This window comes from Alteromonas sp. BMJM2 (assembly GCF_027257845.1).
Lineage (GTDB): Bacteria > Pseudomonadota > Gammaproteobacteria > Enterobacterales > Alteromonadaceae > Alteromonas.
In genome coordinates this window covers 173,015-230,685 of the sequence record NZ_JAPVOT010000002.1, presented here as the reverse complement: position 1 = coordinate 230,685, position 57,671 = coordinate 173,015, and the positions used below count along the sequence as shown (strand labels likewise).

Genomic DNA, 57,671 nt, shown 5'->3' with positions numbered 1-57,671 from the left:
ACTTGCGACTCAAGATTCTCTGAGAGGCTGTTTGAGCTAGCGTTTGACGCGTTACCAAATAGAAGGTTTTGCGCTTCCTTTGTACTGTTTTGCACGCCAGCTAAACTACCCAATATGTCCTCACCACTGGACACACCTGTGGCTAACTTTGCAGCACTACTCAAAAGATTAGTACCTATTTCTCGGTAGTTGTCGAGCATCTCACTGGGATCATTGTCGTAGCCTTTCAAATTCCAGTTACCAATATTGTCTTTTACAAAAACCATACTTGTTTTACCGTCTCCGCGCGCGAACGCCGTGTTAACCTTAGACCAGTTATTATCGTTAATAAGGCGCTCAATCATGCGTGTCCGGCTTTGCGTAGACCATTTTTTGTCTTTTCGTGGCGTGGCGTCGAGCCATTCGAAGAGGTTCAGATAGTCAGTACCTTCTGAGTCACGAAGATAAAAGCTGGTAGGCATAAGTTCATAGGCTTCTTCGCCTTCTTGTTGACGAATAATAGCATCGGCGCGAGCTGTCATTTCACTACCAAGTTCAGCAGCGATTATCGCCGCTCTCGCTATCTCGATACGGGCACGTCTTGAGTTAGGCAGTACGGCAATTTGCGTGGTCGCCCAATGTTCTGCCCCCTGTGATAGCAATTGCCCTAGGTTTGCCATTTTTGTGAGGCATTCTTGGGCTTTAGGGTCATGTTCATCGCTCGCATTTAATAAATGGCGGCGGCACTTAAGCATGGAACTACTAGAATCAAACTCCAAGGACTTATGCATGTAACCTAATACATTGGTGAGGTTGTGTTTTACGTCATACAACTGGGGGCATACTTGGTGCACTGCGTCCTCGTTTTTGCTGGGTATGACAAAACTATCGTGATAGTCAAATAAGTCTAGATCAAAAAGATCATCTAGATCTTGTTCGTGTGGTTGCTCATCATCGAGCTTGAGCAGTGAAAACCGCCTACTCTTTTCACGTGGTAATATTGTTTGAAGCATCATAGCAAAGTCCTGTGCATATTTTGCATTCATTGCTTTCTCAGATTGGTCATGAGTGTTATTTTTCAATTCCGAGAGTCTGTCAAAAGTCGGCGGGATGGTTAAATTACTATCTCTATCAAAAGTTGACGGCGAGCATGCTTTGAGGAGGTTTCCATCTATACCGTTTACTCTAGTGCCAAAACACCCTAGTCGACACTCACTGACGTGAATGGCTCGTATCATGTTTTCTATTACATGTGAGCTAAGGTTCAATGTGCCTATCAATTCCGACTTCTGTATGTCTAGTGTTTTGCTCAACGGGCCGTCGTATACTTCAACTTCAATGCGCATTGAACTTTCAGCATTGACTTTAACTACAAAGATTATTGAGTAACTAAGCATAAATGTTAGTAAAAGCGCCGTTTTGTTTTTGATGTTTAATCTACTCATTGCTGACCTTCCTCACATTCGATCGGCGTGACAGTATCACCTATTGCGCTGGAACTCAGTTGAGCCACCACTGATTTGCTAAGCTCACAGAGCGTTTTACCTTTTTCCTGTTCAGACGAGCTAAACAGCTTTACTTTATTCACATTTATAGTGTTCATCGCCTTATTTAAGCGCAACTCAGCTTGCACAATAGGTAAAAGGTTACCTTCGCTTTCATTGCTTGTTTGCGCATTAAGAACTTGCTGAGAGAGGGCTTTCAGCGTCTGGGTGATGGGTTTATTGTCGGCTGACATTGCCATGATTAATCGTTCATCCTGATTGAATGTGCGCCAGCCTTCCGGTCCTAAAATTTGAAAACCACGCCTTTCATTTATGTCGCAACTGATGGCCCTATTACTTGAAAGCAATTTAGTTAACTGCATATCACTCTTTCCATCGCTTAGTACAGGTGAACCTGAAGCAAGTGCGAGCTTTTTAGCCATCGCCGATTTTAAGGTTGAGAGTATTCCATAAAGCTGGCTGTTTGGCTGATAGTAAGCATCTGTTACTGCATTATTTATTGCGGTTTTAGTCACTTCTGCCAGTGCAGTTCGTATGGCGGTTTCATTTGCGATTGCAAGCATCCCGCTAAGGCTACTATCACCACTCTCAAAATCCACTGTTGATGGTTCAGGTAATTCTTTCGTGAAAGCCAAAAATTGTGGCTGTGTTGTAAATAAGTCATTTACATATTTCGTAAGCCGTTCCTGTATTTCCATTTTAAGATTTGCGTCCAGCATTTTATAGCTGACCTGATCAGGCTGTTGTGAATCAGCGATTACTTTTGTTTTAGTTTTGAATTCCGAAAAGATATTTCTTGCTCCATCTGATATATCTCTTACTTCAAAGTCCTCTACCTTTTCGATAAACAATTCGGATAGTTTGTTAGTAACTTTCACCGGTGTTCCGCTCAGTACTATTGTTGCAGAAGCAATATTACTGGCATTTGCTGTTTGACTGTAAACAGTGGCGAGTGCTTTGATATACTGACTTCGGATACTATTGTTTGAGAAATCAATATGCGGCCCTTTGAGTTGACCGATAAGGCTATTCCAATTAGCTACGCTATTATCCTTATCACTAAATAAGTTGTCTGGAATATTTGGAACGAGCTCCTGTTCAATCTTCTCAGCTAACTTGGCTTTAGTTACGCCAAGTAGCCAATCTAAACCTGCTGAGTAAAAAGCGTGATTAAGTTTTTCTTTGTTTTCTTTTTGCAAGCTTTCAAGCGCAATGTTAACCGACGTTTTAAATTTTGTTTTGACCTCATCATTAATCCCCCCTATGCTTTTTTTGTGAGTTTCAAATTCATTGTCAATTTTTAACAATAAAGCGTCATTTTCGGCAACTGAGCCTTCACTGAGAATAGTGCTATGTAGTTTCGAGCTGAGCGCATTTTTCGTGTCTATAGCGCCTTTATTTTCTCCAGCGAGTGTTAAAAACTCAGTTTTAAGCTTTGTGTAATCAACCCATGCTTGCTCTTTCGCAGCTTCATCTTGTGTCTCGTTTTCTGAAACAAATCGGTGCCGCCCGATGTTTTCATCGAAAATTACATTCGCCCCAAGCGGATCAATTTCCCAACTTTTAACAATACCCGATTCAAATTTTATCTTGTTTGCCCAAGTACTGGCCTTTCCAGTCATTTTAAATCGATACAGCCCACCAGATGACGGGTATTTACCAGCGTTATTGTTTACTTTATTTTGCGCACAGTAATCAAATACACGAAAATAGTAAGTAGTCTGAAAGGCAACGTTTTTATCTTGGTATCGCGGATCAGCACCTGTGCGAACGTGGTGTTCTGGTGAAATACTACAACCTATCAATGTTGTTGCTGTAAGAGCAGCCAACATAGATGAAAGCTTACGTACATGCGTTAGCATCGAATTCACTCCCTTGAAATTTATGATTAATACAAGCCCAATGCTTTTCTCAGCGCAGCTAAGTTTTCGTTTTTTTGTTGTGTGTTTTCAAGTGACCCTGTCCAATAGGAAGTATGAGTAAATCCATTCTTGACATTTTTGTAGTCGAGTTCGATTTCTTCGATTGGCGTACGGGAGATATCTGTAGGTGCCGTCATTACACCTAAGTCGTTGTCAAAGTGAATATAGCTAAAGTTTCGACCAACTGGACCTGAAATAAAATCTCCCTTGTAAAAACACTCGTGAGGCATGTAGATATTCGTCCATTTCACGGGAGCAAAAACAGCCCCATGATGCAAATATTCACCCTGGTCATCGCTGTAGTACCAGTTTCCCTTCTCGGTCACCGGTGGCGAGGTAGGACTTTCTCGGTCGAGTTTGCGTTTGACAAAATCTTGATTTGTACGAAACATCAACACATCCGCATAGGTGAGTGGACTGCCTACAGTAATAAAATCTGAGATTAACCAGTTGTTATTCGGGTCATTTGCCTTCAACTCATTAAACAAGTCACGCTGTAATTGCCAGTACTCCCTTTGAGACTGCTCATGAAACTCTTGGTTTTTTGCTTTTTGAGTTAGTTGATCGAGTAGCGATTTTGCATGTTTGCTCAAAGTTGTTGGTAAACGGCCTTCTGCATCACCTGTTTTGAATTTATTTGCGCGCGCCCAAAGGTGCGTTAGTAAGTCGTAAGCTACTATTGAGCCTAAGCTATGACCTACTAAAACTATGCGTTCGTAATCGCCAGTTTGGTGAATTCGTTCAATTAGCTCAACACCACCTTTTCGAATCTCTTGGCGAATTTTTATATTTATCGGTTTCGCCTCAACATAACGAGCGACGTCACCAAAGTAGTCAGTAAAAAACTTTTTCGCTACGCCCAAGAGAAACACCCATATCGCACTAAGTGCGGTTGAAAATAAGGTGAATAACCCGTATTCAAAACTCAATTCGTTCCACCAAGCAACAACTACTATTGCTCCCAGCACAACAAGTGACCAGAGTAGATAATAAAGCCTCATCAGGGACTTTGGATGATCTTTATAGCTTGAGGGCTTTCGAAACATTAGCGCAGCTAACCAACCCGTAAAATGCTCCCATTTTGTTCCGACCGTCTGATGCGCCCAATAATATTCGTAAAAGTCCACTCGTTGAGTAGGTGTGTTGCTTTTTTTATTCAGTGGTGTATTGGTTGTGATTCTTCGCTGCTCAAAAGAGGTGCTAACTGAACTAGGCTTGTTCCAAAAGTGAGGGTCTTTGAGATCAGGATCGCGTTTCCAGATATTACTTACAAATGATCGAATACTTTCCATTGGCCGTTGTTCACCCATTCCGTGAACTAAGACGACTGCCTGTTTTTTTTGTTTGCTAGGTGTGGTTGAGCGTTCCATTGGCATTCCTTTGCGTCACGTTCGAGCGCGCAGTACTTTCGTTTACCTCAGTGCCATGGGCTCTTAAACTTTCAAAATCTGAGTAAAGTCTAGATTTGCTATTTACAGGCGGCAAGCACTGCTTACTTTTTGAACTGTACAATATTTAAACACATGTGACAATAAAAACTCAAACTCTTGTCTTTGGCTTCTACTCCTTTTTCAATTGAAACCTAAATTTGCTCATTAATGTATAGGCGTCAAAGTTTCCTATTTCATAAAAGTTCTCAGCAAGCGTAAAGCCACTTGGTACTATCCGCAAAGTATGCACCGCTTCGACGACTGTATTGGCATAACCTAGAAAACCAGACAATGTGGTTCCAACGATATGGCTTAACAAGTTATTGCCCTCTAATACGACATAACTCTGCAAAGCGGGTTAATAGAAGCTCGGCTGCTATGTGCTGTTGGAGGGATATTCGACCACGGTAAGCAACATTGAAAGCAGTAAGTAACGTTTAAACTTTAAGTAGAAATTTGCAGTAGTAAACCAGCAGTTGTCGAAGATAAGGTGCTAGATAGGCGATTGCGGTTGCTATACCGAAAAGATACTGGGTAAGCAGAACTGCCTATTTTTATGATGTGCTACGATGCTTCTTTGTTCCTGTTTTTCTCACCACTCTTTTCTGCCACCATTTTCATTTGAAGTAACAAACCACCTCGAGTTATTACACTCGCCCCATTCAGCACAATGAGAGGCCATGCCACTGCAATTGGCATAGTTAGCGCGAACGCTAATGTGGTCACATCTTTAATTAAAATACTGCGAAATAGCGCGGGCGATAGCGCACCTATTACTTTGCTTCGCCTTACCACTATTATTTGATGAAGCGTGCCTTGTATAAGCAGCGCGGTCACAATCAGCATTAAGCTATTGGCCCCAAGCTTTGCCACACTGGGATAAGGTCGAAAGCCCATTGAGCATAAACCTATTACCATTGCAGTGGCGCAAAGGCCTAATATGAGCCCAGTGGGTATTGAGCGTCTGTCTTGCCAAAGTTGAAACAAAATAACTAGGATTAAAAGAAGCGCACCAAAGCGAGTCCACACCAGGTAATGGCTAAAAGGCTCTATGGCGATACCAAAAATAAAGTTGGCATAAAACGCAAAAAAGCTTGAAGCGAACTGGTTCGTCGACAAGCTTTGGGTAGAAGACTGATTGCTTTCGCGCAGCTTCTCGATATTAATAATTTGTTTCGCCAACCCGTACCAGGTCAGCAAAAAAGCGACTGCGCTTACAGTACCTAAGATATGGTACAACACATGGTTTTCCTCAGTCGCCTATCATTACCGTTATTCCACCGTAACCGATTTTGCCAAATTACGAGGCTGGTCCACATCGGTGCCCTTTATTAGCGCAACATAGTAAGAAAGCAGCTGTAAAGGCAGTGTGTAAATGATTGGGGCTATGGGGCTGTCGCAGTGAGGTACATTGATTACGCGCATCGACTCATCGCCCTCAAATGCCGCATCTTTATCGGCAAATACATACATAATACCGCCGCGGGCGCGCACTTCTTCTACGTTCGATTTAAGCTTTTCTAACAGCTCATTGTTTGGTGCAACAACAATTACCGGCATTTCGTCATCGATAAGCGCAAGCGGGCCGTGTTTTAACTCACCCGACGCATAGGCCTCGGCGTGAATATACGAAATTTCTTTAAGCTTTAACGCCCCTTCCATTGCAATAGGGTACTGGTCGCCGCGGCCTAAGAATAGGCTATGGTTTTTATCTGCAAATTCTTCTGCTAAGTCTTCAATGCCGTTGGTAATAGCCAGCGTTTCTTCTAATTTGGCAGGCAAGCTGTGAAGCGCAGCAACAATGCCGCTCTCATCACTTTCTAGCATGCCGTTTTCTTTACCTAAGGCGAGGGTTAACATTAAAAATGCCGTTAGCTGGGTGGTGAAAGCTTTAGTGGATGCCACGCCTATTTCTGCGCCTGCGCGGGTCATAAAGGCTAAGTCAGACTCACGGACTAGCGACGACCCAGGAACATTACAAATAGTCAGGCTCGACATATACCCCGACTCTTTCGCTAAACGCAGCGCTGCTAGGGTATCGGCAGTTTCGCCCGATTGAGAAATAGTAATAAGTAAACTATTTGGGTGTACTACAGACTTGCGATAGCGAAACTCTGACGCAATTTCTACATTACACGACACGTTAGCGTATTGTTCTAGCCAGTAGCGTGCAGTCATGCCAGCGTGATAACTCGTACCACAGGCAATAATTTGCACGTGCTTTACTTGCTTGAAAATAGCATCAGCGCCTTCGCCAAATACGTCAGGTGCTAACCCCGTTTCGGTAATGCGCTGCTGAAGGGCGTTTCGCACTACGGTGGGCTGCTCGTGAATTTCTTTAAGCATGTAGTGACGGTAACCGCCCTTATCACCCGCATCGTGCTCTATATTAGACTCTACAACTTCGCGCTCTACTGGCGCGCCATGCTTATCAAAAATATCTACCGTGCGGCGAGTAATTTCAGCAACATCACCTTCTTCTAGGAAAATAAAGCGGCGAGTAACCGGTAACAGGGCCATTTGATCAGAAGCGATGAAGTTTTCACCTAGGCCTAGCCCAATAACAAGAGGGCTTCCCGAGCGGGCGACTACTACGCGGCTAGGATCTTCTTTGTCCATGATAACCGTGCCGTATGCACCGTGAAATGTGTTTACCGCGCTTTGTACTGCATTTAATAAATTCTTACCCGACTTAAGTTCTTCATGAACTGTGTGTGCGATGGTTTCTGTGTCGGTATCACTGGTAAAGCGATAGCCCTTTTCGGTTAACTGATTGCGAAGGCTTACGTAGTTTTCGATAATGCCGTTATGTACAACGGCAACGCGCTCACTAGAAAAGTGAGGGTGAGCGTTCGCTTCTGTTACACCACCATGAGTAGCCCAGCGTGTGTGCGCTATACCTGTACTGCCTAGTGCTTCACTGTTAGCTACCGCATCGGCTAATTCTTGAACTTTACCAGTGCGGCGAATGCGCGTTAGGTTTCCATCGCTTTGCAATAATGCAACGCCTGCCGAATCATACCCGCGATACTCAAGGCGTTTTAGGCCTTCTAACAGAATTTCAACTACATTACGTTCGGCAACAGCGCCAACAATTCCACACATGCTTATTCTCCATTAAGCGTGGCGACGATTACCGTCACGCCCTTATTTTCAATATTCGTTTTATCAGAATCACTAATGGTGTCATCGGTGATTAACACAGAAATCTTGTTCCAGCCCAGCTCGAGGTTAGGCATTTTATGCAATAGTTTTTTTGCACTGGCCATTACCACCACTTTTGAAGCGGCATTGGCCATCGCGCGGGTGACTCCCGTTAATTCGTTAAAGGTGGTGGTGCCTCTTTCAACGTCAATACCAGCGGCGCCAATAAACGCAATATCAAAACTATAGGCACTAACGAGCTGTTCAGCCATAGCGCCTTGAAATGATTGAGACAACGCATCCCATGTACCACCAGCCATTAGCACCGTTGGCTCGGTATCGCACTGGGTTAAATAGTTGGCTGTGGACAGCGTATTTGTCATTACCACTAGGTCATCTAAAGTGGATAGATACGGTAAAATTGCGGAAGTAGTAGAGCCGCAGTCAATCACCAGCTTGCTACCTGGCGTGACTAAATTGGCGGCGCATTGTCCAATGGCGTTCGCAAGGTTGTTACTTGCCGATGGCATGATGTTCTGAGGAGCGGGGTTTAAAGGAGTGGTTTCAGTAAACGCAGGTGTTGAGGATGCCACAGAAGAAACCGCAGGCACAGCGCCGCCAAACTGCCTAATTAGCGCACCTTGTGCTGCTAATGCAGTTAAGTCTTTTCTGATAGTAACTTCAGACGCGTTAAATTGGCTAGCGAGCGTTTCTACACGTGTATGGCCATTGTCATTAACCCATTCCACTATGCGTTTGCGACGCTCATCAACCGAATGACTGCTCTTCAACTTGAACTACTTCTTTAACTACGGCGTTTCAGCTTTCACATTCGTATGCAGCTTTATTGGGGCATAGTTGGGGCATAGTTTATTTGCCATACCTTTAAAACAAACGGAATGTAAACATGAAAAACGCTTATAACTTTCAAAACGAAAGTTATAAATTACAATTTGAAAGAATCGTAAGGTATTATGAAAGCGCATTCAAGCACTTTGCTTAATTTAACAGCAACTTTCTTTCTTCTCGACTCGCTTTCAGTGCTGTTTCAATTATATTAATCACTTCAACAACGCTAGCTGCATCGGCAGGTGAGGCAGTGTCGCCTTTAATAGCAAGTGCTAGTTGTTCAAAAAAAGCCAGATACTCTCCGCGACGGGTTTCAATTACCTCTGCCATATCTTCATTTGAAAGTAGACCGTGCTCGCTTTCAGGCGTCACTGCCCAGCTTTCACTTGCAAGGCTCATATTCGCCCTTAACTGATTTTCTTGTGGGTCTAGGTGAAACTTTCGAAAGCTTGCTTTCGTTCCCTGTAAATCAAAGCGAAGTGTTGCCCCGCCTTGAAATGCTGAACTGCCAAGGTTCACAATCTTGTCGGCATAATGAAGAGTAAGGTCAAAGGTATCGTCTGACTGCCCGCCATCTCGCAGCGTTAACACGCTGGCCGATACCGCTGTAGGCTTGCCGAAAAGCTGAAGTGCTTGGTCGATTAGGTGTGGCCCTAAGTCCCAAAATATCCCGCTGCCAGGGCCTTTGTTTTCACGCCACCGATTACGTGGAGTAGGCCTAAAGCGGTCGAAGCGACTTTCAAAGCGCTTAATATCGCCAAGCTTACCTTGCTCAATAAGCTGCTTTAAGGTGAGAAAATCGCCGTCAAAACGCCGGTTGTGAAACACGCACAATTGTTTCTTTTTCGCATGCGCCACATCAACTAGGTGCTTCGCATCGGCTGCGCTTAGGGTAAAAGGTTTCTCTACTAATACATGGCTGTTGTGTTCAAGTGCGAGTAAAGACTGTGACGCATGCAGATGATTAGGCGTTGTTATTACCACTAAATCAAATTGCGTGCTGTTTAGTGCTTCTTCCAACGATGAATAAACCACAGCGCTAGGAAGCGCTGTTTTCACCTTATCCGGCTTTGAGGACACAACGCCCTGAACGACAAAATCAGAAAGGTGCTGAAGAAAGGGCAAGTGGAAAGTGGTGGCCGAAAAGCCAAACCCGACTAGTAGCGTGGTGATCATAGCAACTCCTAAAGCAATAAAGGGGGTCAGAACCGAATAAAATAGGCCAAAAACATGACTAACATTTTATAAGTAGGATTAATGCGGTTCTGACCCCCTTTTATTTTATTTTTTGGTGGGGCGTGGCCAGTTTGCTATGTTGCGTTGTTTGCCACGGGCCACTGCGAGGGCGCTGTCGTCAACGGCAGAGGTGATTACCGAGCCAGCGCCTACGGTTGCGTTATCTCCTACGTTTACTGGCGCTACAAGTGATGAGTTAGAGCCAATAAATGCGTTCTCACCAATAATGGTTTTCGATTTATTCACGCCATCGTAGTTACAAGTAATGGTGCCCGCACCAATATTGGCATTAGCGCCAACCTCGGCATCGCCAAGATAGGTAAGGTGGTTTGCTTTTGCACCTTCGCCTAGTACTGTCTTTTTCATTTCCACAAAGTTACCAACTTTGGCGTTTTTATGCATAACCGCACCAGGGCGAAGGCGCGCATAAGGCCCTACAACACAGGCTTCGCCCACAGTTGCCTGTTCAATGATAGAGTTGGCTTCGATAACAGCGTTATCTGCAATGTTGCAGTCGCGTAATATGCAGTTTGCGCCAATTGTCACGTTGTTACCTAGGGTTACATTGCCTTCAACAATCACATTTACGTCGATAACAACATCGTTTCCAGCTTCTAACGTGCCGCGCATATCAAAACGTGCTGGGTCTAACAGCGTAACACCGTCAGTCATCAGCTGCTGCGCCTGGCGAGCCTGCAAGGCGCGTTCAAGGTTAGACAGTTGAATGCGGTTGTTTACCCCTTCAACTTCTACCGCCGACGCTGGCTGAGCAGACTGGATACGCTTTCCTTCAGAGGCTGCCATAGCAATAACATCGGTAAGGTAATACTCGCCTTGGGCATTGTCGTTACTTAAATTGTGTAACCAACGCTTAAGATCAGCCCCAGACATCATCATCATGCCGGTATTAATCTCTTTGATAGCGCGCTGCGCATCAGTTGCATCTTTATGCTCAACAATTTGAGTAATGTTATCGTTTTCTCTAACAATTCGGCCCATACCTGTGGGGTCGTCTAATTCAACGGTAAGTAAGGCTAAATCACAGCCGGCTTTTACCGCTTTTAGCGCATCGAGTGTTTCTTCTCTAATCAGCGGGGCGTCGCCTACCAGTACCAAAACATCTTCATTATCTTTTATATGAGGGGCGGCTTGTTGAACTGCATGTCCGGTACCTAGCTGTTCAGACTGAAGGCACCAGTTTAAGTTGTCTTCAACAATGGTCTGTTGCAGCAAGTCACCGCCATGACCATAAACAAGGTGGATATTGTCAGCACCTAACGACTTCACCGTGTTGATAATACGCTGAACCATTGGAACGCCACCTACTTTATGCAGCACCTTTGGAAGCGAAGATTTCATGCGAGTACCTTTACCCGCTGCCAAAACAACCACTGAAAAAGCCATACAATCCCTTTATTGTGTAAACATAATTATCATCTGCACATAGTGTAACTAAGCATTGATGAGATGTCAGCGGATGAATGCGGCCTGTCACATTTTAAATACACCATCTACTTACCAATGTATTTGCGAGTTAGCCATTTAGTCTAATCTTGAGGTGAACATGCTAGTAGTTCATATTTGCAACAGGTATACTTTAAAGGCAAAATTTTAGTTCAGCCAGGCAAGGGAGCATGCGCAGTCTGTGAACACGTTTAGAACCTTACATAGAAGTATATTGATGCTTTTTGCAGTCGTTGTAATAGCGATTGTAACTTTAGTGCACTTTAGCATTTCGAAAATTGTCGCAGAGCAAAGCCGTGCCCAGCAGCAATCTCTCTCACCCGCTATATCGCTTATTGTGGAGCAACTTCTCAAACCTCTGCATATTTCTGACGCCCTTGGTCACTCAACTGAACTTGTAGACTTACTTAACCAAGATACAGTAGACAGCGATGCTGCATTCACTACCTTACAAAGGTTGGAAAAAGAGTTTGGTTTGTCATTTTTCATCGCCAGTGAGAAAGACAGAAAACAGTATAATGCTGACGGCACCATCATTAATTTAATTGAAGGTGAAGTAAGCTGGTATTTTAAGTATCGTGACTATCCCGCCGATGCGGTAGCTGACATTGGAAAGTGGGAAGACACTCACCTGTACATCGATATTAAAATTCACAATAAAGAAGATGAGTTTCTGGGCTTTTTTGGCGTTGGCAAAAGCTTGCGCAGCTTTATAGAAGTATTCGACTCTTACAAACAGGAATACGGCTACGACTTTTTATTCGTCGATAACGATGGCGACATTATGCTGTCTTCTGATCCGGCATTAGTTGCCACTTATTCCGATTTTACAAACCTGTCTGAATTACCTTGGTACGCCAACCTCCCCCTTTCAATTCAAAATGAGCAAGCGCTGAACAACAAATTAGTCACAATTAATGAAAAAGACTTCTTAATTGCAGAGGTAAAGCTGAATCAATTTGGCTGGACGGTGTTCTTGCTAAGCCCGCTTGAAGACAGGCAGGCTGAAATCTCACAAGCCTTTATCTTTAGCGTAGTCACACTGCTGGTGGTTGTATTTTCTCTTTTCTTACTGATATATAACTTACTGTATTATTTTAGAAAAGATATGCAGCCAGATCTGATAGTTCGCCAAACAAACCGGCTTCCTGAGAAGGATAGCATGCAGCTTATTTATAAGAGCCTATTGCAAGAACACAACTCACTTAGCGTGGTGGTGGTAAACATTGACGAAATGACCACCATTGTCGATGCACACGGTCGCAACACAGGTGACGATATTTTAGATAAAGTAGCGGCTTACTTATCAGAGAAGCTGCGAGGTCAGGACGTTTTAGGGCGCTGGAATAGTGACGAGTTTATTATCTTGTTACCGCAAACAGGCCCTCATGTTGCCTTAGAACTGGTGCAAAACCTTCGTCATGGCGTGGCAACTCTGCCCCCACTTGCCGAATTCCCAGATATACAGATTACCGCGTCGTTTGGTATTTCTTACACCGCCTCATCAAGACCGTTGCAAGAAGTTACCGCCAATGCGGAAGACGCGCTGTATCAGGCTAAACGAGATGGTGGCAACTTGGTGCGTATGCAGCTAATCGACTAGGGCATTTAATACCAAATTAGGCCGATTCAAGCTTCGACTTTATTCTTCGCTTGGTTAACACCCCCGTAGTGAGCGCCACGCCAAGCAATATCATGATGCCGCCAACGATGGTTTGCGCAGAAAGGTGTTCTTGCAGTAATAATACGCCCCAAATAATACCAAACAAAGGCACTAGGTATGCAACAGTAATCGCTTTTGCCGGCCCCACATCAGCAATGAGTTTAAAGTACAGAATGTAGGCAATACCCGTTCCGCCAATAGCCAGTGCTACCGCATTAATCCATGCATTATTACTTGGCATGGTAGCCGGCAGCGTAGCAAGAGCGAAAGGCGCTAACATTATGCTAGCAAAGGCCTGACTGCCGGTGGCGACAGCGAGAGGTTTTACACCCTGCAACCACTTTTTCATCATACTGGCAGCTATTCCGTAGCAAGTAGTAGCCAGCAGTGCGGTAAGAATAGGAAAGAAGCTCACTTCACCCTCGCCGAGTTTTTGCTGACTGATAACAGCCACACCAACAAACCCAACCAGTAAACCTACAATGGCGCTTTTGGTGAGCTTATCTCCAAGCCATAACCAAGCCACTATGGCACCAAACATGGGTGCGGTTGCATTTAAGATAGCGTTAACGCCGGCTTCTAAATGCAGGCTGCTGTAATTAAAAAGAACAAAAGGAATAGCGGTATTCACCAAACCCACTAAAGCAATGGCAAACCAGTGATGCCTAATTTGCGATAGCCCGCCCTTTAGCATCAGCAGCGGCAGTAACACGGCCGTAGCAAGTAGCGTTCGAACCGCCACCAGCCCGTAAATACCAAATTCAGGTGCCGCCACACGCATGAAGATAAACGAGCCGCCCCAAATACCGGCTAACACCACCAATGCAACAATATCTCTTAGTCCCATAGTCCGCCTTGGGCTCCCTCTAAATTAAGTAAAAATTGCTTTCGCGCTAAACCGCCCGCATAGCCCGTTAGCGTTTTATTGCTGCCAATAACCCGATGACACGGTACAACAATGGCAATGGGGTTTTTACCATTGGCAAGCCCTACCGCTCTTACCGCTTTAGGGTTGCCAATGCGTTTTGCAATATCTAAGTAACTTGCCGTTTGTCCGTAGGGAATGCTCTGTAAGGCCTTCCATACCGACGTTTGGAACTCTGTGCCTTTGACATCTATAGGCAAATCGAATTCGTGACGCGTTTTCGCAAAATAGGCCGATAGCTGTAAACAAGCTTCTTCGGTAATGCCATTAGGCACGCTATCTTTACCGCTATCTTCAACGCTGCCTTTAACACTATCTTTCAAGCAACCTTCAAACTCACTAAACGCAATGCGGGTAACGCCAGTATTGCTTGCTGTCACCGTTACCACGCCTTGCTCTGTGGGTATCGATTGAGAAAAAACCTTTGATGCGGTGTCTGTATTCACTGGCTTGGACCCTTTTTGACTAAGTTCGCACTTGGTTTTCTGTCTGGTTTCGGTGCACACTTTTTATCCGGCTCAGGCGCGCCGCCTGCTTGAGGAAGCTGGGATAGCTGCCAGAGCTGCAGCGTAAGATAGCTTCGCCACGGCGCAGCATCACCTGCACAAACGGGGTAGCACTTTGCCATTTTTTTCACAATAAGATCGCCTTCAAGGTAAACGTCCGGGTCTCGTTCGCCGCGCATCTTAATATAATCTACTGTCCACGGCCCCACACCTTTTACCGCCAGCATATCTTCATGGCTCGGGGAGCGACTTTGAGGACGGCTTTGGGAGCGGTTTTGAAAGTGATTTGGGTAACGACTTGGAAAATGGCTGCCAGAAGAGCCCTCTGAACAGCTCGGAGAAGCACCAGAAGACTGACTAGTAGAAAACAACTGTGCAAAGCTTTTAATCGCATTTTTTCTGGCCTGGGGCATTCGCAAAAACGATAAATCGCTACTTGCTACCGCAGATGCTGAAGGAAAACTATAGCGAAGCTCATCGTCGCCGGTTTCGCATTTACCCAAGTGATGCACCAGTAGAGTCAGCTGCCCAATAGCCGCTTTTACGCTAACCTGCTGACCCACAATAGCTCGGCAACCGGCCTCAAACACACTCCATGCACTTGGCAGTCTTAACCCTTCTAAAAGCTGCGCCTTTATTAATCCTGCATTGAGTAAGCCGCGCTCAATAAGCATAGGATCCGCCTTTAAGTCTAACATGGCTTTTATGTTTTCAATTACCCGATAAAGCGGCGTTAAATCGTTCAATGTTATTGCTACTTCAAACCCGCCTTTGCGAGCATTGTGTGTGGCGCAAAACTGCCCTTTCACACCGTCAAATTCAAACCAGCGCTGATAGCTGCTCTCGGTTACCACTTCCATTTCTGCAACCGCACGCCCGGCTAAAAACTCTCTCACATAAGGCCAGTTATAAGGAGGTCGATAGGAAAGAAATAGCCCGACTTTTTGACCTAACGCGTGACCTGCCCCTCGACTAGGCCCTTGGCTACCCTTCTTATTAGCGCGCCTAAGCCCTGATGGCGATGTTTTACAGTACTGCTGAATCACTCTTTGCAGCTGGCGCTGGGATGAAAAGCCACAACTTATCGCTACGTCAAGCAGAGGCAGAGTGGTTTGCTGTATCAGTTGCTTAGCAAATAGTGCCTGCTGCATGGTTTGAAACTGTTTGGGCGATAAACCGATAGACGAGGTGAGTAACTTATTGGCATAGCGCTCGCTAATACCAAGGCGCGATGCAATATGACTAATTGGCTGGGCTGGTATTTCAGATAATAGCGACAGTGCCCGCTGCACCGTAGTATCTACCCCTTCCCATGCGGGAGATTGGGGCGCACTGTCAGGCCGGCACCGCAAACAGGGCCTAAACCCATCAGACATGGCCTGAACTGCAAGATGGTAATACGCCACGTTTTCTTCTTTCGGTAGCTTTGCTGGGCAAATCGGCCGGCAGAAGATCCCGGTTGTTTTCACTGCAACAAAAAAGCGACCGTCAAAGCGCGCATCTCTACTGCATCTGGCTGATGCGTAGGCTTGTTGTTGTGCATTCACTATTGCCGACATTAAAACCTCTTACCCATATCAATGGCGATAAGCTTGAGTTAGTTATCTTTGATTTAGCCCTACTCTTTTCATTCTGGGCATGTACTTCTCGGCATGTACTTCTAGGAGTTCACCTCTGAGCGTATACATCTGCGTTTTTCTAAAAGCGCCTAGTTTCAGATACCTTGTTTACGCTTAAGATAGTTTACGCCTAAAAACCGAAATTAAGGCGACAAAATCAGAACTCACTATTTTGCCATACATTTTCTGCTGTGCGAGCTGCGCTACCTTTTTTTTCCCTTTCTCAGCACTTCTCAACGTTTATTGGCACTTATCAACAAAGTGCCATTTTTACGCACATTTGATAAATGACTAACCTATCCGCATAATATCGCCATCTTGATAATGACTGCCTATCTCTCTTATTGCAGAGAAGCCGGCTTGATGAGCTAACTGTATGCCAACTATTTTGCGCATTTCGATGTCGCGCTTTTTATTAATGTGTGTATTTCCGCTGCTGGTGCTTTACTCGCACACATTGTCTGCTGACTGGCTTGATAACTATGCCAGCTATGTAAAAAAAGAGGCAGATAAATACAATGTACCTGGCTATGCATTTGTTTTTTATGAGCAAGGAAAGGCGCCACGAGTTTATGTGTATGGTAAAACTCAAAAACGGGGCGGCGAAAAGGTAACAAAAGACACCGTATTTCGCTTAGCTTCTGTATCGAAAACCTTCACTGCGCTGCTTAGCGCTAAATTGGTAGAACGCAATCAGCTATCGTGGAACACGCCAATTAAAACCCTGCTTCCAGATATTCCGTTTAGCGGAAAAGGGATGGAAGCACTTGAACTTCAGCATATCATTGGCCAATCAAGTGGCTTCATGCCAAACGCCTACGATAATTTAATTGAAGCCGACTATTCATTAGAACGTGTACTAACCTCCCTAGGTGAGCTTGAGCCACTGTGTAAACCGGGAGACTGCTACACGTATCAGAACGCCTTATTTGGCGCGTTAGAGTACTACTTCAGCGGGCAAGACACGTCTTATTCTAGCCAAATTCAATCTTACCTGTTTTCTCCGTTAGGTATGACTTCGTCAAGTGTTGGCAAAGGCGGGCTGCTCGCCTCAGAATCATGGGCTCGCCCACACATCGCCATCGCTCGCAATAAATGGCACGAAGGCAAAGTAGAAAGCAATTACTACCGCTTTTCCCCCGCCGCAGGTGTTAACGCCAGCATTTACGATATGACCATTTATTTGCAGGCATTACTTGGGGAGTTTCCCACTGTTATCTCTAAAGAAATGGTGGAATATGTGACCACAGAACGGGTTCGTACTAAGCGCGAAACCTATCGCCGTGGCTGGCGAGGCATGATTAACGACGCCCACTATGGTTTGGGCTGGCGTATTTACGATCTTGATGGAAAAAAGCTTAATTATCACGGCGGATGGGTAAAAGGTTATCGTGCAGATGTGGCTTTCATGCCTGAGAAAAAGGCCGGGTATGTTATGTTAATGAATGCAGAGTCGAACATAATTAACAGCGCTACCGCAGAGCTATGGAAACGCTTTTTAAAACAAGCCGACGACTAAACTCGCCGGCTTGTACTAACCCAATTGCTTACCACTGTGCTTGCTACTTTGTATTTCCTTGAGAAACAGGTAGCTAAACCCAGCGATATCTATTTTGACTGTTTTAGATAGGTATAACCGTTAAGACATTTTTCGTAAAAGTCTGTCCAGCGCACACCTTCTCTAGGTTTGAGCTTGCCATCCCACACATGCTTATCAATTAGGCGTTTAACATCAGATGCCATAGCCCGAGGGTTATACTGCATAACATTAAGTACATCTTCTACCGATGAGCCTTTAACGACTTCTTCGATGTAGAAGTCTTCTGGGTCGTCGTCATAGCTGTAAATATGCACTTCATTTAAGCGACCAAATAGGTTGTGCATATCACCCATTACGTCTTGATAAGCCCCTGTTAAAAACAACCCTACATAGTAGGGTTCGCCCTGTTTTAACGGGTGCATAGGCAACACGTCGGTAATTTCTCTACCAATAGTGAACTGGTCAATCTTGCCATCACTATCGCAAGTAATGTCGACTAAAGAGCAATTTACCGTTGGCTCCTCGTTCATGCGCGTTAATGGCACTACTGGCAACAACTGATCGATTGCCCATGTGTCGGCAGCCGACTGGAATACAGAGAAGTTACACAAGTACTGCGACGACAAACTGTAATCAAGCTCTTGCAGCTCTTCCGGTACGTATTCTTCGTTGCGATACCAGGTTTGCAGCCTACCCATAATTTGCCAATACAGCGTTTCTATTTTGGCAAGTTCCTCAAGAGGAATAACGCGAAGCTTGAAAGCATCAAGAGCTTGCTCTTTGTACTGCGAGGCATCGTTATATACCTCATGCATGTTTTCTTGCTCGTCAAAGGTGTCTGCTAATTCTCTAATATTCTTTAAGAAAAAGTGCTCACCTTCTTTGGCTGACGTATCCATGGTGGCGGCATTAGATTTAATTTCGCCCACAATTTCAGTTATCACACAGCTGTGATGTGCCGTAATGGCGCGCCCGCTCTCACTCACCAAGTGAGGATGAGGTACGCCTTCTAGGTCGCACATTTCTTTCATGCCGTACACAACGTCAGCAACATATTCTTGCATGCTGTAGTTACGCGACGATTCGTTGGTTGAATTACTGCCGTCGTAATCAATACCCAGGCCGCCGCCCACATCAACATAATCTAGCTCAAAGCCCATTTTATGAAGGTCGGCATAAATACGAGCACCTTCAGTAACGGCTTCTTTCACCGCTCTAATATCGGTAAGCTGGCTACCAATATGAAAATGCAAAAGCTTAAGGCAGTGAGCCATGCCCTGCTCTTCTAAATAGCGGGCAGCATTGATTATTTCAGTGATAGTAAGACCAAACTTCGCTCTTTCGCCGCCTGAGCTTTCCCACTTTCCGCGACCTTTTACCGTCATTTTCGAGCGAACGCCGATAATAGGGTCTATATCTAATTCTTTTGCTACTTTTACCAGCAGCAATAGCTCGGTGTATTTCTCTACAACCACAACAACACGACGACCAAGCTTGCGCCCGAGGAGGGCTAAACGCATGACTTCGTCGTCTTTGTAACCATTTAAAATGGTGAGCGACTCTTCATTTGTATTCATGGCTAGCACGGTTAAAAGCTCGGCTTTCGACCCTGCTTCTAGCCCGTAGTTGTAAGGTTTGCCGGCATCGACAATCTCTTCAACCACTTCGCGCATTTGGTTTACTTTTACTGGGTAAACGCCTTGGTATTCGCCTTTGTACTCAGCTTCGGCAATCGATTTACGAAATGCCTTATTTAACCCAGCTACTTGCGAGCGCAAGATATCGTGAAAACGAACAACAACGGGGAACTGAACACCTTCTTTACGTATATCTTCAATAACTGAATTGAAGTCTATGCGTATACTCGGATTTTCGGGCACGGGCGTAATGTGAACATTGCCATTTTCACCAACCTGAAAATAACCGCCACCCCATTGAGAGACGCCGTAGACGCGCTCTGCTTCCTCGATACTCCAATTAGACAATATGATCACCTTTTAAAAGTGCGTTAGGATTTACCCAACTTATGCGTGCAAAAATGAGTCGCGTATTATAGACAAAGCCATAAATGTTGCGACGTAAAATATCGATTGTTTCGACTAATTTAATTTATCGCGGCGTTGCTGTATCTATCCATGATGTTACGTATGCCATCACGCTTGGTTCAACTCTCTTTTCAACGTCGCTTAAAAATGTGGTTACATCCTTAGTGCGACTAAAGGTAAAAGGCTGACTTGCAAAAAATTTCACTGCGATATGATTGGCATCAGTTTTGTCGTCTTCCAACCACAATTCACTTAACTGGTTTCTGCGGTCGAGTTGAACGGGCTCTTTTATACGCCTTGAAACGTCGGTATCCGGAATACTCCAACACCGCATATCCACTAGTAGATGGAAGGACTTGCCTTTTCGGCTTTGCAGTACATCGGACAGTTCACCTAGATAGTTAACATTAGTCACCATATTCCAGTGTCCGCGAAGTGTCACTAAAATACAGCTTTGAAATATTTCAATATCAAATGAACGATTAAGCAGATTGTCACTCATTGCGGGGTTATTACTCGGTGTTTGAAGACAACATTTTTATCGATGTTAGAACGTATTGAAAGATTAAACAACCTTACACACATTATGTGTTGTGGCGTTTTACGGCGATGGGGCGTAAGTCATTAGGCTCGGCGAAACGAAGGTATCGTCGAGCCCAAATAAGATTCAATTAAAGACGCAATTAGTCGTCACCAAATTCTCGGATAATACTGTTGATGGTTTCTTTCGCATCACCAAGCACCATTCGGGTATTTTCTTTAAAGAAAAGTGGATTATCCACTCCGGCAAATCCCGCGTTAGCAGAACGCTTTAACACAAAAACCGATTTGGCTCGATATGCTTCAATAACCGGCATACCGTAAATAGGGCTGCCTTTCATTTCTTTGGCAGCTGGATTAACCACATCATTGGCACCAATAACAATCACCACGTCGTAGTTTTCCATGCGAGGGTTAACGTCGTCCATTTCGTACAGCTGATCGTAGGGAACGTCGGCTTCGGCTAACAGTACGTTCATGTGCCCAGGCATACGCCCTGCAACCGCATGAATACCGTAATCTACCGTACAGCCGTTGTCCTCAAGTAAAGACTGCAACTCACGCACTGCATGTTGCGCTTGCGCTACGGCCATGCCATATCCTGGCACTACCAATACCGCTTGGGCTGCTTCTAACACGTAAAATGCATCTTGTGCGGCCAGTACTTTAATCTCGCCCTCAATTTTCTCGCCTGCCTCAACAGGGGTAGAAAACCCAGATAGCAATACATTCATTAGTGAGCGGTTCATGGCCTTACACATAATGTTAGTGAGGATAAGCCCTGAAGCCCCCACCAATAAACCCGTAACAATAAGAATGGTATTGCCCGTTGCCAAGCCTGCAGCAGAGGCAGCCACTCCTGAGTAACTGTTGAGTAAAGCAATGACTACTGGCATATCAGCGCCGCCAATAGAAATAGTGGCCCACAAACCAAAGCTAAGTGCTAATGCGATTGCGCAATACAGCCAAATTGGGTTTGACGGTTCAGTTGCGAACAAATACCCCACCACTACCATGCCAATAAGATGAAGAATGCTTAGCTCACGAAGCCCGGTAAAGACAACCGCTTTTGAGCTCATTTTACCGGATAGCTTTCCCCATGCGACTACTGAGCCTGAAAAGGTAACGCCACCAACCAGTATGGTGAAAAATAGTGAAACAAAGGTAAAGGCACCAGCAGTGTTAAGCGCGAGTACGCTCATGCCCGATAACGTCGCCCAGCCGAGTAACAGTGATGCTGCGCCACCAAAACCATTAAACAGCGACACCATCTCTGGCATTGAAGTCATTTCAACGGTTTTTGCCTTCCACGCACCATATGCGCCGCCAATAACAAACCCTAGCAATATATAGTGATAGCTGATGATCTGCTGATCGAGCAGAGTAACAACAACCGCTATAAACATACCAACAGCAGAAATAAAGTTACCTTTTTTCGCTGTATCTGGGTGACTCAATAATTTAAGACCAAGAATAAATAGTGCCGCAGCAACTACGTACGCAAGGTTGATCGTGGTTACAATATCATTCACCTGCGTACTCCTTACTTCGTTTTCTTTTTAAACATGTTTAACATGCGATCGGTGACTAAATAGCCTCCCACCACGTTAATACTGGCCAGTGCCACCGCAATGGTACCCAATACGGTAGTTAACACGCTGTTGTCACTACCCGATGCCACTAAGGCGCCAACTAAGGTAATACCTGAAATAGCATTTGAACCTGACATTAAGGGCGTATGAAGCGTAGCAGGCACTTTTCGAATGAGTTCAAAACCAAGAAACCCTGCCAATAGCACGATAAAAAGTAAGTATATGATTTCCACAATTAGGCTCCTTTGTATGCATTAAGCAGCATGTCGTTGGTAACATTTCCTTGATGCGCAATAACGCAGCCAGCAAGAATATCGTCGTCCAATTTAAGGTTGAACGTATTGGTTTCGGTGTCGTAGAATTCGTCCATAAGGTTATAAATATTATTGGCGTACATATCGGTAGCAGCCCGCGCAACAAACTGACTCCAATACCCATCGCCAATAACATTAACGCCATTTACCTCAACGGTTTTTCCCGGGACAGAGCCTTCAACGTTGCCACCTGAAGTGGCAGCCATATCAACAACAACACTGCCAGGCTTCATTAACGCCAGCGTGTCTTTAGCAATAAGTACAGGAGGTTTTCGGCCAAACAGCTGCGCCGTTGTAATCACAATATCTGAATCGGCAATAGCGTCGCGCTGGGCGTCTTGCTGCTTGGCTTTTTGTTCTTCGGTAAGCTCTTTGGCGTAACCGTCTTTCGTTTGCCCGGTTACACCAATATCGATTTTAAGGAATTTTCCACCAAGAGACTCGACCTGCTCTGCAACCACTTCGCGCGTGTCGTAGGCAAGCACATTAGCGCCAAGGCGTTTTGCTGTGGCAATAGCCTGCAGGCCTGCCACGCCAGCGCCAATAATAAATACTTTGGCAGGCTTTATGGTGCCCGATGGCGTCATCATCATAGGTAAAATAGAAGGGAGCAAACTTGCAGCCTGCATCACCATTACATAGCCCGCTAAACTCGCTTGAGAGCTTAACGCATCCATTTTTTGAGCACGGGAAGAACGCGGAATCATTTCAACTGAAATGGCTGTGAGCTGTTTTTCTGCCATAGACTCAACAAGCGGCTGTTGAAAGAAAGGGTCAAGATGGCCAACCACAATGGCCCCTTTTTTCAGCAACGCAAGCTGCGCCTCACTAGGCTTGTTAACGGCCACCAGCATATCTGCAGATGATATTGAATCATTCACATCATTAATGACGGCTACACCTACACCCTCATACTCTTTATCAGAATAGCCAGAAAGTAGTCCTGCTCCGGCCTCAAGTATAATAGAAGCCCCTTTCTTTATTAGACGCTGTGCGCTAGATGGCGTTACAGCACATCGCTTTTCAACTTTGTATAGCGAGTCTGGCGTTTTAGATTCATTTAAAACAATTACTTTCACACGCTTCTCCTTATTCTTAGGCTATTCGAGAATGACACTATTTCTTCTTATCGAAACCATTTTATTCATTTATGCTGATTATTTTTTGGCTAAATCAAACGCCCGTTTAAATTTTTCAACGTGAAAGCGCACGAAAAATTTTGTCTAATTTTCACCCTTAACCTCGGTAAACATACGCTGTGCAAATATTTATTACAAAAATTTTTAAGCTTAAATACATAACTATAATTTATATGAAATTCACTTATGCTTTATGTCAGTCATCATGGTTTTGGTTACCAAGAGGCAATTAGAAGTATAAAGGTTGTTTTTTGCACAGCCGTAAAGGTACAAAAAACACACAGAGGTAGCGGAGTAACATCAACTACAACTCACTTATTGGATAAAAAAGTGAGCCATTCCTATGTCATTTCTTTTTTGGCACTTCATTTTTACCACTTCATCTTTGCCATATCTTTTTTGTCAGAATGTGATCAGTTACGGGAGTTAAAACGTTTACCCATTACGCGCGACGCTTCACAGGCTATTGAGCGCTTTACTAACTATTAAGAATTACAACAAATACACCACCATTAGAGTACGCAGCCGGAACGTTTTTTCTTAAAAAATGTGTTTACAACAAATGTACCGAGCGGCGTGGGGAGAAAAATAGTGTTTGGGCTTTTTAAATCGAATCCGTCAAAGAAAATGCGGAAAGAATACGACCAGCTTTTAGAGCGAGCTATGCTTGCACAAAGGAAGGGCGATATTAAAACGTATTCTATGCTGACTGCAGAATCTGAAGAATTGTGGAAGAAAATAGAGGAAGTTGAAAAACAGCAGTAGTTTTCCGCTTCTGCCAATATTGTTTCAATTCAAGACTTCATATCGCATTGTAGTGCGTATACCCGTAAACTAACGCTTGAGTGAGTTAATTTAAATAAGGGCGTTGGCATTATGGCATTCCGTTTCTTTATAACGATGTTATACGGCATCGTTATCACATCTTCTTTTTTTCATCATAGTGCCAAGGCCATTGAAGCGGGCCAATACTACTATTTTATTTCTGAAAAGTGCGAACCGAGAGGCCCACAAACGCCTGAAGAGCGCGGTGCAGTAACACCAGATGTGATGCTGTTTGAAGTGGTACCTGCCGGCATTAGTGATTACTTCGTGCACATGAATACTAAGGCACTTGAGCATTACACCGAAGAAGGCCAAGAGTACTTAACTCGACTAGAGGAAGAGCAGGCCTATACCGCCGGTGGTGCCACTAACGAAGGCAGCAACATTATTCATCATGATTTTATGCTGCAGCGAGAAGCGATAAGCCTCAACAATCTTATTGCGACATTAAATAGTTTTTCTCAGCAGCAAACAGAGAAGGGGTATTACTATCGCACTATTTTGGCACTCGATGATGAAAGGGCGAGGTTTAAAGCCGTGACTCGAGTACGTTTAACAGAAAGTGCCGCAACTAACCGAATGCTGCTTTCCGACTACTCTACTAGCTACTATCGTTTAGATAAGGCTGGGAACGCCAGCGCTACCCCATTCATTAGTGTTGATCACAATGCTTTAATGCGGAAAAACATCCATCAATACAACAGCCCCTTTAACGCTTATACGGCAACTCACGTATGCGGCGAAAAATGGGAGTCTGGAATTTAAAATGAAAGTCTAGAATTTAGTTATTCCGATACAGGGTTTTAATAATATGAAAACCAAAGCGGGTTTTTATAGGCCCGTGTAGCTTTAGCACTTCTTTTTTAAACACAACATCATCAAATGCTTTTACCATTTGGCCGCGGCGAAATTCACCCAAATCGCCGCCTCGCTTACCCGATGGACACGTTGAATGTTTTTTCGCTAACGTGGCGAAATTTTTGCCTTTTTTAAGCTGCTCTAAAATAGAAAGCGCCTCTTTTTCGGTTTTTACCAAAATGTGTACTGCGGCTGCTGTTGCCATGACAATGCCTATTAGCTTTGAATATTAACGCTTCAAAGTATAACCCAGAGCAACGCTTAGCGTAAGCATGCGAATAACCGCTAAGTAGTATTTCAATTTTGCTGAACAGGTTTACTTTTTAGCGCAAATTCCGCTAACGTAGCGTTGAGAATAAAATTTGGACAATAAAAATAATGAAACGATTTTTTAAATGGATTGGCGTTGGCTTAGTAGCCATAATCGCTTTAGGCGGCAGCTTTGCTGCACACGAATGGTATGCAGATAAACCCTTTTACTTTAATAATTTTTTAAACAGAGAGATGGTAAAGGTAGCGTTTGATAGCCCTGAAACCTTAACGTCGTTAGGCTTTCTAGAGTCTGTGGGTATTAAAGGTCATAATTCAGAACTCGACGATGCCAGCCCCGAGAAAGGCGAAGCCCTTTTTGATAAGGCCCGAGGCATTAGGCAAGTTATCGTCGATTACGATAATGAAGACCTAAGTAAAGACGAGCTACTTTCTAAAAAAATTACTCTTTATTTGCTGGATTACTTAATTGGCAACGAGCCATTTCAATATCACACCTATCCTGTAAACCAATTATTTGGTGTGCAAAACGGCTTTCCAAGCTTCATGCAGGGTCAACATCAAATTAATGATGCAACCGATGTTGAAAATTACCTGAGTCGCTTAGGTGCGGTAGATGAAAAGTTTGCCCAAGTACTTGAAGGGCTAAAACTGCGTGAGGAAAAAGGTATTATTCCTCCCCAATTTGTTATTACTCGCGTGCTCGATGAAATGAACGGCTTTGTTGCTTCGCCGCTTAACGAAAACATTTTGTATAGCTCGTTAAAAGAGAAAATGGCTGATGTAGAAACACTGTCGCAAGAACAGCAAGATGAGTTTTTGGCTGAAGCCGAAGCGCGCATTAATGATGATGTAAATAGCGCTTATCAGCTATTTATCGACTACTTCACAACACTACAGGCAAAGGCAGGTAACGACCACGGATATTGGCACTTACCCGATGGCGATAAGGTATACGCCAACGCCCTTCGCTTTTTCACTACCACCGATATGACTGCAGATGAAATTCACAATATCGGCTTAAAAGAAGTTGCTCGAATTCAAGGCGAAATGCTGACAATTCTTGAAGGCGAAGGCTACGACGTAACGTTAGGGTTTACAAAAGCAATGGACGCCCTTGCAGCAGACCCTACTCACTACTATGAAGACAGCGATGCTGGCCGTGAACAAATACTCAAAGACTATCAAACCATTCTTGATGAAATTGAAGAAGGTATGAGCGAGGTTTTCCGTATTCGTCCCGAAGCAGGTATGGAAGTAGTACGCATTCCTGAGTTTAAGGAGAAAACTGCACCTGGTGCGTATTATCAGCAGCCGGCCATAGACGGTTCAAGACCGGGCCGCTTCTTCGCTAATCTTTACGATATAAAGGCTACCCCTAAATACAGTATGCGAACGCTGGCCTACCACGAAGGTATTCCGGGTCATCATTTTCAAATAGCGCTAGCGATGGAAATAGAGGGCATGCCTTTTATTCGAAAAATGTCGCCATTTACTGCCTACACAGAAGGATGGGCACTGTACTCAGAATATTTAGCGTGGGAAATGGGCTTTCAAGACAACCCACTGGACAACCTTGGTCGACTTCAGGCGGAATTGTTTAGAGCGGTACGCTTAGTGGTAGACACTGGAATTCACCAAAAACGCTGGACCCGAGAAAAAGCCATCGACTACATGGCAAGTAACACAGGTATGGCATTAAGCGATGTTACCTCGGAAATTGAACGCTATATTGTGATGCCAGGACAGGCTACCTCGTACAAAGTAGGCATGCTTAAGATTTTGGAACTGCGAGAGAAAGCGAAAACTGCCTTGGGCGATAAGTTCGACCTAAGAGACTTTCATGATGTGGTGTTAAAAAATGGCGCGGTTCCTTTGGCGATCCTCGAGGAGTTAATTGACGCTTACATTGAAGAAAAGAGTATATAAAAGCATACATGACCTACAAGATTTACAATTTGTGGGTCATGGTTTTTTGGTGTTTAGCTCAATTATTTTCCGCCACTTGCTCCATCAGTAGGGACTCGTTTCTGATGAACAAACTGTGAATAGCGTCTTTAACCTTATTCCGTCTCTCTAAAACGATTTTATTAATATCACCCTCAATCGTTAAAAAATTTTACAGATTTGCGATTTCAATGCTGTTCTAATATATCTTTACTGGAGAGTGTCTTTAATAATTTCGCAGTATGCGAAAAATGTACAGTGTGTTCTTTGGTGCCATCGCGTAGACTTTCGTTAGGCATAATTCGTCGTCTTATCGAAAAAATACTATTTTCAAGTTTAAATAATTGATATGACAGATTGCTAAAAAAAATCGTTCTTCGTTCGCAATTCAATCGTACATAAACGTTTCAGCTGAAAGAGCTAACCGGAGTACTGCCATACGAAAATCAAATAACGTAATTAAATTGACTATTTGCATCTGAGAAAAACCTTAATCCAAACTTATTTATTGTGTGGTCTTTGCACCTAGTGGATATATTGGTGAGAGAAAATCTACCTACTTTCTGCCAGATAAAAATCAAGCAAGTTGAGAAAATCTCCTTATTCATTAATATAAAGAGATGGGATTTATTGAGGTTAGTGAGCATAGTGCCTTAAGCTTTACACTATAGCTCTAAAATTCAAACTCCGGTTTTGCAAGCGCTTTTGATATCAGAAATTTTAAAGTACGACACGCTAACAACTGAAGAAAATGGAAAGCTCACTCTGAAAGACTCAGATAAGCTCTCTGCGAGCTGTATTCTTGGATCATTTATAGGTGTATTATTCAAACTTGCATTCCGCTTGTCGCTTTCTGATATACCTATCAACTCCGTTGCAATATTTTCATGGAGCTCATTGATTTTGAACTTTTGATCATCGTCCCGGTAACCTGACGCAACCGGGATAATACTGAAGGCATCGTCTTCTGCATGTATGCTTTCCATTTTGTCCGCAAAAACATATCCAACATATGCTTTCCCTGTAGATAAAGAAACGAGTACCGGATTCCATTTGAGTGTGGCCTCAAAAAGATGAAGTTTAAACTCATTTTTTTCAGCGGCTTTATATCGATGAACTTTAAGAAGCCTTTTCGCTTTTTTAAGAGTAATTTTGGCTTTTTTAAACTCTTTTATGTAGTCATTTTCATTACCAGATTTCTTTTGAGCCTTTACGTACATTCCAGCAAAGAATTCATTGATATTGTGAGACAAAAAAACCCTCGCAATGCTCAGTAAGTTGGTTAACCAAGTATATATTACCGATACGCAAAACGTTGCTAGGGTTATAAAGAGAAGCTTATAAGGGGCCCATGAGTCGAATATGTTTAATAAATATTGCCCATATGTTTGTCCATCACCAAATGCAGATTGTTCATTAGCTAGAGTCTTTAATGCGGGAACAGTAAAAAAATAAAAAACACCAGCAGCAACCAAAAATTTGCTTCCCGAAAAAAGCAGCCTATAAAACAACAAGTAACCTGTCATTCGTTTTATTGCATATTTATGTTTATAGCTTTTTTCATTGTAAAAGTATCCGGACAAAGCAATAGCCGAAACAATAAACAACGTTCCCTGTATCGATATCAAAAGTACTCCCTCTACCGTCCGTCCTTCGCTGTATTCAGATTACTCTAGGAGCTTTCTCGCCTGCAGATGACTCTAGAAGCTTTCTCGCCTGAGTATTTACCGTTTTATTATCTACTAACGATCTGAAATTAACTTGAAAGCCAGACGCTTCAATCTCCAAATCAACAACTGGCGTATCTCGCTCTCTTCTAATTCTGTTAGACATCGCTACATCAAACTGACGTTTCAAAAGAGTGTTAAAAAATTCTTTCATTCGAAATCCATTGGGGGTAATCCCTTAATAATCACGTACGTTTTTCATACTACCACTTCACACTAGATCGTTCAATTTAATTGGTTGAAAAACATGCGTTATATAAACCTACTATCCATTTTTCAGTATGGCTAATACAATAATGTAATGACAAACCAAACTACGTTTAATGTTAATGGAAATCAGGGGGGCATGTAAGCATCTATACTAATCAACTTACAAAAATTTGCGCCCGACGCTGCTATTTAAATTGCAGACCATTACTGCTTGTGTTGGAAAATTTGGTTTCAAGAAAGTTCATTCAGCTTACTCTACTCCTCACTTTTCAACATCTCTGTGACAATACCATCTGTAAAATATTTCAAACTTGCCCAAGCAAATAGTGCAATCTGGAGGAGACCGAGATAGAGGTTTGGCTCAACCAGCATCAAAATATATATCACCAATGAAATGACAACGCCAACAAGGCGCCTAGCAAAATAAAAGACAAACATGCTAGATTGAATTTCCTTTCCTCTAGCGACAACAGCCTTTGAAAGGTTGGCTACATTTTGCCCAAATATTATACAGGAAGCTAAAGACCAATCACCTGCTAATAAAATGGATTGCCAGCTTTTAAAATGAAGCAGTTTGATAACCACTAAGATAATTAGAGGCAACAAAACGAAGAGATAGCCAGCTGTAAGATTCGCTAATAGCACCCGCTTTTTATGGTTAGTTATCGAAGAGGCCACTTTGAGTACCTTTATAACGCTCAATGCTCAATACGTTTGTGATTTTAGCGTTCTTAATCTCTGTACCCGTTGGTAAATCATATACGTCATACTCTATCTCGGCAGTTACCACGTCTTTTGCACTGATAGGTGCTATGTCAACCTCTTGATACCGCTTCAACCATTCTTCGTTTTGAACTTTTGCATGGAAAGTCAGGTTGTTTTTAAGAGCAGTTACAGCCCATGCCTGAGAGCCCTGATTAACTGAGATTTTGACCCTGATTTGTAGTTGACCTTTAAAATGGCTGACTTTTGCTGAAAACATTACCTTCGGGTCACCAGTGAAACGCCACGACATGTTCATATCGCTCCGACTCGTAGACGAACTAATCCGCAAAGTTTCTCCATTCATAGTACTATCATTTGCAGCAGAAAGTGATTGGAGAACTTCAGCTAATCTTTTAGGGTCGACGATAGGTGGATTTATGGCTTCTCCTGTTGAATCTAACGCTCGAGTCAGTCGCTCCTCTAGACCTTGGGCTATTGCCATTACTTCTTCTTCTGAAGAGGTTTCTTCAACTGCTGTTAAATCACTATGCAGGTGCACAGCTGAGTCAAATAGTGCCTCAGTTACTAGACTTTTCAAGCGCCCTTTTGCTGCCCCCAATCTGCTTTTAATGGAGCCGTGATTTACGGAGATTAACTGAAAAGTAAAATCATCCTTTAAACCAATAGACTCTGCTAGTAGATTTCCTAAATCGTCGTAGCTTTTGACATATTTTGCCATTGTATCGAAGACTGCGGCGGGATTACTGCGGTTAGCCAGGTAGTCATATTTCAACTCTAAATCAGATTCCATTCCTATTCTCTACTTTTTATTTTCTAATCAAATCTTAACGCTTACCGACTCGAATACAACAAAAAAAGCGCTGAGTCTGAACCCAACGCCTTTCTTAAAGCTATTTTTCGTCCTACATCAGTGCCTACATCTGCGTATACTTAATTGCATACATTGAGAGTAAACCATTGATTTGGAAGGACGGAATAGGCATCGATTGATTACATCATGCCGCCCATTCCGCCCATGCCGCCCATATCAGGCATTGCAGGAGCTGACTCATCTTTAGGCACTTCAGCAACCATCGCTTCAGTGGTAATCATAAGTGAGGCAATTGATGCTGCAAACTGTAGTGCAGAACGCGTTACTTTAGTTGGGTCAAGAATACCCATCTCTAGCATGTCGCCATACGTGTCGTTACCAGCGTTGTAACCGTAGTTACCTTCGCCGCCTTTAACAGCGTTAACAACAACAGATGCTTCTGCACCAGCATTGCTCGCGATTTGACGTAGAGGCGATTCCATTGCACGTAGCGCAAGTTTAATACCTACAGTTTGGTCTTCGTTGTCACCAGTTAGGTCAGCAAGCTTAGCCGCTGCACGAACTAGAGCAACACCACCACCAGGTACTACGCCTTCTTCAACCGCTGCACGCGTTGCGTGTAGAGCATCTTCAACGCGGTCTTTCTTCTCTTTCATTTCTACTTCAGTTGCTGCACCAACTTTAATGACTGCAACACCGCCAGAAAGCTTAGCTAAACGCTCTTGAAGCTTTTCTTTGTCGTAGTCAGATGAAGAGTCTTCAATTTGACCTTTAATTTGTGCACAACGGCCTTCAATCGCTTCTTCGTCGCCGTTACCATCAACAATAGTCGTATTGTCTTTGTTGATAACTACGCGTTTCGCTGTACCTAGGTCTTCAAGCTGCACTTTTTCAAGGTCTAAACCAATCTCTTCAGAGATTACTGTACCGCCTGTCAGTACCGCGATGTCTTGAAGCATTGCTTTACGACGGTCGCCGAAACCAGGTGCTTTAACCGCAGCAACTTTCACGATACCGCGCATGTTGTTTACAACTAATGTTGCTAGCGCTTCGCCTTCAACATCTTCAGCCATAATAAGTAGTGGCTTACCAGCTTTCGCTACGCCTTCAAGCGTTGGAAGCAATTCACGGATGTTAGAAATTTTCTTATCTACTAACAAGATGAATGGGCTATCTAGTTCAACAGTACCGTTTTCTTGGTTGTTGATGAAGTAAGGAGATAGGTAACCACGGTCGAATTGCATGCCTTCAACAACGTCTAGTTCGTTTTGAAGTGCTTGACCTTCTTCTACAGTGATAACACCTTCTTTACCTACTTTTTCCATTGCTTGTGCAATGATGTCGCCAACTTCAGAGTCAGAGTTTGCAGAGATAGTACCAACTTGTGCGATAGACTTGCTGTCTGCACAGTCTGTAGAAAGCGCTTTAAGCTCAGCAACCGCTGCGATAACAGCTTTATCGATACCGCGCTTAAGGTCCATTGGGTTCATACCCGCAGCAACAGACTTGTGGCCTTCAGTAACGATAGCTTGTGCAAGCACAGTGGCGGTAGTTGTACCGTCACCCGCTTCATCGTTCGCTTTAGAGGCTACTTCTTTCACCATCTGTGCGCCCATGTTCTCAAACTTGTCTTCAAGTTCGATTTCTTTCGCTACAGATACACCATCTTTAGTAATGGTCGGTGCGCCGAAAGACTTGTCTAAAACAACGTTACGGCCTTTAGGACCAAGCGTTACTTTTACTGCGTTTGCTAGCGTATTTACGCCTTTAAGCATTTTTGTGCGAGCGTCGTCACCAAAACGTACTTCTTTAGCTGCCATGATTCAATTCCTCTCTAATTCGGTTAAACGTTAGTCGTTATTACTCAACAATCGCTAGGATGTCGCTTTCGCTAAGGATTAGAACTTCTTCACCATCCAGCTTTTCTGTTTTAACGCCGTAACCGTCACTGAAAATAACGGTGTCACCAACTTTTACGTCTAGCGCTTTAATTTCACCATTCTCAAGTATGCGACCATTACCCACAGCGATTACTTCACCGCGAGTTGATTTTTCTGCTGCAGAACCAGTCAGAACGATACCGCCTGCAGATTTACTTTCTTGCTCTGCGCGTTTAATTATTACGCGGTCGTGTAAAGGACGAATTGCCATTTTCAAGTCTCCTGAAAATTCCACTATTCAAATTAAAGAATATTCAACATTCACTGTTTTGAATGTTGATTGCCTGGAACGCTCATTGCTGAGCAGTTAAAATGTTATCTGCACGGATAAATGGGGCAGTACCCAAACAAGTTCAAGTGTTTTTCCACAAAAAAATGTAAAAAAATTGATTTTTTTGCGAAATACACGCGTTTAGGGGGATTAGTTTGAGGATGAGACGGCTCAGCATCAAGTCAGAAACTACTCGCAAGCGGTATGTAGTGGGTTTACTTTAACCGCTTGTCTTCGTCGTTTTGCGTCTTGTCAGTATATTCACCTTCAATCACATCGTCTTTGTTTTTCGCTGATGTCGTAAATGGCGAATCCTTACTGCCGAAAGGATCGCTGCCAAAAGGATCGCTGCTAAAGGGGCTTTGTTGCCCGTTTGTATTGAAGCCACTTGCACCTGGTCCTGCACCACCAGCGCCCGCACCGGGCATAACAACGCGCATTTTCATGTGCTTGCTCACCTGCGCAGCAAGTAAATGTCGCGTTCCGGGTAATACAAACATAAAACCCAATATGTCGGTAATAAACCCTGGGGTCACCAGTAAAACGCCAGCTACCACTAGCATTAGCCCTTCTACAAGCTCTTTCCCCGGCATTTCGTTGCGCTGCATTTTTGCCTGCGCGGTTTGAAGCGTACTGAGCCCCTCGCGCTTTACAAAGTAAGAGCCAATAAAAGCAGTGAGAATAACGATGCCTATTGTGTTCCAACCACCAATAATGCTGCCAACATTAACCAGTAAGGCGATTTCTAAAATAGGAAGTACGGCAAATAAAATGAATAAAACCCGCAAGATGAGTCCTCTTTAAACAGTCTATTAAGTGATATATGGGTATTGAGGCCAAAAGCAATCAAAGGTTCGTTTGCTCTCGGTTAACTACACGTTCAATACGACCGATAACTACTGCTATCGAAAACCCTAGGCTTGCTACACATACATGAAACAATATTTGAAAACTAACGGTCTATCTATCAGTGCTATTTTGTATTCGGTTTACTTTGCGTCAGTTTTACTATGAATCAGTCACTGGCAGTAAAATATCACCACTTATTTCGGGACGGGATGACCGCTGTTACAAAAGTAGGCAGAGGTTACGTAGATAGTCTTACCCTTATTTACGGTGAAGTATGTCAAACCCGATACCCTATTTTGGTATAATTAAGCACCTTTTGTAAGGCAAGCGTGTATAAATGCCCATAAAAGTACTCATTCAGTACTGGGCCCGTACTTAATAAGTACCGAGAAAACATCAAGAAAATACCGAGTCAGCTAACAATAATGTTTGCTTTACTGACAGTGGCTTAAAATAAGCAATTTAGAACTCACAATAGAAGTTGAAGTTACCAATATGATTATTGCCCTACTAAACCGAGTGTCGACATTATCTCTGCCCCGTCGAACGTGCGCTTTTACCACAATGGTATTTTCAATTTTTCTTCTTTTAGTGAACGCATTATCAGTAACCGCCGCTGCGCAGGCACAATTCCCCAACAGCTTAGACAACGCATTCTCACAAGAGCCTGAGTTTTTAGACGTTGAGCAGGCGTTTGCCTTCGACTTCAATCAGAAAGACAGCACGCTAACGCTAACATTTACTATTGCAGATGGTTATTACCTGTATAAAAAACAGTTTAAGTACGTCGCTAAAGACGCCGCTATTGGCGAGGCGAGTTACCCAAAAGGGGTAATAATTGAAGATGAGTTTTACGGCAAGTCGGAAGTTTTTTATAACAGCGTTAGCATAACGCTCCCTTTAGAAGAAGCCTCTTCTGATGGCGTGGTGAAAGTGCGTTATCAAGGCTGCGCCGATGCTGGGCTTTGCTACCCACCCACGATAAAAGTCGTTTATCTCAATGAAATCGTTAGTGGTGGGCAAGTATCAGTTCAAAGTGGCGCTTTAGCACCAGAGAGTGAGCAGTTCTCTCTTGCCAATAAGTTAATTAATAAAGAAAACCTCCCTCTTACACTGCTGTTATTCTTTATTTTGGGTATCGGCCTTGCGTTTACCCCTTGCGTATTCCCTATGTACCCCATTGTGTCAGGCATTGTTATTGGTCAAGGCAATACAAAAAGTCTCTCTCATTCTTTTTGGCTTACCTTTGTCTACGTACAAGGTATGGCAATTACCTACTCTCTACTTGGGCTGGTTGTGGCAGTAGCAGGGGCGCAATTTCAAGCGGCACTTCAGCACCCTATTGTGTTAGGTGTTTTCATTGCTTTATTTGCTACGTTAGCCGTGGCCCTGTTTGGCGGTTTTGAAATACAACTTCCTGCAAAGTGGCAGGAAAAGCTTACCTCAGCAAGTAACAGCCAAACCCCAGGCAGCTTTTTAGGCGTATTTGTTATGGGCGTGCTGTCAGGGTTAATTGCCTCGCCGTGCACCACTGCGCCACTTACCGGCATATTGCTATTTATCGCACAAACCGGTGATATGACCCTTGGATTCATTTCCCTTTATTTACTAAGTATTGGTATGGGCATTCCGCTGATCATATTTGGCGTTACGGGTGGAAAACTGCTGCCTAAAGCGGGGAACTGGATGAACGTCGTTAAGGTAACATTCGGCTTCATGATGCTGGCCGTCGCCATAGTGTTTGTCGAGCGGTTGTGGAACAGCTTGTATTCAGACTTTTTGTGGGCAGCACTGGGCTTCGGTTTATTTGGGTACTATTGGAAATTAAATCGCGCGACGCCGAATAGCAAAATGAAGTTATTGCGAGCTATGTTGGTAGCGGCAGGCGTTATGGGAAGTGCAGGCATTACTTATCAAACCGGCGAAAACGTTGGGATTTGGGGCGAAAAAGTGACTCACCCTGAATTTATTAAGGCAAGAGATTTTACCGATTTACAGCAGAAGATAGCAAAGGCTAACGACAACGGACAAACAGTAATGCTAGACCTTTACGCCGACTGGTGCGTCGCGTGCAAAGAGTTCGAGAAATACACCTTCCCAGATCAAAACGTGGTTAACGCGCTGAACAATACCGTTTGGATGCAGATGGACCTTACCGACAACACGCCCGAGCGTCAGGAAGTGTTCGATAGGTTTGAAGTACTTGGTTTACCTACTATATTATTTTTTGATAAAAACGGGGATGAGTTAAGGCAGTCACGGGTAACCGGATTTATGAAGGCCGATGCCTTCGCAGCACACGTTAACAATGCGCTTGCCGACAGTACCCTTGATGACAGCGCCGCTGCCGATAATGCCCGCGACGAGTAGCATCATTACGCCGCGGTTTGGACAACACCAGTGGCAGAATGAGTGGCGGCATAAGTGGCTACATAAAAAATCTGTGAGTGGTCGGTTACGAGCATTCTTTGCGTGGGCGTTGGATGCTTGGCCGTTGGTTGCTTTGGCTTTATGTATTTGGCCATCGCCACTTCAGGCTTCAGCACCACACGCTTTATCCACGCTCGTTGGTTCAACAAAGCACTCATCAAAGCCAATCGCCTCGGCAACGACATTACGGGCCATCAGCCTCTTAACCTCTGCTGTACAAGTCCCGTCAAATAGCCTGTCGAATCAAAGCCCGTCAAAACAAAGCCTTTCAAAGAGTATGCAGCGAGAGGGTTGCTTTGATGAGCGCCGCTTTTGCTTTTTGTTAAGTGAAAAAGACGATACCAGCGGTAGCTATGTCATACGCGTTCAGCGTTACATCGATTTACCCGTAGCCCTAACACTGTATTCAACAGACCTCGGTTATAAAGCCCATGCCAACGCTTTTTTAGCTAATAACGACCCTATTGTTTTAGGAGAGACCCAGTCACCATCTCGCTTTTTCTCCACCATGCGCGTGAAATGGACCGTAGGTAATATCGGTGCCGCTCATAATAGTGAGTATCGTTATGCGTCTCCGTTACAACCTCAACAAAGCTATCCTATTGTGCAGGGCGTTAACGGAAAATTTAGTCACTTTGGTGCGTCTAAATATGCTCTGGATTTTGGTGCTAGTGAGGGCACACCCGTACTTGCGGCGCGAGGGGGTATTGTTATAGACACCAAGCGCAATGGGAAAAAAGGCGGACCTACTCCAGATTTCGCGAAACATGCAAATTACGTTGCCATTTTGCATGACGATGGAACCACCGGTGAATATTATCACCTCAAATATGAAGGTGTTGTGGTCAAACGAGAGCAACGAATTACCCAAGGGCAACTTATCGGGTACACCGGGAATACCGGCTTTTCGTCTCTTCCCCACCTGCATTTCGGTGTTTACGTGGCAAAATTTCACGGTCGCTATCAAAGCGTTCCGTTTTCACTACAGAACCCCCGACTTTAGCTTACAGTTCATCAGGAAATCGCTGAAAGCCACGCATGGCAGGTGATACAACGCTTAAAAAAGCAACGTTTCATTAACAATAAAAACGCCCAAACCATGTTTATGTAGCGAAAACTTTGCGCCGAAAACACCTGATTAGACCAGTATTTTGCTGCTAAATCTTTCTCTATCTCTATAATCAACATATAAATTTAAAAACGGAACCTGTTATTGGCTTTTTTTTCGTGCAACTGACGGCAAACTTTGTTGAAATGACGAGTACCACGACAGTTACACGAAGATAGCAGCAAATTAGATGAATATTTTGTTATTGAACGGCCCTAATTTAAATATGTTAGGCCAAAGAGAACCCGACAAGTACGGCACGCAAACTTTGCAAGACATCGTTGATGACTTGCAGGCTCAAGCTGCCTCCAGCGATGTGACGCTTTCGCATTTTCAGTCTAACGCTGAACATGCACTTATTGAGCGCATACACGACGCTATGGGTAATACAGATGCCATCATCATTAATCCTGCTGCATTCACGCACACAAGTGTGGCCATTCGCGACGCGCTGTTAAGTGTGAGCATTCCGTTTATCGAAGTTCATTTGTCGAATGTTCACGCTCGTGAATCTTTTCGTCATCATTCCTATTTTTCTGATGTTGCAGCTGGTGTCATTGTTGGCCTTGGCCCTATGGGTTATTCCCTTGCACTAACCGCAGCAATCAATTTACCGAAATCGCAAAAATAACGCAGAGAAAGAACATGGATATTAGAAAGATAAAGAAACTCATCGAGCTAGTTGAAGAGTCTGGTGTAGCTGAACTAGAAATCACTGAAGGTGAAGAGTCAGTACGTATTCACCGTGGTCCAACTGGCGTTCATGCACCGGTAAACTACAGCTTTGCAGCACCTGCGGCACCACAACAGCCGCCGGCACAAGCTCCAGCTGCGCCTGAAGCAGTGTCTGAACCAGCAGCACCAACAGGCCATGTGGTTAAATCGCCAATGGTCGGAACCTTCTATCGCGCGTCTTCACCTACTACAAAAGCGTTTGCCGAAGTAGGTCAGCAAGTAAAAGTTGGCGATACACTATGTATCGTAGAAGCCATGAAAATGATGAACCAAATCGAGTCTGATAAAGCCGGTGTTGTTAAAGCAATCTTAGTAGAGAACCAAGACCCAGTTGAGTTTGACCAACCTATGTTCATCATCGAATAAGTGAGCAATTCACAATGTTAGATAAAGTACTTATTGCTAACCGTGGTGAAATTGCCCTACGTATTTTGAGAGCCTGTAAAGAACTTGGCATCAAGACAGTAGCCGTGCACTCCACTGCGGATAAAAATTTAAAGCACGTATTACTCGCCGATGAATCCATTTGTATCGGTAAAGCGTCTGCAACCGAGAGTTACCTAAATATTCCTCGTATTATTGCAGCAGCAGAAGTAACTAATTCAATTGCTATCCACCCTGGCTACGGCTTTTTAGCGGAAAATGCTGATTTTGCAGAAGCGGTAGAAAAAAGTGGTTTTATCTTTATTGGCCCAACAGCAGACACCATTAATCTGATGGGCGATAAAGTATCTGCTATCAATGCAATGAAAAAAGCAGGGGTGCCTTGTGTTCCTGGTTCTGATGGCCCGTTGACAGATGATAACGAGCGCAATAAAACCATAGCCAAACGCATTGGTTACCCAATCATTGTTAAAGCTGCTGGTGGCGGTGGTGGTCGCGGAATGCGTGTTGTGCGCAGCGAAGGCGAGCTCGTAAAAGCCATAGAAACTACTCAAGCAGAAGCAGGCGCAGCCTTTGGCAACCCTACTGTCTACATGGAAAAGTTCCTAGAGAACCCTCGCCACGTAGAAATACAGGTACTGGCCGATGGGCAAGGTAACGCTATTCACTTAGGTGAGCGAGACTGTTCTATGCAGCGTCGTCACCAAAAAGTGGTAGAAGAAGCGCCAGCACCTGGAATTTCGGAGCAAATGCGAACCAAAATTGGCGATCGCTGCCGCAGAGCGTGTGTTGAAATAAATTATCGTGGTGCGGGAACCTTTGAGTTCCTATACGAGAACGGCGAGTTTTATTTCATTGAAATGAATACGCGTATTCAAGTAGAGCACCCAGTATCTGAGATGATCACAGGCGTTGATTTAATCAAAGAGCAGCTTCGCATAGCTGCAGGGCAGCCTCTGTCTATTGATCAGTCGCAGATTCAAATTCGCGGCCACGCTATTGAGTGTCGTATTAACGCTGAAGACCCTCAGACTTTTATTCCAAGCCCTGGTTTAATCAATATGTTTCATGCTCCAGGTGGTTTGGGTATTCGTTGGGAGTCACACATTTACGCGGGCTACACGGTTCCTCCTTATTATGATTCTATGATAGGCAAACTTATCGCTTACGGTGAAAGCCGTGATGAAGCTATTGCTCGAATGCGCCATGCATTAGAAGAAATCGTAATAGAGGGAATAAAAACAAATATTCCGCTTCAACGCTCTATCATGGCAGATGAAAACTTTTTTGCCGGTGGCACTAATATTCACTACCTTGAAAAGAAACTAGGCCTAGCCTAATCCCCCTTGGGTTGCACTGTTGTTTAAGTGCAGCCCAACTTTATGCCCCTCTTAATTCTTTTTGTTTTTCGTTTCCTATTGATTCTAATTTAACGATTACAACAATCAATTTTTACTGTTTTTCTTGTTCAAACTACACGCCTATACTTATCACAAGTTTAAACGTCTCCCGTAATGACTGTTTTTTCTTTTGTGTGTTTTACCTTATGGAGCGTGTCTCCACTTCAGCCGGTGCCTTGCACCGGCTTTTTTATGCCTGCTATTCGAGCGTGCTATAAATCACGCGCAAAAAAAAAGGCCCACCAAACGGTGGGCCAAACAGCAAGAACGCGTACACACTTTAACAGTGCGTGAATAGATACGCCCCGTAATTTGCACAAGTTCATATATAAAAGATTACTTATTTTTAACCTCTACGCCTTTAAACTACGGAATTTGTTCTTTAGACTTTGGGCTAATGATAAGGAAGCGAACTACAACCTTAGGGACACTTCATGACGTTTAAGGTAGTACTATGCAAAGCCGTTACAAACAGCTTAAAGAGAAACTCCCGATTTCAAGATTATCTGACGATGTGCTCCTCGCCCTGCGCGTTTTGTATGACGACCCTCTCGATATTGTCGATTTAAAACGAGATATCGACGACCTAACGCTTTACCCCGAAAGACTTCAAGACAGCTATAGAAAAGAATGGGAAACCTACGTGTTAAAAGCGTTAGCTGAGGATTTAAAAAGGGATGAGGCGTTGTCCGCTAATGAGTTTATTGAAAACATTATGCAGCGAGTTGAAGAGGTGGAACAAAACAATACCGCTTACGCTGCTTACCGGCCGCTGGTAGCCCAAGCTAAAACCATTAATGAATCGGGCAATACCCTTGTATTCCCCAGCCCGTTTCGCCAGCAGCTTATGGCCTTCTTATTGCCCGTAAGCACAGTAGAATAACACCAGAAAATTTGCCTTACAGCGCCTGCTAACAGGCGCTATTTATTGGCACTTTTTACCTTATACTGAGACGGACAATAACCTCGGTCTACACCCTCTGGTCGTAAACTCGCGTGCTTGGTCTTGCGGCCAGACACACGGGCTCGCCAATTTTTAAATGTCTTCTGCTTGAGATTTTTGCGCATCAGCTTTATTACCTCTTTTTCAGGTAATCCAAAAAGCTTTTCAATGGCTTCAAAGGGCGTTCTGTCTTCCCACGCCATTTCTATCACTCGCGACTGTTGTTCTTCGTCTAACATAGTTGTACTCATAAACGGTTTTGCTCGGACTAAGGTTACGCTTGTATCACGCTATATTTATGTAAAACACTGCGGTCTCAGTACATACGAAAAAATATCGTCTTCGTTCAATTTTTATTAGAAGGTGCTGCGCTAGTCGTTGACCTAGTCATTAACCAAGCTATTAACTTACTCACTAGCCTACTCGCTCGCCAAGTCATTTACTTCATCATCTTTTTCAAATGCCAGTTTGAGCAGCTCGGCAGCTGCCTTTGCATCGGAAAGCGCTCGGTGATGACGCTCCATCGAAATGTAGAAGTGCTTAGTTAAATTGGCCAATGAATAAGAGGGCAACCCAGGGTGCGTGCGACGCATTTCTCTCACCGTGCACATTTTCGGACGGCGGAATGACTGCTCAAGGCGGGCAAACTCTTGTTTAATAAAGCCGTAGTCAAAGTTGACATTGTGAGCTACAAATACCGCATCTTGTGTAAACTCAGCAATATCTTCGGCCACCTCAGAAAAAAGCGGTGCGTCTTTTACCATTTCATCTGAAATGCCTGTCAGCCGAGTAATATTTGAAGGAATACGACGCTGGGGATTCAGCAGAGTTTGATAACGAGCCACCTCTTCACCAGCAATAAGTTTCACCATGCCTATTTCAGTAATGCGGTTATAGCTATTATTTCCGCCAGTTGTCTCTATATCAACTACAACGTAGGGCTGCTCGGGGTCGCGTACCCAGCTTACGGTAGTGACTGCCACCTCAAACCCAGCCTGCTGCAAACGCTGAATAGAAACTAGCTGGTTGCGTCGTAACTGATCTCCCGGCGCTTTAATCTCTTCAAATCGCAACCCGTTGTCGTACACCATGATATCGGGAAAACCATCTCTCAGACTTTCAAAGTCTTTGCACATCATTCGCAATAAGCTGTGAATAGACTGAAGCTCTCCGTGGTGAAGTAATGCCTCTATGGGCGCTAAAAGCCGACTAGACCACATGAACAAGCTGTTCACCTTGCCGTAGTGCTGCGTCGCCATTTTTTGAATATGAAATAGCAATTTTTCCGGCGTATCTAACGACGACAGCAACGCTTCAATACTGGTTTCAAATTTGGCGTAAAAGTTATTCTGCTTAAGCGAAAGTGGACGTCGGTCAAACTCTGTTACCAAGGTATCCTCTTCATAAAGCTGCGTCCAAAACGTTAACCCAAAAAGGCTTCGCCACAATCGATTTTCTGTGCGCCAGCCTTCAATACCGTGTCTGGCATAATGGGCCAGCACGCCCCGCTCAACCTGCTGATTCTGGCTTACATCAATCGATAGTTCTCTACTGGCATTACGCAGCATATCGGTCACCGTACTGGTGCGCTTTTTGTTGTACTTGCGCGCATAAAAATCTTCAGCAAATGCCAATAGCGTATCCGATTGCGGGTTATCAATAATATACTCAAGTTCACTTTTCACTTCGTCAACAGAGCCGAGTTTATAGCTTTCTCTTATCCATTTTTCTTTCCCTTTATCACTGTCTGCTAGGCGCAGAATATTAAGGCCTTTTTGCTTATCTTCGTCTAATAGCTTTAATCCTAATGCGTACAGCAATTGATCTTTATAAAACCCTGCTGACACACCTTCGGTGCTAGGAAAGTCGCTATCAGCCAGGTTAAGCAAAGTCTCGGTGTGATAAAACGGAATTTGCGTGTAGTGGTTTGCGTAAAACCACGCAGCTTCTGTATCTGACTTACTCTCAAATCGGGCAACATCGGTCACCGAATCTGAACGAGTGCGCATAACGCCTAAATCTCTCATGGAGAATTGATTTAAGCGGCTCTTCGTATTGCCAAAATATAAAAATAATAGGAAGCGCAGTGCATCGTTAAACAAACACACTAAATAGTTATCGATAGAAAAGCGGCTAGGCCATCCATTAGCACGAATTTCATTACCAAGTAGCGTCACTAATTTTGGCTTAGTTTGTGAAGACAGCCCTTGCGTACTGCCGTAATCCGCCAACAGCGTTAAAATAGCATCTTTGGTGAGCACACCGGCTATGTCATTAAACGAGGCGTTCGTGAGGTCGCCAAACCAACCGCTTTCTATCAGGCTGTTTATTTGAGCTTGAGGCGTGTTAATTTCTGCGTAATTAAATTGTGTTCGGTCAATAATCGCATATTTACGGTTAGCCGCACGTACGATAGTGCACTGCTTGTCATCGTCTAACGCCTTAAAACGCTCGATAAACGATGCGGCCTCATCAGAGAGCAGTGTCGCACTTGCCCCCTCAAAAAAGCTGAGGAACTCATGAAAATGAGTGAGGTAATAGCGGGGAGGGAGATCTTTTCGCACTTTTCGCATTTGGCCAGCAGCCCAGTCAGTTAAAAATAGTCAGTTGAAGATATTTGGGTACAGCGAATGGTTATAGCCGTTTAGCCATGCCTTCTAAAGTCATAGCTTCTCACATCATAGCGACCCAAATCATAACAAAAACTCGCTATAGTGTATATTTATACAGCACCATTAATCAACCTTTACCCGCTGTTTACTTACCCAGCTAAAAAACGATGCTAACTGTTCATCGGCTAGTAATAGCGGCAATGTGCAGAGGTTTTTGGCAAGGGTCATTTCATCGTAAAAGCGGTGAATACCGCTATGACACTGCCTGCAAACATGCACACCTTCTTGGCGCTCGGCTTTTGTGTAATGCTTCTTAAAATATTGACGCCTGTGCATTTTTTTCGGAATAAGATGATGATATGTCAGTCGCGTCTTACGTTTGCAGCATGGACATATCCCAACAGTGTTTGCCACACCAGCCACCTCACTCTTGTTTGAATACCCAATTGATAGCCTAAGCATTTAAGCTTAGACGTATTGATCTAATCATTAATACCGAAAATACTGGCACCTGATCACTAAACTGTTTCCTAAGCTGTCCTCTAAGCTTTTCAATAACTCATCCAATAAATCATTCAACAAGCAACGTATAAGAAGTTAAAAACAATCCACCCATTGGTAATACGCGTATTTATAGTAAATTGAAAAAACATGGAATTAAGATATGAGTTTGACACGCGCAATGGGCTTTTCCTGCCCGTACTGTATGGCCCCTAATGATGTTGAGATTGATGAAATAAACGACGTTGGTCAAGTTCAAGTATTAGACTGCCAAGTTTGCTGTCAGCCCATCGAGTTAAGAGTGTTTCAGCACGGTGAAGAACTTTCTATAGAGGCAGAACGAGAAAATGACTGACCGTATGACTCGCGATGATTTAGACAACTTAGAGCAGCGCTACCGCGCTAATTTAATTAATAGTTTGTCTGGCTTTAAATCGGCGGTGCTGCTTGGAACCACAGATGGGAAAACTAACAACGTAGCCATTATTAGTTCAGTGGTTCACATAGGTGCTAACCCGCCGCTACTTGGCATGATAATGCGTCCGCACACTGTGCAGCGAGATTCATTGGATAACATTAAGCAGCAGGGCTTTTACACCCTAAATCACGTGAATACACAGTGGGCTGATAAAGCACACCAAACCTCGGCCCGCTACGAGCAAGATGAAAGCGAATTCGAGGCCGTGGGACTGACCCCTTTTTTCAGCGACACGTTGAGTGCGCCTTATGTTAAAGAAAGCGAAGTTAACATTGGTCTTAAAGTAGCTCAGCATTTTAGCTTGCTCAATAATACCGAAATGGTAATTGGTGAAATCCAAGAAGTCTTTTTTGCTAAAGATGCCCTGGCTAAAGATGGGTATCTTGATATAGAAGCTTTAAACACTGCGTCAATCAGCGGCTTAGATAGCTATCACTCAAGCAAACGGTTGGCGAGATACGCATACGCTAAGCCAAATGTGCCCCTTGAAACAAAGTAAACTTTTAAGCACAAACGCTGTCTTATTGTGCATGAATGGCAATAGATAACATTTTATTAATCGATTAAAACTGAGTTTTACGCAATTTTTGTCGATCTTTACTGAAAAAGCGTTAGTATAAAGTATGTATCAAAAAACCTGCCCTTTCTGGGGCAGGTTTTTTGCGTTTAAGGCACTGAATAAAAAAGAATCATTATCGTTTCTATCTCATTGGGAGAATGTTATGAAATCTGTTAATCGCCGCGACTTTATGAAAATCACGGGCTCAACGCTAATAGGGTTAACCCTAGGCGGCGTTGCACTGCGTGCTCAAGCTCAAGAGCAGCTGAGCGCAGACGATGCCACTGCAAAGGCTCTTAATTACACGCCAGCTTCAACTGTTGATGGTGCAAAATGCAGTAACTGCATGTACGTGCAGGGCGCCGATGGCGAACCACATCGTCCATGTAATATCTTCCCTGGCAAACTGGTTAATGCGAACGGCTGGTGTAGCGCTTGGGTTAAAAAGCCTGGCTAGGTAGCGTATCTTTCACTGTTGACTTATCAGCGCTGTCTCAAACGTTTGGTTAATGACAGTGCTAGTGTAGCGGGTGTTTCGTGAGCGCTGAACTTCATTGAAGATTAGTGGCAACCAGCGAGGCAGAGTGAACAATGAAGAACAAGCTGTAAGCACTTATTACACAATTGTTGTGTAAACCAATAATAGAAAAGAGCCTCAACACATGGTGTTGAGGCTCTTTTTTTGTGTTTCAGTTATAAGACGTTGTTAGCTCCTCATAGAGGAACCAAGCCCTAGTTGGACGTCACGTTTTCAGTAATAGATTCAAGCTCAGGCGCGTCAAATCGTGAGGGTAAAAGACCCGGGGTGATAGAAAAGCCATGTTTGGCTTCAAAAACGCTGCCAATTCGCAACACCTTTTCGTCCATCCATTTACCTGCAATAAAGCTGAGTCCAACAGGAAGGTTTTTAATCTCATCAACAGGCACAGTTAAATGTGGGTACCCTGCTACCGCGGCTAAATAGCCAACGCCAATAAATCCGCCTGGCGAGTGATCGCCATACACGCCGTCAATTAAAAACGAAGGACTGTTCGAAGGAGAAACCAACACATCAACATTGTGCTGCTGCATCAGTGTATCGATGCCGTTGGTTCCTGCGGTTTTCTGAATCAGTGAAAGTGCCGACTTGTATTCCTCACTATCGATGGCTGCCGCTTCTAGCGACTTTTCAAAAATGTCTTGATTGAACAGAACCAGCTCTCGTTTATCTGTTTTGTTGAAAGCGATAAGCGCCTGCAAATCTCTCGCAGGAATATCCGCAGGCGAGTCGGCGAGATACTCGTTAATCGAGGAATGAAACTCACTTAGAAGTACATTGTACGAGTCGGCCCAAAAGCTATCTGGCTGGTCAAAGTCGTCAATATCAACAAGGGTTGCGCCTGCATTCTCCAGACTGCTTAATGCATTTTCATAGGCTGCGAGTATATGAGGGTTATCGCCCTGTCTAAAACGTACCACACCAATTCTTACACCTTTTAAATCAGTAGCAATAAGCGATGAGTTAGGCTGTTGAATAAGGTGCTTGCCCGCATCGGCTGTAGCGCTGTCCTTTGCATCTTCGCCGGCCATGATAGACGCCATTAACCATGCATCTTGTACGTTATTTGTCATTGGCCCAGCAGTATCTTGGCTGAATGAAATAGGGACAATATGAGTGCGAGAAAGCATACCTACTGTTGGTTTAAAGCCAACTACACCGTTCATTGAAGACGGGCAGATAATAGAGCCATTTGTCTCTGTACCTACTGCAAGAGAGGCTAGGCGAAGGGCCATAGCGGCACCAGAGCCTGATGAAGAGCCACAGGCGCTTCTCGATAATACGTGTGGATTACGGGTTAGCCCGCCCACTGCACTCCATCCACTAATTGACGACTCCGAGCGAAAGTTTGCCCACTCTGATAAGTTCGTTTTACCTAATATAATGACATCAGCTGCTTTTAGCTTAGCCACAATCGGCGCGTCGCGACCCGTTGTATTGTTCAGCAGTGCCATCGATCCCGCGGTGGTTGCCATCTCGCTTGTTTCAATATTATCTTTTAGTAAAACGGGAATTCCGGCTAATGCGCCGACGCTTTCGCCATTCTTAATTTTTGCATCAATGCGCTTAGCTTGCTCAAGGGCTTGGATATTAATAGCCAGTACACTGTTAGCATCCGTATCTAGGCGCTCAATGCGAGCTAAATAGCCAGATACCAAGTCGTATGACGATAATTCGCCAGACTGAATAGCGCCGGCTTGGGCATACGCCGGTTTATCCAGCCATTGTGATGCCGTGCTTTGCTGTTTACTTGTAGTTGTGCATGCGCCGCACAGCGCCACAAAAATGAGTAGATACCACTTTTTTATCATTATTTTTCCCTTATTTTGCTACACAACTACTCAAAAGCCTGTTGGCAACCTGCCTTCAGCATAAATAGCGGTGTAATTTTATTAACGCACTTTTTTAGCGTGTTTTTCGCATTAACTACTTTTAATACTATGCAGCAAAAATAGTTCATATGTAACGAAAATAACTACACCGTTTTTGTATACAAAAATACGATGCTAGTAATTATCACTGTGTTCCGGTTAGCATTAAACAGGGTTTTTAGTTCGTAGATTACTCGCCATATCTACATGAGTGGAGCTAGAAGCTAAATATGTTTATGCCACTTTGCTTGTTATTGTACATTTCGAACAGCATACTCAAGGAATAGAAAATAGTTACGGCAAGAATGAAGGCAGAAAGCGCTTTAAAGTGCTGTTGATGCGTGTTTAGTTTAATGACTCATTTTTAAGGGTGTATGTTGAATAAAATGTGGTGGGGCCAGTTTAACTTTGATGAACAAGAGACTAAGTGCTGGCGAGTGGGAGACCGCTTAGTAGCCATCAGACGATCAGAACATGAATGGTCAGTTTGGAATAAAGAAACAACTCAAGAACTTGATAAGCCAATTCAGGTCAATAAATTAAAAGCACGAGAATCTTTGAAAGAGATTGCTATTCAACGGTTTATGGTGAGTAATACAAGCACAACACTTGTCATCGAACCCTCACTAGCCGACAGAGCAATGGTAGTGCGGCCTAATAAACCTTTCTTTGTAATGCCGGAAGAAGAAATAAATATATTTGTTAGCACTCCGCTTTGGATGACATTGCTATTACCTAAAAGTGATATTCCACTGACTGATATTCCGTTTTGGCGTCCTTCAGACTCTTGGTTTGGACCCTCCACTATGTCCGGAGATTTATGTTACTCCAAATATACTGATGCAAAAATGGACAACTCATTACTTGAAAAGCGTCCCCATCGCGCTTCAACTATGGTGACATTGAAAAATGAGCAAGATGAGCCTTTAAGAGTTGAACGTTTAAACCTACCCGTGCCCGCACTGAAGTTATATACAAATCAAAATGGCGATTTTTGGTCTGATCAAGTGTCAATACTACAAATTAAAGAACATGGTAAATCAATCTCTCATGTAAGACATAACCCACCTGAAAAAACCTTATCTCTTGAACTAGTATCAGAGTCCAGAGAGTTGAGCAATAAGCCGTCATTTTTGTCCTCGATCAAAAGTCTTGTCGATTAATTAAGCCACTGAGGTTATGTAAGAATGAATGAACAAACTGAAACCTTGGAACTTGTAGAACGATTACACCTTTTCGATGTAGGCCAAGCTCTCTTTCTATTAATAGCGGGTTATTTTATAGCCAAGTTTCTTAGTAACCTGGTCATACGGTTTAATTTTGCAAACATGACTAACCATGGGCAAGTCTTACTCAGACGTGGTGTTTTCTATGGCATAATGATTCTTATGCTGATGTCGGCTTTGCGAGAGTTAGGGTTCGATCTAAGTGTAATTCTCGGTGCAGCAGGGATACTTAGTGTTGCAATTGGTTTTGCATCACAAACGTCGGCTTCTAATTTAATTAGTGGAATTTTTCTGATGATGGAGCGGCCGTTTTCCATCGGTGATGTGATAAGAGTGGAACAAACCACCGGCGAAGTTATTTCCATTGATTTGCTGTCTGTAAAAATACGAACATTCGATAATTTGTTTGTACGTGTGCCAAATGAGTCAATGATCAAAACGCAAGTAACTACGCTAACTCGCTTTCCTATTCGAAGAGCCGACCTTCAAGTCGGCATCGCTTACAAGGAGGATATTTCCAAAGTCAGAGCGCTCCTTGATGAAATCGCCGATAAGAATCCATTATGCCTTAGTGAACCAGCCCCATTATTTATTTTACTAGGATTTGGTACCTCGTCTGTTGATATTCAATATTCGATTTGGGCTAAGCGAGAAAACTTCTTGCTACTTAAAAACGAGATTTACCAACAAATTAAAGAAGCCTTCGATAAAAATGGGATAGAAATACCGTTTCCTCATATGAGTCTTTATTCAGGTGAGGCATCAAAGCCCATCGCAGTATCAATCAAAGAAGGAGAGCAAGAAAGCAGATAGAACGACTTTAACCGTTTTTGCGCAGCCGCTGATTATTAGCGGCCACTAGAAATATCCAATAGTTAATATTTGAGTTCTTCAGCATGCGAAGTTAAAAGTGTGGATCGGTTTTCAATAAAAAAGGGGAAAATAGGGGCAAAACAGTAGGCGCCTAGTTAGAAAGAATAGCGAACACATTTTCTGACCCGCTCCATCCAAGCCCATACTTTTCTAGTAAGGCTTGGTAACGACCGTTTTCAATAATTACAGACAAACTGTGATTAAACGCCTCACGCAGCTCTTTATTGGGAATAGCCGCTCGATAGGTAGAAATAGGAAAAAGTTCATGAAACACCACGTCATCGGTTTTATACCTGTCGTCGTTTAGTTTGAAGTAAGAAAAAATATTTCTGTCCATCACCGCCACATCAACACTGCCTAACATTAGCATGTCGACTTGTCGCTCTTGTTTTGCCATTTCTAAATAGGTCGGTTGCGAAGAAAGCGTTGCTTCAAACGTTTTTCCAAGTACTGATGTGGCAGTTTGAAAGGCCACCACACTCTTTGTTTTTAGCGCTTCTATACTCTCAATGTGAAGTTTTCTGTCTGAACGTGTTATCGCAACATTTTGATAAGCAATGTATGGATTAGAGAGAATATCTTCCGATACTGCATGAGAAGGCGTCAGTGTAAGCGCAATATCAACAGCCCCTTGATTAATTACCTTTGTTGTTCTGCCATAGGGCAGATAGAGCACTTTAGCACTGTGCCCCATATCGCTGAGAATAGCGCGCACTAGATCAACTTCAAATCCACTGTCGTTGGCAGAGTTCACGTATGGCGGCTTATCCATTCCCACAAGTACCTCTACTTCTCGAGACTGCACGTTAAAAGCAGCTATCAGCATAAAAAGAGGTAAAAGCAGTGATCGCATAGGTAACTGATTCTCATTTGAAGATAAGTGAGCGTTAATAATACAGACTTGAAGGTAAGTGGGTAGTCGACAAAAGATTAACTTTTAATCAAAAAGTGTATTTGTCGAAAAGGTAATTTATTGAGTAGAGCATAGCAATAAATAGCGATAAAAAGTGGGTATGCCCGAATGAACGCTATTTTTATCTGCCGCCGGATTTCGTTTACATCAGGTGAGAGGTACAATACTGCCAAACACGTTAACGGCACACGACTATGGCTTGGCTACAACTTCGAATTAATACCACCTCGGAACACGCAGATGCAATTGGCGATATGCTAAGTGCCAATGGATCCCAAGCGGTCACTTATGTAGACGCGAAAGATACCCCCATGTATGAGCCCAAGCCTGGCGAAGTGCTGCTTTGGCCCGACACGCAAGTGGTTGGTTTATTTGAAGCCGACGCTGATATGAAACGTATTTTAGGACGATTAGCCAAAGCAAAAGTATTGGGACCAGACTTCACATACAAGCTTGAACCACTAGAAGACAAAGACTGGGAGCGTGAGTGGATGGACAACTTCCACCCCATGCAGTTTGGAGAACGGCTGTGGATATGCCCGAGCTGGCGAGACGTTCCCGATCCTAATGCTGTTAATGTAATGCTCGACCCTGGCCTAGCCTTTGGTACGGGCACCCATCCCACGACTGCGTTATGTTTACGCTGGTTAGATGGTATCGACATGACGGACAAAACCGTGGTGGACTTTGGCTGCGGCTCCGGCATTTTGGCATTAGCCGCCCTAAAACTGGGCGCCAAACGTGTAATTGGAATTGATATCGACCCTCAGGCTTTACAAGCCACAAAAGAAAATGCCCGCAGAAATGGGGTAGAAGACCGCCTAGACGTGTTCTTACCTGAAAACCAACCAGTGCTAGAGGCCGACGTGGTTGTTGCAAATATACTCTCTGGCCCTCTTCTTGAGCTGCGAAAAGTCATTACAGGATATTGTAAATCAGATGGACTGCTCGTGCTGTCGGGTATTTTAGCTGAACAGGTACCCACTATTGAGCAGGCCTATGCGAACGATATCTCACTTGAGCCAAGTGCAATTGACGGTGAATGGGCGAGAGTATCCGGACGCAAGCATTAGTGCTGCGCGCTCAATAAGACATCATCTGTGATATTTTTTGCTCACTGAACCCGCATACATTTTCAGCTTCTCAGTGTTGCGCAATACGGTAAATCGATAAAAAGCAGGATGTAATTGTTAAATTTTTTCACATTACATCCCTTTTAACTCGAGGCTTTCACGTCTTAAGCACAAAATTTAACCAGTATTTATGCGTTAGATTACTAACGAGACAGATTTTTTTCGCTGTCAATACCGATAAGTGAAATTTTGTGTGATTTTTAGCCTTTTCAAGCATTGCGAAAACACGTACACTTAGCGCCCCGTTTTAGCCGGGTGTATAATTTCTGTGCAATTATAAATGGTGAGCTTCTCGTTAACTTATGCAACAACCTATGCAACCAACTATGCAAAAGCCTTTGCAACAACCTTTGCAAATTGGACCATATAAGTTAGATAACAATTTGATGTTAGCTCCCATGGCTGGCGTAACTGACCGACCGTTTCGTCAATTATGCAAGCGCTTAGGCGCAGGTCTTGTAGTGTCTGAGATGCTGTCGAGTAATCCGAAAGTGTGGAATACCGCAAAGTCGCAGGCGCGCATGAACCATGAGGGCGAAGAAGGAATTCGCTCTGTACAGATAGCGGGTGCCGATCCTGAGCTTATGGCGCAAGCAGCGCAATTTAATGTTGAGAATGGTGCGCAAATCATCGACATCAATATGGGTTGCCCTGCTAAAAAGGTGAATAAGAAGCTTGCAGGTTCAGCACTGCTTCAGTACCCAGACACAGTGGAAAGTATCATCAAAGCAGTGGTTAACGCTGTGGATGTTCCTGTAACACTGAAAATACGTACCGGTTGGAATCCAGAAAATCGCAATGGGGTAGATATTGCCCGCATTGCAGAGCAAAACGGCATACAGTCGCTTGCTGTTCACGGTAGAACAAAAGCTTGTATGTATAAAGGAGAAGCGGAGTACGACACCATACGCCGAATAAAGGCGGCAATATCAATACCTGTTATTGCAAATGGTGATATTACTTCTCCACAAAAGGCACAAGAGGTACTGAATTACACTGGTGCAGATGGCGTTATGGTAGGTCGCGGCGCGCAAGGTAAACCTTGGATTTTTAAACAAATTCAACATTATCTTGAAACGGGCGAAACCTTGGCTCCACCGCCACTGTCACAACAGTTTGAGATTTTGTACGAACACGTAACGAACGTACAGGGTTTTTACGGTGACACAGCCGGTGTAAGAATAGCCCGAAAGCACGTGGGCTGGTATCTCTCGGAGCATGATACGGATCGTCAGTTTCGTAAAACGTTTAACGCTATCGATGATGCTACTGAGCAACTCGATGCACTAAATGCATATTTTCAAGCGCTGCAGACTAGAGAAAACCGACAGATTTCTCCCGCAGCATAGTGATGACTAACTAAAGAGCAACACAGTATTATGTTCGATCAAAACGTGACTTCACCTTTTACTACTACCGTAACTACGCCTTCACAAACGCAGGCTCAAAAGCCTTTGCGCGACTCTGTTAAGCAAGCGGTTAACAAGTACCTAAAGCAACTAGACAACGCAAACATCGATAACTTGTACGAAATGGTACTGGCTGAAGTGGAAGCACCACTTCTAGAAGAAGTTATGACCTACACGCGCGGCAACCAAACCCGCGCAGCGATTATGATGGGCATCAACCGCGGCACACTTCGCAAAAAGTTAAAGCAATACGGCATGAACTAAAATTCTAAGGGCGCTGCCCAGCAAAGAGCACCAATCGGTGCTCTTTTTGTTTCAACACTACAACTTTGAAGCTAATACATTTATGCAAACACCAAAACCAATCAAACGTGCTCTTTTAAGTGTCTCTGACAAAACAGGTATCGTCGATTTCGCGACAGCGCTGCACAATGCGGGCGTTGAGCTTTTATCAACAGGCGGAACTGCGAAACTTATCGCTGATGCAGGCCTTCCTGTAACGGAAGTGTCTGATCACACAGGTCACCCTGAAATTATGGCTGGCCGTGTTAAAACTCTTCACCCTAAAGTCCATGGCGGCATATTAGCCCGTCGCGGTATTGATGAAGCGGTTATGCAAGAAAACAATATTGCACCTATCGATTTGGTCGTCGTAAACCTATATCCGTTTGCGGCTACTGTTGCCAACGATGATTGCACATTAGAAGACGCTATCGAAAATATCGATATCGGTGGTCCGACAATGGTGCGTGCAGCAGCGAAAAACCACAAAGACGTGACTATTGTGGTAAATGCAGCTGACTACGACAGTGTACTAGCAGAAATGAACGCGAACAGCGGCTCGTTGAATTACAAAACCCGTTTTGACCTAGCTATTAAAGCATTTGAACACACTGCTGAGTACGATGGCATGATTGCCAACTACTTTGGTGCACGTCTAGATAGCACAGAATGTGAAGAAGACTGCGACCACCAGCACAGTGAATTTCCTCGCACTTACAACGTTCAAATGAGCAAAAAACAAGACCTGCGCTATGGTGAAAACAGTCATCAAAATGCCGCTTTTTACGTTGAAAACACGGTTCAAGAAGCCTCTGTTGCCACCGCTGAACAGCTTCAGGGTAAAGAGCTATCGTTTAACAACATTGCCGATACCGACTCTGCGCTAGAGTGCGTTAAAGAATTCGACGAACCGGCCTGCGTTATTGTTAAACACGCCAACCCTTGTGGTGTTGCTATTGGTGACAATATTTTAAGCGCCTACGATCGTGCTTTCAAAACCGACCCTACCTCTGCATTCGGCGGCATCATTGCCTTTAACCGCGAGCTCGATGCGAAAACAGCGCAAGCTATTGTAGATCGTCAGTTCGTAGAAGTGATTATTGCGCCAACAGTGAGCGACGAAGCAAAAGCAGTGGTCAGTGCGAAGAAGAATGTACGCCTTCTAGCCTGTGGCGAGTGGGCTGGTCAATTAACTGAAGGTTACGACTTTAAACGCGTCAACGGCGGCCTGCTAGTTCAAGAACGCGACTTCGGCATGGTCGATAAAGAAGACTTAGAAGTTGTGACTAAAATCAAGCCATCTGAAGAGCAGCTTCGCGACCTTATGTTCTGCTGGAAAGTAGCCAAATACGTGAAGTCTAATGCCATTGTGTATTGCAAAGATGGTATGACTATTGGTGTGGGCGCAGGACAAATGAGCCGCGTATACTCTGCAAAAATTGCAGGTATCAAAGCCTCAGATGAAAACCTTGAAGTAGCCGGTTCGGTCATGGCCTCAGATGCATTCTTCCCGTTTAGAGATGGCATAGATGCAGCAGCAGAAGCCGGTATTAAAGCGGTTATTCAACCTGGCGGCTCAATGCGCGACCAAGAGGTGATTGATGCAGCTGACGAACACGGTATTGCTATGGTGTTCACGGGTATGCGCCACTTCCGCCACTAAACCTTTTTAAAAGGTTGGCGTTTATTAAACCTTTCGCGTTTATTGAACGATTGGCGCCTACTAAAAGACGTGCGCTTTTTGCGCATGAATAGATATAGACCCCAGCGGGGCTCCACAGCAGCATGCTTAGTGCAGTGGAGTCACACTGTGACTTGCTCCCCGCTAGTCTATTCATCAATACATAAGCACGTGGTTTAACGATGTGGGTTGACGACCTTGTTTTACGCCTTGTTTATTACTCGGTTTATCACATTGTTAGTAACCCCTACATACAGCATAAACGTGCGCCAGCGGCATGTGCCGATGGTAGAGCGTGAATGCGATAGAGTTGCGAATTATTCTGTTGGGTGTCGGATGCGTGTCACACTTAGCTGATAGTCTTGATCTGACTTGTGGTACCTTGTAGTAATAGTGTTAACACAAATACTGTTGTTACAAAGAATAGTGTTAAAAAGAGCACCGTTTCCTAGGGCGTATTGACCTAGAGTGCTTTGACAAAAAATACCCTCGACAGAAAAGGAAATAATAATGAAAAAGTTAGCCCAACTGATGTTAGCCGCTACACTTGGCATGTCTTCATGTTATGTGTCTGCAGATGCCATTTCAGACGCAGTGAAAAGTGAGCTTCGTACTTCAGACGCCAAAGCTAGAGATGAATACCGTAAACCACAGCAAACCCTTCGTTTTTTCGGCCTTAAACCAGAGATGACAGTAGTCGAAATTTCTCCCGGTGGCGGTTGGTATACTGATATTTTATATCCAGTGGTAAAAGACAGCGGGAAGTATGTTGCGGCGCACTTTTACGTTGATGAATCTACTAACGACTACTATAAAAAAGCGCTAGCCGCTTTCAAAGAAAAAACAGAAGCTGGTGGAAAATATGCAGGTGCTGCCGTGACTGCATTTCATCCAACCAAAGCCCTTGATATTATTGACGCTGGTAGTGCTGATATGGTGCTAACGTTCCGCAATGTACACAACTGGTATATGCGAGAAGGTGATACGGGTATCGACAATGCATTCGGGGCTTTCTTTAAAGCACTAAAGCCTGGTGGTGTTTTAGGTGTAGTTGAACACGAACTGCCTGAAAATAAAGATGATGCAGTAATGACCTCTAGTGGCTACATGAAGCGCTCGTATGTGGTTGCCGCAGCTGAAAAAGCAGGCTTCACACTAGAAGCAAGCAGCGATATTAATGCCAACGCGATGGATAATGCCGATCACCCGAAAGGTGTGTGGACACTTCCTCCAAGGTTGGCATTAGAAGACCAAGATCGCGATAAATATCTTGCCATCGGTGAGAGTAATCGCATGACGCTGAAATTTAAAAAGCCTAATTAATAAAACCTAAAGTTAAAACGGAATAGTGAATGAACGTACTTGTAATTGGCGGCGGTGGTCGCGAACATGCGCTCGCTTTTAAAGCAGCCCAGTCTTCTGAAGTTTCAACAGTTTTTGTCGCGCCTGGTAATGCAGGCACAGCAACAGAGCCTAAGCTAGAAAATGTACCTATCGATGTTAATGACATCGCAGGTTTAGTTTCTTTTGCGAAAGGTAACGACGTTGAACTTACCATTGTTGGTCCAGAAGCGCCGCTAGTTGCAGGTGTTGTTGATACATTCACTAACGAAGGACTGATGATTTTCGGTCCTACAAAGGCGGCCGCGCAACTTGAAGGGTCTAAGGCATTTACCAAAGACTTTTTAGCGCGCCACCATATTCCCACTGCCGAATATCAGAACTTTACTGATATTGAGCCTGCCATCGACTACGTTCGCGAAAAAGGCGCACCCATTGTTGTTAAGGCCGATGGCCTAGCGGCAGGTAAAGGCGTGATTGTTGCGATGACCTTAGAAGAGGCAGAAGCAGCTATTCGCGATATGTTAGCGGGTAATGCGTTTGGCGACGCAGGCAGCAGAGTGGTTATTGAAGAATTTTTAGATGGCGAAGAAGCGTCATTTATTGTCATGGTAGATGGCAAAAACGTACTGCCATTTGCCACAAGCCAAGACCACAAGCGAGCAGCTGATGGCGATAAAGGTCCAAATACAGGCGGAATGGGCGCCTATTCCCCTGCGCCGGTAGTTACCCAAGCTATTCACGACCGCGTTATGAAAGAAGTGATCATGCCTACGGTAAACGGCATGGCGGCGGAAGGTAACGACTATGTGGGTTTCCTTTATGCTGGCCTTATGATCATGGCTGACGGCACGCCTAAAGTTATCGAGTACAACTGTCGCTTTGGCGATCCAGAAACTCAGCCTATTATGCTTCGTTTACAGTCTGACCTTGTTCCACTGTGTATTTCAGCCTGTAAGGGCGAACTTGACGGGCAAACCATCGACTTCGACTCTCGCGCATCAGTAGGTGTTGTACTGGCAGCTGGCGGCTACCCTGGTAGCTATGACAAGGGCGATGAAATAACAGGTTTTGAAGAAGCAGCACAATTAGAAGGCAAGGTGTTTCATGCTGGTACGGCGCTTAGCGACGGCAAAGTCGTTACCGCTGGCGGACGTGTACTGTGTGCCACAGCGCTTGGAAATAGCGTAACTGAAGCACAACAAAAGGCCTACGAGCTACTCAACACTATACAATTTAAAGACGTTTACTACCGCACCGATATTGCTCACCGAGCCATAGCGAGAGAAGCGAAAGCCTAGCTTTAACGTCGAGTTTAGGGCGCTTAATTAAGCAAAACTTTCTTAAACTCTAACTTCAGTAAAAACAAAAAGCGAATTAGTGCTGACTAATTCGCTTTTTCTTTATC

51 protein-coding genes (1 of these 51 cut by a window edge) are annotated in these 57,671 nt (G+C 44.0%); 22 read left to right on the top strand and 29 right to left on the bottom strand.

Annotated features, from left to right (window positions below; genetic code table 11):
• The 8 genes from O9X84_RS03770 to glmU all read right to left on the bottom strand — a co-directional run.
• A protein-coding gene (locus O9X84_RS03770) for a hypothetical protein (protein WP_269518226.1) crosses the window boundary here: on the bottom strand, positions 1-1,424 show its 5' portion. 553 nt of this gene lie to the left of the window's left edge; the window shows 1,424 of its 1,977 coding nt (coding positions 1-1,424); the start codon lies at positions 1,422-1,424; the stop codon falls past the left edge of the window.
• Complete coding sequence (locus tag O9X84_RS03765; protein ID WP_269518225.1) at positions 1,421-3,346, bottom strand: hypothetical protein; 1,926 nt, start codon at positions 3,344-3,346, stop codon at positions 1,421-1,423. The genes O9X84_RS03770 and O9X84_RS03765 overlap by 4 nt, the downstream gene beginning before the upstream one ends.
• Before the next feature lie 26 nt (positions 3,347-3,372).
• A complete protein-coding gene (locus O9X84_RS03760) occupies positions 3,373-4,776 on the bottom strand; it encodes a hypothetical protein (protein WP_269518224.1) in 1,404 nt (467 codons plus the stop codon).
• A gap of 624 nt (positions 4,777-5,400) precedes the next feature.
• The gene (locus O9X84_RS03755) at positions 5,401-6,078 is read right to left on the bottom strand and encodes a hypothetical protein (protein ID WP_269518223.1); all 678 of its coding nucleotides are present in this window, start codon (positions 6,076-6,078) and stop codon (positions 5,401-5,403) included.
• Between the two features lie 30 nt (positions 6,079-6,108).
• Positions 6,109-7,941, bottom strand: coding sequence for a glutamine--fructose-6-phosphate transaminase (isomerizing) (gene glmS / locus O9X84_RS03750; RefSeq protein ID WP_269518222.1), 1,833 nt, complete (start codon positions 7,939-7,941; stop codon positions 6,109-6,111).
• Between the two features lie 2 nt (positions 7,942-7,943).
• On the bottom strand, positions 7,944-8,771 hold the full coding sequence (locus tag O9X84_RS03745) for a DeoR/GlpR family DNA-binding transcription regulator (protein ID WP_269518221.1): 828 nt from the start codon (positions 8,769-8,771) through the stop codon (positions 7,944-7,946).
• Positions 8,772-8,979: 208 nt separating this feature from the next.
• On the bottom strand, positions 8,980-10,005 hold the full coding sequence (locus tag O9X84_RS03740) for a Gfo/Idh/MocA family oxidoreductase (protein ID WP_269518220.1): 1,026 nt from the start codon (positions 10,003-10,005) through the stop codon (positions 8,980-8,982).
• Positions 10,006-10,110: 105 nt separating this feature from the next.
• Positions 10,111-11,469 (bottom strand): bifunctional UDP-N-acetylglucosamine diphosphorylase/glucosamine-1-phosphate N-acetyltransferase GlmU, encoded by a 1,359-nt coding sequence (gene glmU / locus O9X84_RS03735; protein ID WP_269518219.1) that lies wholly within the window; start codon positions 11,467-11,469, stop codon positions 10,111-10,113.
• A 277-nt stretch (positions 11,470-11,746) separates the two neighbouring features.
• On the opposite strand from glmU, the gene O9X84_RS03730 reads away from it, so the two are divergent.
• The gene (locus O9X84_RS03730; RefSeq protein WP_269518218.1) at positions 11,747-13,132 is read left to right on the top strand and encodes a sensor domain-containing diguanylate cyclase; all 1,386 of its coding nucleotides are present in this window, start codon (positions 11,747-11,749) and stop codon (positions 13,130-13,132) included.
• 16 nt (positions 13,133-13,148) lie between these two features.
• Here the strand turns inward: O9X84_RS03730 and O9X84_RS03725 are convergent, their stop codons facing one another.
• Genes O9X84_RS03725 through O9X84_RS03715 form a run of 3 tightly spaced genes read right to left on the bottom strand, consistent with a single transcriptional unit; the run spans position 13,149 to position 16,182 of the window.
• Positions 13,149-14,039 carry a DMT family transporter gene (locus tag O9X84_RS03725; RefSeq protein WP_269518217.1) on the bottom strand — a complete coding sequence of 297 codons (891 nt, stop codon included), beginning with the start codon at positions 14,037-14,039 and terminating at the stop codon, positions 13,149-13,151.
• Positions 14,030-14,563 carry a methylated-DNA--[protein]-cysteine S-methyltransferase gene (locus O9X84_RS03720; RefSeq protein ID WP_269518216.1) on the bottom strand — a complete coding sequence of 178 codons (534 nt, stop codon included), beginning with the start codon at positions 14,561-14,563 and terminating at the stop codon, positions 14,030-14,032. The genes O9X84_RS03725 and O9X84_RS03720 overlap by 10 nt, the downstream gene beginning before the upstream one ends.
• Positions 14,560-16,182, bottom strand: a complete 1,623-nt coding sequence (locus O9X84_RS03715) for a DNA-3-methyladenine glycosylase 2 family protein (protein ID WP_269518215.1) — start codon at positions 16,180-16,182, stop codon at positions 14,560-14,562. Before O9X84_RS03715 ends, O9X84_RS03720 begins: the two co-directional genes overlap by 4 nt.
• 478 nt (positions 16,183-16,660) lie before the next feature.
• Here O9X84_RS03715 and O9X84_RS03710 point away from each other — a divergent pair, with 478 nt between their 5' ends.
• The gene (locus O9X84_RS03710) at positions 16,661-17,761 is read left to right on the top strand and encodes a serine hydrolase domain-containing protein (protein ID WP_442864504.1); all 1,101 of its coding nucleotides are present in this window, start codon (positions 16,661-16,663) and stop codon (positions 17,759-17,761) included.
• Positions 17,762-17,850: 89 nt separating this feature from the next.
• Here the strand turns inward: O9X84_RS03710 and speA are convergent, their stop codons facing one another.
• The 5 genes from speA to O9X84_RS03685 form a co-directional block, all read right to left on the bottom strand.
• A complete protein-coding gene (gene speA / locus O9X84_RS03705; protein WP_269518214.1) occupies positions 17,851-19,767 on the bottom strand; it encodes a biosynthetic arginine decarboxylase in 1,917 nt (638 codons plus the stop codon).
• Between the two features lie 124 nt (positions 19,768-19,891).
• Complete coding sequence (locus O9X84_RS03700) at positions 19,892-20,329, bottom strand: arginine decarboxylase (protein WP_269518213.1); 438 nt, start codon at positions 20,327-20,329, stop codon at positions 19,892-19,894.
• Between the two features lie 181 nt (positions 20,330-20,510).
• Complete coding sequence (locus tag O9X84_RS03695) at positions 20,511-21,899, bottom strand: NAD(P)(+) transhydrogenase (Re/Si-specific) subunit beta (RefSeq protein ID WP_269518212.1); 1,389 nt, start codon at positions 21,897-21,899, stop codon at positions 20,511-20,513.
• Positions 21,900-21,910: 11 nt separating this feature from the next.
• Positions 21,911-22,192 carry an NAD(P) transhydrogenase subunit alpha gene (locus O9X84_RS03690; RefSeq protein WP_269518211.1) on the bottom strand — a complete coding sequence of 94 codons (282 nt, stop codon included), beginning with the start codon at positions 22,190-22,192 and terminating at the stop codon, positions 21,911-21,913.
• A gap of 2 nt (positions 22,193-22,194) precedes the next feature.
• Positions 22,195-23,352 carry an NAD(P) transhydrogenase subunit alpha gene (locus O9X84_RS03685; protein ID WP_269518210.1) on the bottom strand — a complete coding sequence of 386 codons (1,158 nt, stop codon included), beginning with the start codon at positions 23,350-23,352 and terminating at the stop codon, positions 22,195-22,197.
• A gap of 651 nt (positions 23,353-24,003) precedes the next feature.
• On the opposite strand from O9X84_RS03685, the gene O9X84_RS03680 reads away from it, so the two are divergent.
• Positions 24,004-24,177 (top strand): DUF6435 family protein, encoded by a 174-nt coding sequence (locus O9X84_RS03680; protein ID WP_269518209.1) that lies wholly within the window; start codon positions 24,004-24,006, stop codon positions 24,175-24,177.
• Positions 24,178-24,288: 111 nt separating this feature from the next.
• Positions 24,289-25,002: a hypothetical protein gene (locus tag O9X84_RS03675; protein ID WP_269518208.1), complete on the top strand. Its 714-nt coding sequence runs from the start codon at positions 24,289-24,291 to the stop codon at positions 25,000-25,002.
• Positions 25,003-25,018: 16 nt separating this feature from the next.
• Here O9X84_RS03675 and ppiC read toward each other — a convergent pair whose 3' ends face one another.
• A complete protein-coding gene (gene ppiC, locus O9X84_RS03670; RefSeq protein ID WP_269518207.1) occupies positions 25,019-25,300 on the bottom strand; it encodes a peptidylprolyl isomerase PpiC in 282 nt (93 codons plus the stop codon).
• Positions 25,301-25,473: 173 nt separating this feature from the next.
• Between ppiC and O9X84_RS03665 the strand changes: the two genes are divergently transcribed.
• Positions 25,474-27,294: a DUF885 domain-containing protein gene (locus tag O9X84_RS03665; RefSeq protein WP_269518206.1), complete on the top strand. Its 1,821-nt coding sequence runs from the start codon at positions 25,474-25,476 to the stop codon at positions 27,292-27,294.
• A gap of 698 nt (positions 27,295-27,992) precedes the next feature.
• Here the strand turns inward: O9X84_RS03665 and O9X84_RS03660 are convergent.
• The 7 genes from O9X84_RS03660 to O9X84_RS03630 form a co-directional block, all read right to left on the bottom strand.
• Positions 27,993-28,940 carry a hypothetical protein gene (locus O9X84_RS03660; RefSeq protein WP_269518204.1) on the bottom strand — a complete coding sequence of 316 codons (948 nt, stop codon included), beginning with the start codon at positions 28,938-28,940 and terminating at the stop codon, positions 27,993-27,995.
• Between the two features lie 34 nt (positions 28,941-28,974).
• Positions 28,975-29,193: a hypothetical protein gene (locus O9X84_RS03655; RefSeq protein WP_269518203.1), complete on the bottom strand. Its 219-nt coding sequence runs from the start codon at positions 29,191-29,193 to the stop codon at positions 28,975-28,977.
• A gap of 311 nt (positions 29,194-29,504) precedes the next feature.
• On the bottom strand, positions 29,505-29,927 hold the full coding sequence (locus O9X84_RS03650; RefSeq protein ID WP_269518201.1) for a hypothetical protein: 423 nt from the start codon (positions 29,925-29,927) through the stop codon (positions 29,505-29,507).
• The gene (locus O9X84_RS03645; protein ID WP_269518200.1) at positions 29,908-30,765 is read right to left on the bottom strand and encodes a hypothetical protein; all 858 of its coding nucleotides are present in this window, start codon (positions 30,763-30,765) and stop codon (positions 29,908-29,910) included. Before O9X84_RS03645 ends, O9X84_RS03650 begins: the two co-directional genes overlap by 20 nt.
• A gap of 200 nt (positions 30,766-30,965) precedes the next feature.
• The gene (gene groL / locus O9X84_RS03640; protein WP_269518199.1) at positions 30,966-32,606 is read right to left on the bottom strand and encodes a chaperonin GroEL; all 1,641 of its coding nucleotides are present in this window, start codon (positions 32,604-32,606) and stop codon (positions 30,966-30,968) included.
• Between the two features lie 40 nt (positions 32,607-32,646).
• Positions 32,647-32,937: a co-chaperone GroES gene (locus O9X84_RS03635; protein ID WP_071980927.1), complete on the bottom strand. Its 291-nt coding sequence runs from the start codon at positions 32,935-32,937 to the stop codon at positions 32,647-32,649.
• Positions 32,938-33,212: 275 nt separating this feature from the next.
• On the bottom strand, positions 33,213-33,785 hold the full coding sequence (locus O9X84_RS03630; RefSeq protein ID WP_269518198.1) for an FxsA family protein: 573 nt from the start codon (positions 33,783-33,785) through the stop codon (positions 33,213-33,215).
• Between the two features lie 625 nt (positions 33,786-34,410).
• Here O9X84_RS03630 and O9X84_RS03625 point away from each other — a divergent pair.
• The 6 genes from O9X84_RS03625 to O9X84_RS03600 all read left to right on the top strand — a co-directional run bounded on the left by O9X84_RS03625 (position 34,411) and on the right by O9X84_RS03600 (position 40,786).
• Complete coding sequence (locus O9X84_RS03625) at positions 34,411-36,216, top strand: protein-disulfide reductase DsbD (RefSeq protein WP_269518401.1); 1,806 nt, start codon at positions 34,411-34,413, stop codon at positions 36,214-36,216.
• The gene (locus O9X84_RS03620; protein WP_269518197.1) at positions 36,179-37,279 is read left to right on the top strand and encodes a M23 family metallopeptidase; all 1,101 of its coding nucleotides are present in this window, start codon (positions 36,179-36,181) and stop codon (positions 37,277-37,279) included. The genes O9X84_RS03625 and O9X84_RS03620 overlap by 38 nt, the downstream gene beginning before the upstream one ends.
• A 295-nt stretch (positions 37,280-37,574) precedes the next feature.
• Positions 37,575-38,015 carry a type II 3-dehydroquinate dehydratase gene (gene aroQ / locus O9X84_RS03615; RefSeq protein WP_269518196.1) on the top strand — a complete coding sequence of 147 codons (441 nt, stop codon included), beginning with the start codon at positions 37,575-37,577 and terminating at the stop codon, positions 38,013-38,015.
• 14 nt (positions 38,016-38,029) lie between these two features.
• Positions 38,030-38,485 (top strand): acetyl-CoA carboxylase biotin carboxyl carrier protein, encoded by a 456-nt coding sequence (accB, locus tag O9X84_RS03610; RefSeq protein WP_269518195.1) that lies wholly within the window; start codon positions 38,030-38,032, stop codon positions 38,483-38,485.
• Positions 38,486-38,499: 14 nt separating this feature from the next.
• On the top strand, positions 38,500-39,843 hold the full coding sequence (accC, locus tag O9X84_RS03605; RefSeq protein WP_032097611.1) for an acetyl-CoA carboxylase biotin carboxylase subunit: 1,344 nt from the start codon (positions 38,500-38,502) through the stop codon (positions 39,841-39,843).
• Between the two features lie 514 nt (positions 39,844-40,357).
• A complete protein-coding gene (locus O9X84_RS03600; RefSeq protein ID WP_269518194.1) occupies positions 40,358-40,786 on the top strand; it encodes a hypothetical protein in 429 nt (142 codons plus the stop codon).
• A 38-nt stretch (positions 40,787-40,824) separates the two neighbouring features.
• On the opposite strand, the gene O9X84_RS03595 is transcribed toward O9X84_RS03600, so the two are convergent.
• The 3 genes from O9X84_RS03595 to O9X84_RS03585 all read right to left on the bottom strand — a co-directional run bounded on the left by O9X84_RS03595 (position 40,825) and on the right by O9X84_RS03585 (position 43,872).
• Entirely contained in the window at positions 40,825-41,097 is a 273-nt protein-coding gene (locus O9X84_RS03595; protein ID WP_235207857.1) for a TIGR03643 family protein, read from the bottom strand.
• Between the two features lie 168 nt (positions 41,098-41,265).
• Positions 41,266-43,410, bottom strand: coding sequence for an exonuclease domain-containing protein (locus O9X84_RS03590; protein ID WP_332108314.1), 2,145 nt, complete (start codon positions 43,408-43,410; stop codon positions 41,266-41,268).
• A gap of 171 nt (positions 43,411-43,581) precedes the next feature.
• The gene (locus O9X84_RS03585; protein ID WP_269518192.1) at positions 43,582-43,872 is read right to left on the bottom strand and encodes a hypothetical protein; all 291 of its coding nucleotides are present in this window, start codon (positions 43,870-43,872) and stop codon (positions 43,582-43,584) included.
• Between the two features lie 250 nt (positions 43,873-44,122).
• Here O9X84_RS03585 and O9X84_RS03580 point away from each other — a divergent pair, with 250 nt between their 5' ends.
• The 3 genes from O9X84_RS03580 to O9X84_RS03570 all read left to right on the top strand — a co-directional run bounded on the left by O9X84_RS03580 (position 44,123) and on the right by O9X84_RS03570 (position 45,453).
• A complete protein-coding gene (locus O9X84_RS03580) occupies positions 44,123-44,314 on the top strand; it encodes a CPXCG motif-containing cysteine-rich protein (RefSeq protein WP_032097608.1) in 192 nt (63 codons plus the stop codon).
• Positions 44,307-44,936, top strand: a complete 630-nt coding sequence (locus O9X84_RS03575) for a flavin reductase family protein (protein ID WP_269518191.1) — start codon at positions 44,307-44,309, stop codon at positions 44,934-44,936. The genes O9X84_RS03580 and O9X84_RS03575 overlap by 8 nt, the downstream gene beginning before the upstream one ends.
• 223 nt (positions 44,937-45,159) lie before the next feature.
• Positions 45,160-45,453, top strand: a complete 294-nt coding sequence (locus O9X84_RS03570) for a high-potential iron-sulfur protein (RefSeq protein WP_269518190.1) — start codon at positions 45,160-45,162, stop codon at positions 45,451-45,453.
• 275 nt (positions 45,454-45,728) lie between these two features.
• Here the strand turns inward: O9X84_RS03570 and O9X84_RS03565 are convergent, their stop codons facing one another.
• The gene (locus O9X84_RS03565; protein ID WP_269518189.1) at positions 45,729-47,345 is read right to left on the bottom strand and encodes an amidase; all 1,617 of its coding nucleotides are present in this window, start codon (positions 47,343-47,345) and stop codon (positions 45,729-45,731) included.
• Positions 47,346-47,791: 446 nt separating this feature from the next.
• On the opposite strand from O9X84_RS03565, the gene O9X84_RS03560 reads away from it, so the two are divergent.
• Together O9X84_RS03560 and O9X84_RS03555 are read left to right on the top strand one after the other, a co-directional pair.
• Complete coding sequence (locus O9X84_RS03560; protein ID WP_269518188.1) at positions 47,792-48,568, top strand: DUF432 domain-containing protein; 777 nt, start codon at positions 47,792-47,794, stop codon at positions 48,566-48,568.
• A gap of 24 nt (positions 48,569-48,592) precedes the next feature.
• Complete coding sequence (locus O9X84_RS03555) at positions 48,593-49,444, top strand: mechanosensitive ion channel family protein (RefSeq protein ID WP_269518187.1); 852 nt, start codon at positions 48,593-48,595, stop codon at positions 49,442-49,444.
• 151 nt (positions 49,445-49,595) lie between these two features.
• On the opposite strand, the gene O9X84_RS03550 is transcribed toward O9X84_RS03555, so the two are convergent.
• The gene (locus O9X84_RS03550; RefSeq protein ID WP_269518186.1) at positions 49,596-50,357 is read right to left on the bottom strand and encodes a substrate-binding periplasmic protein; all 762 of its coding nucleotides are present in this window, start codon (positions 50,355-50,357) and stop codon (positions 49,596-49,598) included.
• A 254-nt stretch (positions 50,358-50,611) separates the two neighbouring features.
• On the opposite strand from O9X84_RS03550, the gene prmA reads away from it, so the two are divergent.
• The 6 genes from prmA to purD all read left to right on the top strand — a co-directional run bounded on the left by prmA (position 50,612) and on the right by purD (position 57,564).
• Positions 50,612-51,490 (top strand): 50S ribosomal protein L11 methyltransferase, encoded by an 879-nt coding sequence (gene prmA / locus O9X84_RS03545; protein WP_269518184.1) that lies wholly within the window; start codon positions 50,612-50,614, stop codon positions 51,488-51,490.
• A gap of 410 nt (positions 51,491-51,900) precedes the next feature.
• Positions 51,901-52,899, top strand: coding sequence for a tRNA dihydrouridine synthase DusB (gene dusB, locus O9X84_RS03540; protein WP_032097760.1), 999 nt, complete (start codon positions 51,901-51,903; stop codon positions 52,897-52,899).
• A gap of 30 nt (positions 52,900-52,929) precedes the next feature.
• Positions 52,930-53,223: a DNA-binding transcriptional regulator Fis gene (gene fis, locus O9X84_RS03535; RefSeq protein WP_012520109.1), complete on the top strand. Its 294-nt coding sequence runs from the start codon at positions 52,930-52,932 to the stop codon at positions 53,221-53,223.
• 82 nt (positions 53,224-53,305) lie between these two features.
• Positions 53,306-54,904, top strand: coding sequence for a bifunctional phosphoribosylaminoimidazolecarboxamide formyltransferase/IMP cyclohydrolase (gene purH / locus O9X84_RS03530; RefSeq protein WP_269518183.1), 1,599 nt, complete (start codon positions 53,306-53,308; stop codon positions 54,902-54,904).
• 528 nt (positions 54,905-55,432) lie between these two features.
• Positions 55,433-56,245: a class I SAM-dependent methyltransferase gene (locus tag O9X84_RS03525; RefSeq protein WP_269518182.1), complete on the top strand. Its 813-nt coding sequence runs from the start codon at positions 55,433-55,435 to the stop codon at positions 56,243-56,245.
• 29 nt (positions 56,246-56,274) lie between these two features.
• Complete coding sequence (purD, locus tag O9X84_RS03520; RefSeq protein WP_269518181.1) at positions 56,275-57,564, top strand: phosphoribosylamine--glycine ligase; 1,290 nt, start codon at positions 56,275-56,277, stop codon at positions 57,562-57,564.
• The last annotated feature ends 107 nt before the right edge of the window (positions 57,565-57,671 follow it).

What these genes read in the sequence shown, in the direction of transcription:
- O9X84_RS03765 (WP_269518225.1), bottom strand. Translation starts at nt 3,346, where the DNA reads ATGCTAACGCATGTACGTAAGCTTTCATCTATGTTGGCTGCTCTTACA.
- O9X84_RS03760 (WP_269518224.1), bottom strand. Translation starts at nt 4,776, where the DNA reads ATGGAACGCTCAACCACACCTAGCAAACAAAAAAAACAGGCAGTCGTC.
- glmS (WP_269518222.1), bottom strand. Translation starts at nt 7,941, where the DNA reads ATGTGTGGAATTGTTGGCGCTGTTGCCGAACGTAATGTAGTTGAAATT.
- O9X84_RS03740 (WP_269518220.1), bottom strand. Translation starts at nt 10,005, where the DNA reads ATGATCACCACGCTACTAGTCGGGTTTGGCTTTTCGGCCACCACTTTC.
- glmU (WP_269518219.1), bottom strand. Translation starts at nt 11,469, where the DNA reads ATGGCTTTTTCAGTGGTTGTTTTGGCAGCGGGTAAAGGTACTCGCATG.
- O9X84_RS03730 (WP_269518218.1), top strand. Translation starts at nt 11,747, where the DNA reads ATGCTTTTTGCAGTCGTTGTAATAGCGATTGTAACTTTAGTGCACTTT.
- O9X84_RS03725 (WP_269518217.1), bottom strand. Translation starts at nt 14,039, where the DNA reads ATGGGACTAAGAGATATTGTTGCATTGGTGGTGTTAGCCGGTATTTGG.
- O9X84_RS03715 (WP_269518215.1), bottom strand. Translation starts at nt 16,182, where the DNA reads ATGTCGGCAATAGTGAATGCACAACAACAAGCCTACGCATCAGCCAGA.
- O9X84_RS03710 (WP_442864504.1), top strand. Translation starts at nt 16,661, where the DNA reads ATGTGTGTATTTCCGCTGCTGGTGCTTTACTCGCACACATTGTCTGCT.
- O9X84_RS03700 (WP_269518213.1), bottom strand. Translation starts at nt 20,329, where the DNA reads ATGAGTGACAATCTGCTTAATCGTTCATTTGATATTGAAATATTTCAA.
- O9X84_RS03675 (WP_269518208.1), top strand. Translation starts at nt 24,289, where the DNA reads ATGGCATTCCGTTTCTTTATAACGATGTTATACGGCATCGTTATCACA.
- ppiC (WP_269518207.1), bottom strand. Translation starts at nt 25,300, where the DNA reads ATGGCAACAGCAGCCGCAGTACACATTTTGGTAAAAACCGAAAAAGAG.
- O9X84_RS03665 (WP_269518206.1), top strand. Translation starts at nt 25,474, where the DNA reads ATGAAACGATTTTTTAAATGGATTGGCGTTGGCTTAGTAGCCATAATC.
- O9X84_RS03655 (WP_269518203.1), bottom strand. Translation starts at nt 29,193, where the DNA reads ATGAAAGAATTTTTTAACACTCTTTTGAAACGTCAGTTTGATGTAGCG.
- O9X84_RS03645 (WP_269518200.1), bottom strand. Translation starts at nt 30,765, where the DNA reads ATGGAATCTGATTTAGAGTTGAAATATGACTACCTGGCTAACCGCAGT.
- groL (WP_269518199.1), bottom strand. Translation starts at nt 32,606, where the DNA reads ATGGCAGCTAAAGAAGTACGTTTTGGTGACGACGCTCGCACAAAAATG.
- O9X84_RS03635 (WP_071980927.1), bottom strand. Translation starts at nt 32,937, where the DNA reads ATGGCAATTCGTCCTTTACACGACCGCGTAATAATTAAACGCGCAGAG.
- O9X84_RS03625 (WP_269518401.1), top strand. Translation starts at nt 34,411, where the DNA reads ATGGTATTTTCAATTTTTCTTCTTTTAGTGAACGCATTATCAGTAACC.
- O9X84_RS03620 (WP_269518197.1), top strand. Translation starts at nt 36,179, where the DNA reads ATGACAGCGCCGCTGCCGATAATGCCCGCGACGAGTAGCATCATTACG.
- aroQ (WP_269518196.1), top strand. Translation starts at nt 37,575, where the DNA reads ATGAATATTTTGTTATTGAACGGCCCTAATTTAAATATGTTAGGCCAA.
- accB (WP_269518195.1), top strand. Translation starts at nt 38,030, where the DNA reads ATGGATATTAGAAAGATAAAGAAACTCATCGAGCTAGTTGAAGAGTCT.
- accC (WP_032097611.1), top strand. Translation starts at nt 38,500, where the DNA reads ATGTTAGATAAAGTACTTATTGCTAACCGTGGTGAAATTGCCCTACGT.
- O9X84_RS03600 (WP_269518194.1), top strand. Translation starts at nt 40,358, where the DNA reads ATGCAAAGCCGTTACAAACAGCTTAAAGAGAAACTCCCGATTTCAAGA.
- O9X84_RS03595 (WP_235207857.1), bottom strand. Translation starts at nt 41,097, where the DNA reads ATGAGTACAACTATGTTAGACGAAGAACAACAGTCGCGAGTGATAGAA.
- O9X84_RS03580 (WP_032097608.1), top strand. Translation starts at nt 44,123, where the DNA reads ATGAGTTTGACACGCGCAATGGGCTTTTCCTGCCCGTACTGTATGGCC.
- O9X84_RS03575 (WP_269518191.1), top strand. Translation starts at nt 44,307, where the DNA reads ATGACTGACCGTATGACTCGCGATGATTTAGACAACTTAGAGCAGCGC.
- O9X84_RS03570 (WP_269518190.1), top strand. Translation starts at nt 45,160, where the DNA reads ATGAAATCTGTTAATCGCCGCGACTTTATGAAAATCACGGGCTCAACG.
- O9X84_RS03565 (WP_269518189.1), bottom strand. Translation starts at nt 47,345, where the DNA reads ATGATAAAAAAGTGGTATCTACTCATTTTTGTGGCGCTGTGCGGCGCA.
- O9X84_RS03560 (WP_269518188.1), top strand. Translation starts at nt 47,792, where the DNA reads ATGTGGTGGGGCCAGTTTAACTTTGATGAACAAGAGACTAAGTGCTGG.
- O9X84_RS03555 (WP_269518187.1), top strand. Translation starts at nt 48,593, where the DNA reads ATGAATGAACAAACTGAAACCTTGGAACTTGTAGAACGATTACACCTT.
- O9X84_RS03550 (WP_269518186.1), bottom strand. Translation starts at nt 50,357, where the DNA reads ATGCGATCACTGCTTTTACCTCTTTTTATGCTGATAGCTGCTTTTAAC.
- prmA (WP_269518184.1), top strand. Translation starts at nt 50,612, where the DNA reads ATGGCTTGGCTACAACTTCGAATTAATACCACCTCGGAACACGCAGAT.
- fis (WP_012520109.1), top strand. Translation starts at nt 52,930, where the DNA reads ATGTTCGATCAAAACGTGACTTCACCTTTTACTACTACCGTAACTACG.
- purH (WP_269518183.1), top strand. Translation starts at nt 53,306, where the DNA reads ATGCAAACACCAAAACCAATCAAACGTGCTCTTTTAAGTGTCTCTGAC.
- O9X84_RS03525 (WP_269518182.1), top strand. Translation starts at nt 55,433, where the DNA reads ATGAAAAAGTTAGCCCAACTGATGTTAGCCGCTACACTTGGCATGTCT.
- purD (WP_269518181.1), top strand. Translation starts at nt 56,275, where the DNA reads ATGAACGTACTTGTAATTGGCGGCGGTGGTCGCGAACATGCGCTCGCT.